The following is a 57,061-nucleotide window of genomic DNA, read 5'->3' on the forward strand; positions in this document are numbered from 1 at the left end:
GATCGGCGCTACCGGCTCACCGTTCTCGCGCTCCAGCAGCACCGAATGCGGCTCGCCGGGCGCGAACAGGTTCGTCTCGCCCCAGTGCCGCAGGCCGACCACCACGGGGAACAGGCCGCGGCCCTTGGCCGTCAGCGCGTACTCCTGGTAAAGCGAGCCGTCCGAGGCCGGCACGAGGTCGAACACGCCTTCCTGCACCAGCCACTTCAGCCGGTCGGCCAGGATGTTCTTGGCCACGCCCAGGCTCTGCTGGAACTCGCCGAAGCGCCGCATGCCGTCGAAGGCGTCGCGCACGATCAGCAGCGACCACTGGTCGCCGACGATCTCGAGCGCGCGCGCCATCGGGCAGGCGTCGAACCTCAGACTTTTTCTCCTGGCCATCGTGTGTTTCCTGTGCGTCCCTGGGATGGCGGGATTAGATCGTAGTGCCGGATTGGTTGCAAATTAAAACCGATGCGACTAGCATCCGTATGGTTTTAATTTGAAACCTGAAGCGACCATGACCCTCCCGACCCCCGCTCCCCACGACATCCCCTCCGGCGGCGACGCCGTGCCCGGCCTGCGCGCCAGCCCCGTGCGCGTGGCCGTCGTGCAGTTCGACCCGCAGGTCGGCGTCGAGAACCTCGCGCGCAACGCCGCCGCGGTGCGCGCACAACTCGAAGCGGCGGTGGCCGGCGGCGCACAGCTCATCGTGCTGCCCGAGCTGGCGACCACCGGCTACTGCTTCAACGGCCGCGCCGAGGCCTTCGCCCATGCCGAGCCTGTGCCGCACGGCCCGACGGTGCAGGGCTGGGTCGCGTTCGCGGCGCAGCACGGCGTGTACCTCGTCGGCTGCCTGGCCGAGCAGGACGGCATGCAGCTGTTCGACACCGCCGTGCTCGTCGGCCCCGAGGGCTACATCGGCCGCTACCGCAAGACCCACCTGTGGAACAACGAGAAGCTCTGGTTCACGCCCGGCAACGAGGGCTACCGGGTGTTCGAGACGAAGATCGGCCGCATCGGCCTGCTCGTGTGCTGGGACATCTGGTTTCCCGAGGCACCGCGCATCGTGGCGCAGCAGGGCGCCGACATCATCTGCGTGCCCACGGGCTGGGTCTGGACGCCGCCGCCGCTGTACGACGCCAGCGGCGTGTGCATGGCGGCCTACCTGACGATGACGGCCGCGCACGCCAACAACGTCTTCATCGCCACCGCCGACCGCGTGGGCCGCGAGCGCGGCACGGGCTTCATGGGCAACTCGCTGATCGCGGGCACCAACGGCTGGCCGATGGGGCGCATCGCCGGGCCCGAGGAAGAGACCATCCTCTATGCCGACGTCGACTTGGGCGCCGCGCGCTCCGCGCCGATCTGGACGCCGCTCAACGACCTGCACCGCGACCGGCGAACCGATCTGTACGACGCGATGCTGGGCTACCGCGGGGCGCAGGCACTGCCGCGCTAAGGCGGGCAAAGCGCACGATCATCCACGGCCCGAGCAACGCCCCGAGCCCGACCGAGCTCCACGCCGCGACCCACGCGTACGTGCTGCCGAAGCCGAACCGCGCCTGTCCCCAGTCGAGCGCGAGCCCGAACACCCACGGGCTGAGCGCGCCCGCGCCGAAGCCCATCACCGAGCGCACCGAGAACGCCACGCCGAGCCGGTGCGGCGCCACCACGTCGGCCAGCGCGGTCGAGTAGACCGACGAATCGGCGATGGCGAGCAGGTTGTACAGCGCCGCCATCGCGGCCAGCGCCCACAACGGCCAGGTCCACATCCAGCCGAAGCTGAACGACAGGGCCAGGCTCGCGAGGGTGGCGATCATCATCACGCGCGCGCGGCCCAGCCGGTCGGAGGCCGCGCCGCCCACCACGCTGCCGAACACGCTCACGAGGTGCGCGAACGCCGCCAGCGCGATGCCCGCCGCCGGCCATGCGCTCGCGCCGCCGCGCGACGAGGCCATCAGGTAGGCGGGCAGCCAGGCCCACAGCGCCATCAGCTCCCAGCAGTGGAAGGCGTAGGCCCAGTTGCCGGCCATCGCGGGCCGGTCGCGCACGGTCGCGTTCAGCGCCTGCAGCACGCCCTCGCGCGGGGCACCGGCGACCCGTGGCGCAGGCGGTGCCATGCGCCGCAGCGCGAGCTGGGCCAGCAGCACACCCATCACGGTGCAGCCCGCCGCCACCAGCAGCCCGGTGCGCCAGTGCGCCACCACGCTGAACCCTGCCACGACCGCGAGCGACAGCGCATAGCCCATCGACGCCGCGCCGAGGAAGAGACCCATCGCGCGCCCGCGCACCGCGGGGCCGGCGTTGAGCGACAGCAGCTGCAGCCCCGGCGTGTACGAGGCACCTGCGCACAGCCCCGCCAGGCCGTACAGCAGCAGCGCCGAGCGGTGGTCGTGCGCGAAAAGCGCGAAGGCCAGCGACGCGGCCGCGCCGATCACGCCACCGACCGCGAAGATGCGGTGCGGGCCGAAGCGGTCGGCCAGCAGGCCCACGGCGAACAGCGAACTCATGTAGCCCACATGCCAGGCGCTCTGGATCGAGCCGGCTTGCGCGGCCGTCATCTGCCAGTCGTCGCGCATGAACGGCAGCACGCCCGAGTAGGCCGTGACGATCATTCCCTGCAGCAGGCGGCTGGCGCACAGCAGCGCCAGCCATCCGCGCTGCGGCGCCGCCGGGGTGGGGTCAGCGCAGTGCACGCTGCATCAGCACGGTGTCGACCCACTGGCCGAACTTGAAGCCGACGTGGCGCAGCACGCCGACCGTCTCGAAGCCCAGGCGCGCGTGCAGCCGCTGCGAGCCCGCGTTGCCGCTGTGGCCGATGCACGCGACCATCTGCGTGAAGCCGGCCTCGGTGCAGCGGTGGATCACCGCCTGCAGCAGCGCCGTGCCGATGCCGTGGCCGTGCATGTCGGGCGCGACGTAGATCGAGTCTTCCACCGTGTGCCGGTAGGCCGAGCGCGTGCGGTAAGGGCCGGCGTAGGCGTAGCCGGCCACCTCGCCATCCTTCAGCGCCACGAGGTAGGGCAGGCCGCGTTCCTGCACGTCGATGCGGCGCGCCTGCATCTGCGCGAGGGTGGGCACTTCTTCTTCGAACGAGCACAGGTCGTGCTGCACGTAGCGGCTGTAGATGGCCTGCACGCGGGCCATGTGGTGGGGCTCGGCATCGGCGATGTCGAGCGTGGCGAGAGCGAGGGTGGGAGAGGGCATGGGTCGATCTTGACGAGCTAGGATCGATAAGTGAAGTTTGGCCAACCTATGCAGCGCATAAGGAATACTTTGGAAAAGAACCTCAACCTCGACCAGCTCGCCACCTTCGCCCTGGTGATCGACACCGGCAGCTTCTCCGCCGCGGCCGACCGGCTCGGCCTGTCGCAGCCCGCCGTGAGCCTGCAGGTGCGCCAGCTCGAACGCCGGCTCGCCGTGCGGCTCATCGAGCGCGTCGGCAAGCGTGCGCGGGCCACGCCGGCCGGTGCGGAATTGCTGCGCCATGTGCCACAGATCGAGGCCGCGGTCGAGAACGCCATCGACGCGGTGGCCGACCACGCGCGCGGCGTCACGGGTCGCGTGCGGCTGGGCACGGGCGCCACGGCCTGCCTGTATTTCTTGCCGGCAGTGCTGCGCCAGTTGCGCGAGGAATTCCCGGCGCTCAGCGTGGTGGTGAGCACGGGCAACACCGACGAGCACGTGCGCAAGGTGGAGGACAACAGCATCGACCTCGCGCTGGTCACGCTGCCCGCGGCCGGGCGCTCGCTCAGCGTGATCCCGGTGTGCGACGACGAGTTCGTCGCCATCGGCCGCGCCGACCTCGCGCCGCTCAAGGCCCGCGTCACGCCATCCGACCTGGCGACGCTGCCGCTGGTGCTGTTCGAGCCCGCGGCCAACACGCGCAAGCTGGTCGATCGCTGGTTTGCCGCCGAGGGCCTGCAGCCGCAGCCCGTGATGGAGCTGGGCAGCGTCGAGGCGATGAAGGAGATGGTGGCCGCGGGGCTGGGCTACGGCCTGGTGCCCGGCATGTCGATGGCGGGGCGCGGCGCCCACCCGGCGCTGAAGGCCAGCCGCCTGGCCCCGCGCATGCACCGCACGCTGGCGGTGGTGATCCGTCGCGACAAGCCGCTCAACAAGGCGCTGCGCACGGTGCTCGAGGCGATCGTGGCGGCCGGCAAGAAGCCCGGCCGCCGTTGAAGGTACTTACTCCGGAATCGCCGCCAGCGGCGCCGCACCGCCGCGTGCGCGGCCCAGCGTGCCGACGATGAGCGCGGCGATCAGCACCAGCACGCCGCTGAGCACCATCGTGGGCGAGATGCCGCGGCTGTCGACCATCAGGCCGCCGATCAGTGCGCCCGAGGCGATCGCCACCTGGAAGCCCGTCACCAGCAGGGCCTGGCCGGCTTCCTGCGCGTCGGGCACGGCTTCCATCATCCAGCCGGTGAGCGCCACCGGGATCAGGCCGAAGGCCACACCCCAGATCACCACCACCACCGCGCCGGCCACCATGCCGGTGCCGATCAGCGTCGACAGCAGCAGCGCCGTGGCGAGCATCAGCGCCGCCAGCAAGGTGGTGCCGCGCACGCTGCGCGCCACCAGGCTGCCGCCCAGGAAGGTGCCGATGAAGCCGACCGCGCCGTAGACCAGCAGCAGCGTCGAGACCGCGTTGGCCTGCAGGCCGAACACCTGCTGCAGCAGCGGCTTCAGGTAGGTGTAGGCCGCGAAGTGGCCGGCAATGAAGAACAGCACCGCGAGCAGGCCGACCTGCGCCATGCGGCGCGTGAGCGGCGTGAGCAGGTCGCGCGCACCGATGGCGCGTTGCGGCGGAATCGCGGGCAGCAGCCACAGCTGCACCAGCAGCACCGCCGCGGCGAGCGCGCCGGTCACGGCGAACGAAGCGCGCCAGCCGAACATCGTGCCCAGCCACGAGCCCGCGGGCACGCCGAGCACCGTGGCGGCCGACACGCCGGCCAGCACCAGCGACATGGCGCGCGCTTTCGAGGCGTCGGGCACCAGCTGCGTGGCGGCGGCCGGCGCGAAGGTCCAGAAGCCGCCCACGGCCAGGCCGAGCATCAGGCGTGCGACCAGCATGGTGGTGAAGTTGGGCGCGAACGCGGCCAGCAGGTTCGAGGCGATCAGGAGTAGCGTGAGTGCGATCAGCACCGTGCGCCGGTCGAGCCGGCCCGAAGCGACGATCAGCGCCGGCCCGGCGAAGGCGGCGAGCACGCCGGGCATGGTGATCATCAGGCCGGCCGTGCCGTCCGACACGTTCAGGCCGCGCGCGATGTCGGTGAGCAGGCCGATGGGCATGAACTCGGTCGACACCATCGCGAAGGTGCCGACGGCGATGGACCCGACCGCGAGCCACGCGGAGCGGGTGGGAGCGGCCACGGCGTCGCGCGCGGGCGCCGCCAGGTCGTCGATGCAGGGGGTGCTGCCGGAAGAATTCATCATGGAGATGCAGTCCTTGAACGCATCGGCGATGAAGACGCCAATGCCGGTGAGGGGGCATTGGAGTGTGCGAGCCGGTGGCCTTGCGACCAAGGGGCGGTGGAGCAGTAGACAGTTTCCCTGCGGCTAACAATCGACCCCTTTGCTGTCTGCAGCCGCCCGGGGATGCGGCAATGGCGCCTTTCGCCATCACCGTCTTTTTGAGTTGCCGAGATTAAGTGTGGGCAGGGCGCAACTGCAGCGCCTGTCCATCGGCCACGAACGATTCGTCGACCAGCACGCGGAAGGCCGTGCCCTGCACGAACTTCGGCTGCGCAACGGCCGGCGAGAGAAATTCGATGTCGAGCGCGACCGGCGTGCCGCGCGCGAGCGAGGTGCCCTGCGGCACGCGCCAGCGCGCCGAGAAGCCTTCGGTGTCGAGCACCAGCGCGCCGCGGTATTCGCCGGGGCCCAGCGGCACGTCCTGCGCCGGCACCGAGGGGCGGCGGAAGGTGAGTTCCACGGCCAGGTGTGGCGTGAACTCGGGCAGCGCGTCGAAGCCTGCGGGCGGCGCCTGCTTCGGCGTGCGGCGCGGCAGCTTGCCGATGAGCCACCCGATCACGTTGCCGATGATCGGCACCCACAGCACCATCAGCAGCGTGGCGATGTCGCGCGTGGTGGTGCCGGGCGCCGCGTAGTGCCGCACGATGCCGCCGCCCACGGCCACGCACAGGAGGATCAGGACGATGACGCGTCGGCGGAACTGGATTTTGGTCATGAATGCGCGGGGTGAAAGCGGGTCCGGACCATAACCTACGCCGTCATCTGCCCCTTGCCTGCCGCTTGAGCGACCCGCAGCACCGCATCCGCCGGCAGCGCCTGCCAGTCGATCCATTCGCCCACCGCCACGTGGTGCGTCGGCGCGGCGGCGCCTTCGACGGTGCCCCACTGCAGCGTGAGCCGGTGCTGGCCGAGCCGCAGCGCGAGCTCGAAGCCCGGCCAGTGCGCGGGCACATGCGGCGTCATCGACAACTGCCTGCCCTTCACGGTCAGGCCCAGCAAGGTCTCGACGGCCGCGCGGTGCAGCCACGCGGCCGAGCCGGTGTACCAGCTCCAGCCGCCCCGGCCCACATACGGCGCGGCGCCGTAGACGTCGCCCGCCATCACATAGGGCTCCAGCTCGTAGACCGGGCCGCGCGCGGGGTGCTGCGAACGGTGGGCCGGACTCAGGCCTTCGAAGCTTTGCCACGCCGCTTCATGGTCGCCCTGCAGCGCCTGCGCCATCAGCGCCCACACGGCGCCGTGCGAGTACTGGCCGCCGTTCTCGCGCACGCCCGGCGGGTAGGCCTGGATGTAGCCCGGGTTGGGGGTCGATTGGGAAAACGGCGGCGCCAGCAGCCGCAGCAGGCCGGCCGGTTCGTCGTGCAGGTGCTTGCCGATGGCGGCCATGGCCGGACCGGTGTGGGCTGCGTCCGATGCGCCCGACAGCACCGACCAGGCCTGTGCGATCAGGTCGATGCGGCACTCGCTGTTGATCGACGAGCCCAGCGGCGCGCCGTTGTCGAAGAAGGCGCGGCGGAACCAGGCGCCGTCCCAGCCGGCATCGTGCAGCGCGGCGATCCAGCCCGTGCGCGCTTCGGTCCAGCGCGCGGCGCGTTCGTGTTCGCCGCGCGCTTGCGCGAGCGGCGCGAAGCGCTCGACCACGCTGCACAAAAACCACGCGAGCCACACCGATTCGCCGCGGCCCTCGTGGCCGACGCGGTTCATGCCGTCGTTCCAGTCGCCGGTGCCTATCAGCGGCAGGCCGTGCACGCCGGTCTTCAGGCTGCGGTCGATGGCGCGCGCGCCATGGTCGAACACGGTGGCCATGCGGCCGCTGTTCTGCGGCGCGTAGTAGGCGTCTTCGGCGCCCTCGGGAATGCCGGGGCCTTCGATGAAGCCGACCATTTCGTCGAGCAGCGAGGCATCGCCCGTCACCTCGACGTAGTGCGCCGACGCGTACGGCAGCCACAGCAGGTCGTCCGAGAAATGCGTGCGCACGCCGGCGCCGCCGGGCATGTGCCACCAGTGCTGCACGTCGCCTTCAGGGAACTGGCGCGCCGCGTTCACGAGGATCTGCGCGCGCAGGCGCGGCGGGTCGGTGAGCGCGAAGGCCATCGCGTCCTGCAGTTGGTCGCGAAAGCCGAAGGCACCGCCGGCCTGGTAGAAGCCGGCCTTCGACCAGAGCCGGCAGGCCAGCGTCTGGTACACGAGCCAGCGGTTGACCAGTGCGTCGAACAGCGGGTCGGGCGTGCGCACCTGCAGGCGGCCCAGCAGCTCGTCCCAGAAGTCGCGCACCTGCGCCAGCGCCTCCGGCACGTCGCGCTGCCGCCAGCGGTGCGCAAGCTCGAGCGCCGCGTCGGCATTGCCCGCGTGGCCCAGCACGAAGCTGAAGCGCGCGGTTTCGCCCGCCGCCACGACGAACTCACCGCCAATCGCCGCGCAGGCGTCGAGCCCGCTGCCGGCACGCCTGGCCAGCGTGTCGGGCACTTCGACGATGCCGCGGCCGGCGAAGAACTCGCTGCGGTCGCAGGTCCATTGCGTGGCCCCGGTCGTCGCGCCTTGCAGGCCTGCGAGCAGCAGGAAAGCCGCGCTGCCGCCGAAGCCCGCGCTCGATTCGCGCTGCTGGCCGAACACGGCCGGCTGGTCTTCGGGCTTCCAGCAATGCACGGTGCGCCGTTCGCCGCGCGCGGCGCCCAGTTGCCACTCGACCATCGCGAGCGCGCGCAGGCGGCGCTGGCCGGCGCCTTCGTTGCGCACGCGCACGTGCACCAGCTTGACGGCCTCGTCGCGGTCCGCGAAGAAGGTGGTTTCGAGTGCGAGGTCGCCCTGGCGGCACTCGAAGACGGTGTAGCCCTGGCCGTGCCGCACGCGGTGGCGGGTGGCGCTATCGCCGCCATTGCCACCGCCGGCAGGCGTGAGCGGCAGCATCTCGCGCGTCGCGACGTCCTGCAGCAGGTAGTGCTCGAAGGCCGGGTCCTGCACCGGGTCGTTCGACCACGGCGTGACCTGGTGCATGCGGCTGTTGCCGGCCCAGGTGTAGCCGGTGCCCCATTCGGACACCTGGAAGCCGAAGGTGGCGTTGGCGATCACGTTGATCCACGGGCGCGGCGTGCGGCGGTCGGGGCCGACCTCGAAGCGGAACTCGCCGCTCTCGGCATCGAAGTCGCCGGTGGGGGCCGTGTGGGGCGGCGAGGTTGCCTGCCGCGTCAACAGCGGCGTGCGGTGCTGCACCGGTGCGCTGCTGTCGTCCGCAATCGTCGGGCTGCGTGCCTCATGCAACGCAGCCACCTGCACTTCGAGTGCGCGGCCGTCGGCCGTGAACACCACGCGCGCCAGGCTGGAGAGCGCGGCCTTTTCCGAAGGCACCACGTCCTGGTCGCGCAAGAGGTAGAAGCCGGCGGTGTCGTTGCGCGGAAAGCTGTTCTGCGTCTGCTGCGCGACGCGCGTGCGCAGCATCTCGATCTCGCGCTGCAGCGGCATGAGGTACGAGTTCGGTTCGCTGTTGAGCACCACCAGGTCGCAGGCCACGCCGCCGAAGCCCCACCACGGCTGCGCGCGCAGCAGCGTGTTGATCAGGCCCATGCCGTTCATCGAGTGGATGTAGACCAGCACGATGGGCTTGTCGCCCGAGATGCCGAAGCGCCAGATCTGGCGCAGGTCGATCAGCCCGCGGTCGCTCATCACGCGCGGCGTGGTGTAGGTGAGGATGGTCGTCAGGTCCTGCAGCGCCAGGTTCTGCGCGGGCGCGATGCTCAGGTCGCGCAGCCGCACCTGCGCCAGCGTGGCGGCCATGCGGGTGGCGCGCTCCACGTGCATGGGCTGCAGGTAGCGGTCGATGCAGGGCATCAGCGCCTCGATGCTCTCGTCGGCGGCGGTGGCGAAGCTCAGGCGCGCGGTGGTGCCCGGCGCGATCGACAGGCGCACGCGCAGGCAGGCGATGGGGTCCAGGCCGTTCACCTGCTTGCCTTGGGCCGTGAGCGGTTGCGGGTCGAGCGCGGGGTCGGCCAGCGTGCGGTTGCGGCCGATGAAGGCGCGCCGGTCGGTCATGCAGTCGATCGACAGCACGTTGGCATCGACCGAGGCCACAAAGTGCACCGCGGCCACCACCGCATCGCCATGCAGGCGCGGCTTGCGCGACAGCAGCAGCGCGCGCCATGCCGGTTCCCAACGCGATTCGACGAACAGGTTGGCAAAGGCCGGATGCGCCTCGTCGGCCTTGGGGTTCGACAGCACGGGCTCGAAGTACGAGACGAGTTCGAGCGTGCGCGTTTCGTCGCCCGAGTTGTGCAGCGTGATGTTGCGCAGTTCGGTGTCGTCCTCGGGGCTGATGAGCACCGTGGTGCGCACCTGCAGGCCGGGGCCGGTCGCATCGAACTGCACCTGGTCGGCCAGGAAGCGGGTGCGGTAGTGCCAGTCGCCACCGGGGGCGGGCAGGGCGGTGAGCGAGGTGAGCTCGCTTTGCCCTCCGTCTTTTCCGATATCGCGCACGTAGAAGAAGGTGCCGTAGCTGTCGCGCAGCGGATCGTCGCGCCAGCGCGTCACGTTGAACGAGCGCCAGCGGCTCACGCCCGCGCCGTTGGCCCGCAGCGCCACCGTGTAGCGGCCGTTCGACAGCAGGTGCGTGGGCTGGAAGCCCGGCCCCGTCGGATCGACCAGGCGTGGCTGGAACAGCGGCGCCAGCTCGGCCTGGCTGGGCTCGGGCGGCGTGCGCGGGTCGGCGCTGCCGATGATCTGGCGCGGCGTGCGCTCGTGCAGCAGCGACTCGTGCGCCTGCACCAGCGCGGCGCTGCCGAACCAGCGGCGCGGCGCGTCGTCGCGCAGCACGTTGCACAGCGCCACCAGCGACATGCCCTGGTGGTGCGCCATGAAGTTCCGTACCACGGTGAAGTCCTGGCCCTCGGCCTGGCGCGAGGTGGTGAAGTCGATCGCGTCGTGAAAACCGAATTCGCCGCGCGCACCGAGCGATTCGAGCAGTTCGAGATTGATGACGGCCGCTTCGGGCGCGAACGGCGCAGCCATCAGGCTGGCGTAGGGCGCCACGACGCGGTCGGTCGGCGGCGTGCGCCGCAGCGCCAGGCGCGGCACGCCGAAGGGCGAATACTGGTACGCCAGCGAATGGTCTTGCGCGAAGTAGGCCGACTCGGACACGCCCCAGGGCATGTTCTGTGCACGGCCGAAGGCCTGCTGCTCGGCGATGGCCGCGGCGTTGGCCACCTGCAGCAGGCCGTCGGTGGGCTCGGTCATCACGAGCGCCGGCATGAGGTACTCGAACATCGAGCCCGACCACGACTTCAGGCTGGGCTGGAAGCCCACCAGCAGGAACGGCCGGCCCAGCGCCATCCAGTGGCGGCGCGGCACGTCGCCCTTCGCAATCGCCAGGAAGCTCAACAGGCGCGACTCGGAGGCCAGCAGGTCGTAGTAGCTCGCGTCGAGCACGTTCTCCTCGACGCGCAGGCCGATGTGGAACAGGTGGCGCTTGGCGTCGTAGAGGCCACTGAAGTCCATGCCGTCGTGCAGTGCGTCGCAGCGTCGGGCCAGTGCTTCCAGCGCGGGGGCTTCATGACTCTGGCAGCTTTCTTCCGCCGCGAAGGCGCGGCAGGCCTGTGCCACGGCCACGAGGTGGCCCGCGAAGTTGCCGCTGTCCACGCTCGACACATAGTCCGGCGGCAACGGTTTGAGTGTCTGCGTGTCGTACCAGTTGAACAGGTGGCCGTTGTGCTTCTGCATGCGGTCGACGGTGTCGAGCGTGGCCGTGAGGCGCGCCAGCAGGGCTTGTGTGTCGATCCAGCCGAACTCGCGCGCACAGCAGGTGGCCAACAGGTACATGCCGATGTTGGTCGGCGAGGTGCGGTGCGCGAGGGTCGGCTGCGGCTCGAGCTGCAGGTTGTCGGGCGGCAGGTGGTGGTCGTCCGGGCCGACCACGTGCTCGAAGAAGCGCCAGGTGTCGTGCGCGAGCGTCTCGAGGTAGCTGCGTTGTGCGGGCGCGAGCGGGTCTTCGGCGTGTGCGTCGACACGGCTGCCCCACCAGGCCGCAATGGGCGCCAGCGACCACAGCACGAAGAGCAGGGGCCCGAGCACGGGGTAGGCGCTCCAGTTCGCGAGGAGAGCCAGCACCAGGCACACCGCGCTGCTCAGGGCCGCGCTGCGCACGAAGGGCTTCAGGCGCTGGCTCGATTGCGCCTGCGCCTGGTCGGCCGTCGTCCACTGCAGCAGGTGCCTGCGGCTCACGACCAGCCGCCAGGTGGCGAGGAAGGCCGCGTCGAGCAGCAGGCGCGTCTGCGCCGCCAGCTGCACGAACTGCCAGGCCGCACCGGCCAGGGCGCGCAGCAGCTCGACCGCGCCCGCGTCGAAGAAGTGGCGCAGCTCGATGGCGCGGCGTGTCGGCACCAGGCCGGCCAGCGCGCCCAGCAGCGGGCCCAGCGTGAGCGCCGCACCGACGGCGGCCAGCGCCCAGCCCAGCGGCATGGCCTGCGTGAAGATCACCAGCACCAGCAGCGCGAAAGACGCCGGCACCACCAGCGACCGGCGCAGGTTGTCGCTCATCTTCCACAGGCCGAGCGCGTCGATGCCGAAACGGCGCGCGCGCCACATCAGCGGCAGCAGCTGCCAGTCGCCGCGCACCCAGCGGTGCACGCGCGAGGCGGACACGCCGGCATGGTGCGGATGGTCTTCGACCAGCACCACGTCACTGACCATCGCGCAGCGCGCGACGCTGCCTTCGAGCAGGTCGTGGCTCAGCACGGCGCTGTCGGGCAGGCGGTCGTTCAGCGTGGCGTGCACCGCGCGCACGTTGAGCAAGCCCTTGCCGGTGAAGGAGCCGCTGCCGAACACGTCCTGGTAGATGTCGGAGGCGCCGCTGCCGTAGGGGTCGAGCCCGCACTGCCCGGCGAACACCCAGTGGAAGAAGGAGCGCTCGCTGCGCATCGGGAACGGCGTGACGATGCGCGGCTGAAGAATGCCGAAGCCCGCGACCACGCGCCGGCTCGGCATGTCGATCTCGGGCGCGTTCAGCGGATGCGCGGCAATGGACACGAGGTCGCGCAGCGCGCCGGGCGGCAGGCCGGTGTCGCTGTCGAGCGTCAGCACATAGGGCGTGCGGCCGGGCGCGAGCTGCTGACCCGGTGCGAGCGGCAGAAAGCCGCTGGCGTCGCCGCTGGCCAGCAGGCGCATCAGCATTTCGAGCTTGCCGCGCTTGCGTTCCCAGCCCATCCAGCGCTGCTCGGTCTCGCTCCAGCTGCGCGGACGGTGCAGCAGCAGGAAGCGCGGCGCCGTGCCTTCGGCCGGCGGGTACTTGGCGTTGAGCGCGGCGATGCGTTGCTGGGCGTCATCGAGCAAGGGCCCGTCGTCGGGCATCGATGCTTGCGACGCGTCGGCCCAGTCGGTCAGCAGCGCGAACTGTGCGTGCGCCTCGCGGTTGGCGAGCCAGTGCAGTTCGAGCCGGTGCGCGAGCCTGGCGTTGTTCGCGGTCGAGCCCAGCATCGTGGGCATGACGACGAGCGCGCGGTGCCGCTCGGGAATGCCGTTCGCAAAATCGAGGCGTGGCAGGGCCTGCACGCGCACCGACTCCGCCATGATGCGTTGCGCCAGCGCGATCAGCGCTTCGGACAGCGGCCACGCGAGCAGCAGCAACGCCGCGACGGTGGTCCAGTCGCCGCGATGCGGCAGGCTGTGCAGCACGGCGGCCAGCAGCAGCGCAGTGCCGAGGGCGACGGACCCCACGTAGACGGGCAGGCGCCAGCCGCGATGGCTGCGCGCGGGCCGCGTGCTCGCAGTGCGTGCGGCTTGGCCCGGCGCTGCGTTCGCCTGCAGCGATGCGATCAGCGCGGGCCGGCCCTGGCCAAAGAGGTAGTAGCCGGCGGTGCCGTCGGCGCGGTCGGTCTCGGCACCGGCTTCGTCGGCCGGCGCGCCCGATGCCAGCGTGACCACGGCCTGCGCCACTTCGCGCTCGGGCCGTTCGGTGCTGCGCGCCACCTGCTCCATCGCATGCGTGATCTGCTGGCGCGTGAGTTCGCTCTCGTTCGCGAAGCTCGGCAGTTCGCGCAGCACGCGCAGCGAGCGGCTCACCGGCTCGATGAGGTCGCTCCATTCGACCTGGCCGATCATGCGCAAGGTCGTGATGATGTTGCCGACCGTGAGGTTGGCCGCGGCCTGCGCGTTCTGCGCGTCGCCGATCAGTGCCGGGCCGTTGGGGCAGTGCTGCTCGGTCCAGCGCACCAGCGCGGGCATGTCGTCGCCGTGCTCGACGGGCAGGCGCTGCCACAGCTGCGTGAGGTAGCTGTCCTGCAGGCCGTGGCTCTGCAGTGCGCGGTAGAGCACGTCGAGGTCTTGCACCGAGAGGTGCGGCGCCGCGTCCCAGGCCGCATGCGCGATCTCGCGCGCGACCTTGTTCTCGGCGATGCGCTCGGCCACGCGGCGCAGGTTTTCGAGCAGCACCACGCGCAGGGTGGTGGGCAGCGCCCACAGCTCGCCGAGCATGAGCTCGTCGATGTCCTGGTAGGCGTTGAGGAAGGCAGTGAACAGCGTCTTGTTGAGCACGCTGTCGGTGTGCGCCACATAGGCCCACGCAATGCCGTACACGCGCGGCAGCCCCGCCAGCGGCGGCGTGACGAGCTTGGGCAGGCGCGCGTAGTAGCTGCGCGGCACGCCGTCATGGATCTGCTGGAGCTGCGCCTCGACGAGGTGGAAGTTGTCGAGCAGCCATTCCGCCGCCGGCGACACATAGCGCCCGCTCAGCGAGATCAGCGCGATGTAGTCGAAGGCGGCGCGCAGCGACTCGAGGTTCTCGTCGACCCGCGGAAAGAAGGGCGCGCCTTCGCGCGCGCGGTGGTGTGCGTCTTCCACCACCTGGGCACGGGCCAGGCTGTGGCCGTGCTGTTCGAAACGTTGGGCACCGAAGAGTTCGGCGCGAATCGGGAGGGCTACCGGGTCGTGCGGACCGAGCAGAAGGGTCCGGGCGTAGTGACTGAGCCCTTGGAGGCGGTCGACGACGGCAGCGGCGCTCAAGTGACCGCGAACAGGCCGATGCCCAGAACCACGGCCACGCAGGCCATCGTGACAATGCGGCCCGCAGCGAGCGCGCGCACACGTTGCATGTGGCTTCGCAGCGAGAACCATCGCCCGTGGGCACGCGCACAGTGGTGCATGTGGGAAGCCAGGGCCTCGAAATCGCTGCCGACGAAATCGATCTGAGAATGGGAAAGGGACTGCGGGACGGACATTGCAACGGGCTCCTGTGAAACGACTTCGAGCTGCCGCGCGATTGCGAGAACTGTGAACGTGTCCCGACCGTACCCTTTTAAATGACCTTACAGGTACCTCATTGCCGACAGCGCACGTAGGAAAGGGCGCACAAGGCGCCCTTTGTCCATGGAGGCTGTGTGCCGGTCAGCCCGTGTTGCGCAGCCCCGCCGCCACCCCGTTGATCGAGATGTGGATGCCGCGCTGCAGCCGCTCGCCGCCGTCGCCCGCGCGGTAGCGCCGCATCAGTTCGACCTGCAGGTGGTGCAGCGGGTCGATGTAGGGGAAGCGGTGGCGCACCGAGCGCTGCATCTCGGCATTGCCCTCGAGCCGCTGCTTGGCACCCGTGATGAGCGTGAGCGCGTCCGAGGTGCGTTGCCATTCGGCCTCGATCATCGAGAACACCTTCTGGCGCAGCTTGCGGTCGGTGACCAGCTCGGCATAGCGCGAGGCCAGCGCGAGGTCGCTCTTGGCCAGCACCATGTCCATGTTCGACAGCAGCGTGCGAAAGAACGGCCACTGCACGTACATGCGCTGCAGCAGCGCCTGACGTTCCTTCTTGCCCGCGGCGGTGCCGGCGGCGGCCAGGAACTGCTCCACGCCTGAGCCGAAGCCGAACCAGCCCGGCAGCGTGAGGCGGCACTGGCCCCAGCTGAAGCTCCACGGCACGGCGCGCAGGTCGTCGATCTTGTGGCTCGGGTTGCGCGAGGCGGGGCGCGAGCCGATGTTGAGCTCGGCGATCTCGCGGATCGGCGTCGAGCCGAAGAAGTAGTCGCCGAAGCCAGGGGTCTCGTACACCAGCTTGCGGTACGCGGCCATGCTCGCGGTCGAGAGTTCGCCCGCGGCCGAGAGGAAGTTCGCCGGCGCCGACTTGCCCTGCGGCAGCAGCGTGGCTTCGAGCGTGGCGGCCACCAGCGTCTCGAGGTTGCGCCGGCCGATCTCGCGGTTGGCGTACTTCGAGCCGATCACTTCGCCCTGCTCGGTGAGGCGGATCTGGCCGCGCACCGTGCCCGGAGGCTGCGCCAGGATGGCCTGGTAGCTCGGGCCGCCGCCGCGTCCCACCGTGCCGCCGCGGCCATGGAACATGCGCAGGCGGATGGGGTTCTTTTTCTTCTTGTTCAGCTCGTCGAACAGCGACACCAGCGCGATGCCCGCGCGGTACAGCTCCCAGTTGCTGGTGAAGATGCCGCCGTCCTTGTTGCTGTCGGAGTAGCCCAGCATCACGTCCTGCTCGGCGCCCGAGCGTTCGATGAGCGCCTGGATGTTCGGCAGCGCGTAGAAGGCACGCACGATGGGCGCGGCATTGCGCAGGTCTTCGATGGTTTCGAACAGCGGCACCACGATCAGGTCGCAGGTCGCGTTGCTGTCCATCGCGCCGCGCAGCAGGCCCACTTCCTTCTGCAGCAGCAGCGCTTCGAGCAGGTCGCTCACCGTTTCGGTGTGGCTGATGATGTAGTGGCGGATGGCGGCCGCGCCGTAGCGCGCACGCGCGGTGCGCGCGGCCGCGAAGATGGCCAACTCGCTTCGGGCGAGCGGCGAGTAGTCGGCGTCGGGCACGCGCAGCGGGCGCGCGTCGTCGAGCAGCTTGAGCAGCAGCGTCTGCTTGGCCTCTTCGGCCAGCGACGCATACGACGGCTCGATGCGTGCGGTGGCCAGCAGCTCGGCGATCACGGCCTCGTGCTTGTCGGAGCTCTGGCGCAGGTCGACCGTGGCCAGGTGGAAGCCGAACACTTCTACCGCGCGGATCAGCGGGCGCAGGCGCGGCGCCGCGAGCACGGTGCCGTGCTTCTCGACCAGCGACTCTTCGATGGTGCGCAGCTCGGCCAGGAACTCCTCGGCATTCGCATACGGGTTCTGCGGCGCGACCGCGTGGCGCGCGGCTTCGCCGCCGCTGAGTTCGCGCAGCGTGGCCGCCAGGCGCGCGTACACGCCGGTGAGGGCGCGGCGGTAGGGCTCGTCCTTGCGGTGCTCATTGGTGTCGGGCGAACGTTCGGCCAATGCCTGCATCTCGACCGACACGTCGACCAGCGTGGCCGACAGCGACAGCTCGCCGCCCAGGTAGTGCACCTCGGTGAGGTAGTGGCGCAGCGCGAGTTCCGACTGGCGGCTCAGCGCGTACTCGAGCGTCTCGGCCGTGACGTTGGGGTTGCCGTCGCGGTCGCCGCCGATCCACTGGCCCATGCGCAGGAAGGGCGCGACCGAGGGCGTCTGTCCGCCTTGCACCAGCGCCTTCTCGAGGTCGGCGTACACGCGCGGGATTTCGCGCAGGAAGGTGGCTTCGTAGTAGCTCAGCGCGTTCTCGATCTCGTCGGCCACGGTGAGCTTGGAGAAACGCAGGATGCGCGTCTGCCAGATCTGCGTGACGCGGATGCGCACCTGGGTTTCGTTGTCGGCCAGCTCGATGGGCGAGAGCGCGTCTTTTCCGCTCGCGTAGGCGTTCTGGCGCAGCTTGATCTCGTCGCGCGTGGTCAGCAGCAGGGCGATGGCGCGCTCGGCGTCGAGGATGCTCTTGCGCTGCACTTCGGTCGGGTGCGCCGTGAGCACGGGCGACACGTAGCTGTGGGCCAGCGAGGCGACGATCTCGTCGGGCTTGATGCCGGCCTTGCGGATGCGGGCCAGGGCGGTCTGCAGGTCGCCGTCGGCCTGCACGCCTTCGCGCTCGGCCTCGGTGCGGCGGCGGATCTGGTGGCGGTCTTCGGCCAGGTTGGCCAGGTGGCTGAAGTAGGTGAAGGCGCGGATCACGCGCACCGTTTCGGCGGCGCTCAGGCCCTTGAGCAGATTTTTCAGCGCGCGGTCGGCGGCGTGGTCGGCGTCGCGCCGGAACGACACCGACAGGGTGCGGATCTTCTCGACCAGCGCGTAGGTTTCGTCGCCCTCCTGCTCCCGGATCACGTCGCCGAGGATTCGGCCCAACAGCCGGATGTCGTCGATCAATGGCTGGTCTTCGGTCTGGCGGCGCTTGGCGGGAGATGCAGGAGTCTTGCTGGCTTTCATTCGATGTTGTTCCTGGGGACTTGAATGGACGCGCCGCCTCCGTTGCTGCGGCGCAACATGCTAGCATTCCAGAGGTCAGAAACCATGTACTTTTTTGGGAGCGATCTTGAGCAACATCGTGATCGCCACGCGCGAAAGCCGGCTGGCCCTGTGGCAGGCCGAACACGTGCAAACGCTTTTGCAAGAACGAGGCCACAGCGTCAGCCTGCTGGGCATGACCACCCGTGGTGACCAGATCCTGGACCGCACGCTGAGCAAGGTCGGCGGCAAGGGCCTCTTCGTCAAGGAACTCGAAGCCGCGCTCGAAGACGGGCGCGCCGACATCGCCGTGCATTCGCTCAAGGATGTGCCGATGGAGCTGCCCGAGGGCTTCGCGCTGGCCTGCGTGCTGGAGCGCGAAGATCCGCGCGACGCGCTGGTGTCGCCGCGCTACGCCTCGCTCGACGCACTGCCGCAGGGCGCGGTGGTCGGCACCTCCAGCCTGCGCCGCGTGGTGCTGCTGCGCGCGCAGCGGCCCGACCTGCGCATCGAACCGTTGCGCGGCAACCTCGACACCCGCCTGCGCAAGCTCGACGAAGGCCACTACGACGCCATCGTGCTCGCGGCGGCCGGGCTCAAGCGGCTGGGCCTCGAAGACCGCATCCGCGTCGCCTTCGACCCCGACACCATGCTGCCCGCCGCAGGGCAGGGCGCCCTCGGCATCGAGGTGCGCGCCGACCGCCAGGACCTCATCGACCTGCTGGCGCCGCTCGCCCACAAGGGCGACTGGCTCTCGACCACCGCCGAGCGCGCCGTGAGCCGCGCGATGGGCGGCAGCTGTTCCATGCCGCTCGCGGCCCATGCGCGCCGCCAGCCCGACGGCACGCTGCGCATCGACGCCGCCTGGGGCGACCCGGAAGGCGATGCGCCGCTGGTGCGTGTGCACGCGCTGGCCGAGGCCGGCGACTTCGCGGGGGCCGATGCCCTCGGCCAGCACGCCGCCGGGCTGCTGCGCAACGCCGGTGCCCACTGATCGCGGTGGGCGCCGAGCGATGCGCGCGGGGCCTGTCATCGTCACGCGGCCGGCGCACGAAGCGGCGGCGTGGGTTCGCGATTTCCAGTCGGCCGGTCTAGAGGCCGTGGCGCTGCCGCTGATCGCCATTGCGCCTGCGCTCGATGTGGAGCCGCTGCGCGCCGCGTGGGCACGGCTCGCGGACTACGCGGCGCTGATGTTCGTGAGCGCCACCGCCGTCGATCACTTCTTCCAGCACCGGGGCAGCTCCACCCTCGCCGGTTGCCGCTTCTGGGCCACCGGCCCCGGCACCGAGCGCGCACTGCTGCGCGCCGGCGTGCCGCCCGCCGCCATCGACGCCCCGCCACCCGGCGCCACGCGCTTCGACTCCGAGGCGCTGTGGGCGCTGGCGCACGGGCAGGTGTCGCCGGGCGTGCGCGTGCTCATCGTGCGCGGTGGCGACGAAGCCGGCCAGCCGGCCGGGCGCCAATGGCTGGCCCGCGAGATCGACGCCGCCGGCGGCGTGCGCGACACCGTCGTCGCCTACCGGCGCCTCGCGCCCGCGCTCGACGAGGCGCAACGCCGCATCGCGACCGAAGCCGCAGGCGGACACGGCATCTGGCTCTTCAGCAGCTCGGAAGCCATCGGCAACCTGCAGCGCGCCATGCCGGGCACCTCGTGGCAGGCCGCGTGCGCCATCGCCACCCATGCACGCATCGGCGAAGCCGCGCAGGCCGCGGGTTTCGGGGCGTTGCGTGTCTGCACACCCCTGCGGGAAGCGCTGATCGCGTCGATAGAATCCTTCGCATGAGCGCCGCGTCCCCGTCCGACGACCTTTCTCCCCCTTCCGCCGCCCCGGTGCAGGTGCCCGCTACGGTGGCGCCGCACCAGACGCCCGCCGCCCAGGCGGCCGCGGCCACCCTGCTGGCACGCATCGGTATGGGCCTCGTGGCCCTCGTGGCGCTGATCGCGCTGCTGTCGACCATCGCGCTGTGGCAGAAGGTCGGCGGCATGAAGGAACAGCTCGCGCGCCAGAGCGCCGAGGCCACCGCCCAGTCCATGGAAGCGCGCACGCTGGCCCGCCAGGCCAGCGACACGGTGCGCGACGCCGCCGCCCGCGTGGCCCTCATCGAGACCCGCGTGGCCGAAGTCGCGCTGCAGCGCTCGCAGCTGGAAGAACTCATTCAAAGCCTCTCGCGTTCGCGCGACGAGAACCTGGTGATCGACATCGAATCCGCCGTGCGCCTCGCGCTGCAGCAAGCACAGGTCACCGGCAGCCTCGAGCCGCTGCTCGCCGCGCTCAAGGCCGGCGACCTGCGCATCGCACGCGCCGCGCAACCGCGGCTCGCGCCCGTGCAGCGCGCCATGCAGCGCGATGCCGACCGCCTGCGCAGCAGCGCCAGCACCGACAGCGCCGAAGCGCTGCAGAAGCTCGACGAACTGGTGCGCAGCGTGGACGACCTGCCCACGCTCAACGCGGTGGCCGTGCGCGGCAACGGCGTCAACGCCTGGCGGCCCGAACCCATTCCGGCCGATGCGCCCTGGTGGCAGCGCGTGCTGCTGACCATCCGCGGCGAGGCCCGCTCGCTGGTGCGCGTGGGTCGCATCGAAAGCCCCGAGGCGGTGCTGCTGGCGCCCGAGCAGTCGTACTTCCTGCGCGAAAACCTCAAGCTCAAGCTGCTCAACGCGCGGCTGTCGCTGTTGTCGCGCCAGATGGACGCCGCGCGCGGCGAACTGGGCCAGGTCACCACATCGCTCAACCGCTATTTCGATCCGGCCTCGCGCCGCACGCAGGCCGCGGCCACGCAGCTGCAGCAACTGCAGCAGCTCGTGCGCAGCACGGAGCCGGTGCGCATCGACGACACGCTGGCCGCGCTGACCACCGCGGCCGCAGGGCGCTGATCCGTTCATGCGCGCCGCAATCTGGCTCCTCGCGCTGTTCGCCGTCGCTGCGGCGGTGGCGCTGTTCGCCGGCAACAACCAGGGCACGATCACCGTGTTCTGGCCGCCGTGGCGGGTCGACCTTTCGCTGAACCTCGTGCTCGTGATCCTGCTGCTGACCTTCGTGCTGTTGCACGTCGCGTTGCGCGCGCTCGCGGCGCTGTTCTCGCTGCCCACGCAGGCGCGCCACTGGCGGCTGCAGCAGAAGGAACGCATGCTGCACTCCGCCTTGCTCGATGCGATGGTGCAACTGATCGCCGGCCGCTTCTCGCGCGCCCGCAAGGCTGCGCAGGCCGCGCTCACGCAGGAAAAGACACTGGCCGCGCTCGGCGCCGAGCTGCCGCAGGCGCAGCAGGTGCGCGTGCTGTCGCACCTGCTGGCCGCCGAAAGCGCGCAGGCCCTGCAGGACAAGGCGGCGCGCGACGCCCACCTGCAGCAGGCCCTCAACGAAAGCGCCGACCGCACCGTGCTCGCGAGCCCCGAAACCCGCGAAGGCGTGCAGCTGCGCGCCGCACGCTGGGCGCTCGACGACCGCGACCCGACGGCCGCGCTCGCACGGCTCGAAGAACTGCCGCAAGGCGCGCAACGTCGCACGCTGGCGCTGCGGCTGCGGCTCAAGGCCGCGCGGCAGGACCGTCGCACGGTCGAAGCACTCGACACCGCGCGCCTGCTGGCCAAGCACCGCGCCTTCTCCGACGCGGCGGCGCAAAGCATCGTGCGTGGTCTCGCGACCGAACTGCTGACCGGCGCGCACGATCCGGCGCAGCTGCTGCGTGCGTGGTCCGAACTCGATTCGGCCGAGCGCCAGATGCCCGAGGTGGCCATCCACGCGGCCCAGCGCATGGTCGCGCTGCGCGGTGACCTGGCACTGGCACGCGGCTGGCTGCTGCCGGCCTGGGAGCGCATGGTGGCGAACCCGCGCGGTCTCGGCGACGGGTTGCGCGTGAAGCTCACGCGCGCGCTCGAAGCGGGGCTCGACTCGGTGGACGCCGACTGGCTCGCGCGCATCGAAAGCGCCCAGCGCAACAACCCGCGCGACGCCAACCTGCAGTACCTCGCCGGCATGGCCTGCATGAAGCGCCAGCTGTGGGGCAAGGCCCAGCAGCTGCTCACGCAGGCCGGGCTCGGTTTGCAGGACCCCGACCTCTACCGGCGTGCCTGGCTCGCGCTGGCCCAGCTGGCCGAGGCGCGCGAAGACCACGCGCAGGCCGCCGACGCGTGGAAGCGCGCGGCGCAGGTCGACAACACCCCCTGAGCGTTGGCTCGGTTCGCCGGCTTCAGGAGCACGCGGATTCCTTTGCGGTCGCCAGGCCTGTTGTTCGTACCGACGGCTTGCCGTTGCCGAAGATCAGCAGGCTGAGGCCGGCCAGCACCCACACCCCGATCCCGCCATAGAGCATTACCCAGCCGAAGCTGTGCACCAGTGCCGCATGCACGGCGGCGCCCGACGGATCGGCCTGTGACAGCACCGGAAAACTCTCGGGCAGCGACGCGAAGCTGCCCGCCGCGACTTTCTCGGCCAGCGCGCGCAGCTGCTCTGCATCGAGCGATGCCGACAGGGCGCTCGTCAAATGCGAGTGAATCCCTTCGAGCAGCAGGAACCCCATCAGCGCAATGTTGATGGCCAGCGTGATCAGCCGCGCGCTCATGTCCATGCCCGAGGCCATGCCCGCGCGGGCACTTGAGACCGAGCCGGTGGTGGTGTTGGTCACGGGCGTGTTCGTCAGCCCCAGCCCGATGCCGGCCAGCAGGCAGCCGGGCAGCAGCGTGAGCCAGCTCGCATGCGCCGCGCCGCTGCCCCAACGCATCGCGATGAAGCCCAGGCCGATCACGAACAGCCCCGCCGGGATGACCACGCCGGGCCGGTAGCGCATCGACAGGCGCTCGGCCAGCGGCGGCAGCACCAGCGTGGGCAGCGTGTAGGCCAGCAGCGCCGAGCCGGCCGTGACGGCGTCGTAGCCCAGGCCGCTCTGGAAGTAGATCGGCAGGTAGATCATGAACGGCCAGAAGCTGAAGTTCATGCCGATGGAGCCGACGATCGAGCCCGAGAAATTGCGGATGCGGAACACCGAGAAGTCGAACATCGGGTGCGGGTTGATCTTTTCCACCCACACGAAGATCGCGAAGCAGGCCAGCGTCGCCACGAGGATGCCCACGGCCACAGGGCTCGCGAACCCGAGGCCCGGCCCTTGCGTGATGAAGTAGGTGAGGCCGAACACCGCCAGCGACAGCGTGACGATGCCCGGCAGGTCGAGCCGCTTCGCATCGGGGTCGCTGGACTCTTCAACGCTGCCCAAGACCAGCGCCAGTGCCACCACGGCCAGCGGCACATGGACCAGGAACACCCATTGCCAGCTCGACAGCGCCACGATCGCGCCGCCGACGATCGGCCCGAAGCCCAGCCCCATGCCGAACACCACGCCCCAGATGGCGAAGGCCTTGCTGCGTTCCTTGCCTTCCTGGAACTGGTGCGAGAGCACCGCGAGCTGGCAGATCAGCATCGCGCCACCGGCCAGGCCCTGCAGGAAGCGGCTGACGATCAGCACCGGCGCGTTGCCCGCGATGCCGCAGGCCAGCGAGGTGGCGCCGAACAGCACCACGCCGACGATCAGCACGCGCTTGCGTCCGTAGCGGTCGGCCAGCGTGCCGGCGGCCATCAGCACCGTGGTGCAGGCGATGGTGTAGGCGTTCATGATCCACTGCATGTCGCTGAAGTCGCCATGCAGTGATTTTTCGAGCGTGGGAAGAATGACCGGCAAGCTGGAGATTTCCAGGCCGAACATCAAGGCAATCAGGCAGACCGCAGACAGGGCGATCCGGTTCTTGCCGGCAGGGGAGAGGGACATCGGACGGTTTCCAAAAAGGCAGAGCGGCCGATTCTGGTGAAACCCTCTTCATGATGGAAATGATTTGATTTCCTAGAATTCATTAGGAAACATCATTGATCAAAACTCGCCATGGACTTCGACCCCACGCTGTTGCGCGCCTTCGTGGCCGTCAAGGAAACCGGCGGCTTCACGCGCGCCGCCGAGCGCCTGCACCTGACCCAGTCGGCCATCAGCCACCAGATCCGCAAGCTCGAGGAGCAGGTGGGCCGGCCGCTGCTGCACCGAACGACGCGCCGCCTCACGGTGACCGAGGACGGTGAAGACTTCCTGCGCTACGCAACGCAGATCCTGGACACGCTCGACGCGATGACGCGGCGCTTTCAGCCCTCGCCGATCTCGGGTGTGGTGCGCTTCGGCGTGCCGGACAACTTCATGGGCGACCGCCTGCCGCCGCTGCTCTCGCAGTTCGCGCGCGGGTTCCCGGCCGTGCGCATGGAGGTCTGCGTGAGCATGCACACCGACTTGCGCGCGGCCATCCGCGCCGGCGAGCTCGACCTCGCGGTCGTGATGTCGCCGCCCGACGTGGTGGAGGGCACCTGCCTGCGGCGCACGCAACTGGTGTGGGCCGCGGCCGAGGCCTTCGAGGCGCCGAAGGGCGCATCGCTGCCGCTGGCCTTCTTTCCGAAGCCGTGCGTCAACCGGCAGGTGGCCGGGTCGGCGCTCGACCTCGTGTCGCTCGACTGGCACGTGGTCTTCACTTCGGCCAGCCCGCAGGGCATTCGCGCGGCGGTGCTGGCAGGGCTGGCGGTGACGGTGCTCACGCGCGAGGAGGTGGAGCCGGGCATGAAGATCGTCGACGGCCGCTACGGCCTGCCGCCGCTGCCGAGCGTGAACTTCTCGCTGATCTGGAGCGAGAACGGCAAGACGCCGTGTGCCTGCCGCTTCGGGCAGCTGATCCTGGAGATGCCGGACCTGCCCGGTGTCGAGGCGCTGCCACCGCAGGCCTGAATTCCGAAGCAAAAAAAACGGCGCCACGAGGGCGCCGTTTTCATTTGCGAGGAGGCAGGGCTCAGAGCGAGCGCTGCTGTTCCTGCGGCTGCTGTTGCTGCTCGAACGGCAGCGACATCGAACCGAGGTCGCGGCGGGTTTCGACCAGCACCAGCGGACCTTCGTCGAGCACGATCACCGGCGGGCGCTCGCGCGGCACGTGCACCGGCTTCGGCTCGGCGGCGATCGCGGCGCGCGCCTGCGCGATGCGCTCGGCATCCGAGTTGACCCACTGCAGGCCCGAGCTTTCGGCGATCTGCGCGAGTTCGTTCAGCGGCAGTTCGAAGGCCTGCACCTTGGGCAGTGCGCGGCCGTTGCCGGCGGGTGCTGCGGCTGCGGGCTTGGCTGCGGCTTCGACCACGATGGGCGCTGCGACGGGTGCCGGTGCGGGCGCGGCGGGGCGCTCGAAGCGCGGCTGCTCTTGCACCTGCGGTGCAGGTTCGCGCACTTCGACCGCGGTGGCCACCACAGCCACGGCAGCGGCTTCCGCCACCAGCGGCAGTTGCTGCTGCGGCTGGCGTTCGGCCTGGCCTTCGGCAGCCACGGCGCCTTCGGCGACCGGTGCGGCGTCTGCGCCGTTGGCTTCGCTGCCACCGTTGCCGGCATCGTCGCGCGGACCGCGTTCGCGGCGGTCACGGCCGTAACGGTCGCGCGAACGGCCGCGGCGCTCTTCACCTTCGCGGCGCGGGGCTTGCTGCTCGTTGCCTTCGTTGTTGCCTTGCTCGGCATCGCCGGCGGCAGCCGATTCGGCCACGCGTGCGTCGCCTTCGTTGGCGGCAGGCGCGTCGTTGCGGCGCTCGCGGCGGCCGTCGTTGCGCTCGCCGCGCGGGCCGCGCGACTCGTCGCCACGGCCGTTGCGGGGCTGGCGCTCGCCGTCGCCGGCGGTGGCTTCATCGCGCGGCTGTTGCTGCTGCGCGTCGCTGTTGCGCTCACCGCGCTCGTTGCGTTCGCCGCCACGTTCACCACGCTCGCCGCGCTCGCCACGTTCACGGCGTTCGCCGCGGGCGCGGGGTGCGCGTTCCGCTGCGGCATTGCCGTTTTCGTCGCCACCGGGTGCCGGTTGCTGTTGCTGCGCGTCGAGGTTCAGGTTGCCGTCGAGCAGGGCTTCGGCCGGCGCGTTGCGGCCTTCGCCACCTTCGCGGCGCTCGCCGCGACCGCCACGGCGTTGTTCGCCGTCGCGCGGGGCGCGTGCTTCACGGGGCTCGCGTTGCTCGCGTGCCGGGTTGGTGCTGTCGTTGCGCTGCTCGGTGTTGCGAGCCTCGCCGCGGCGTTCGCCGCCTTCACGGCGCTCGCCGCCGCGTCCGCCACGGCGGTCGCCGTCGCGTCCACCCGAACGGCCGCCGCCTTCGCCACGGCCTTCGCCGCCGCGTCCGCCGCGGCGCTGTTCGCCGTCGGCGCCGCGCGCACCGCGCGTTTCGCCGTCACGGCCCGGACGACCGCCTTCGCGGCGGGGCTTCGGTGCTTCGACTGGAATGGCGCTGGGGGCCGGTGCCGGTGCGGGCGCCGGCGAGGCGCCGCCGAAGAAGCTCTTGATCCAGGCCATGAAGCCGGTCTGTGCCGGGGCCGGAGCGACCACCGCGGGCGGGGCCACCGGGGCGGGAGCGGGCGCAGCGCGCACCGCTTCGGGCTTGGGCGGCACCACGGGCGCGGGTGCGTCGGGCAGCACGCCCTTGATGACCGGCGTCTGCTTGTTGGTGGGTTCTTGCGAACGGCGCGTGACCGAGGTCGGGTCTTCGATCTCGTCGGCCATCTTGTAGCTGGCTTCGATGTGATCGAGGCGCGGATCGTCGTGCTTCAGGCGCTCGAGCTTGTAGTTCGGCGTTTCGAGCGTCTTGTTGGGCACCATCAGCACGGTGACGCGCTGCTTGAGTTCGATCTTGGCGATTTCGGGGCGCTTCTCGTTCAGCAGGAACGACGCGACTTCCACGGGCACCTGCACATGCACGGCGGCCGTGTTGTCCTTCATGGACTCTTCCTGAATGATGCGCAGGATCTGCAGCGCGCTCGATTCGGTGTCGCGGATGTGGCCCGAGCCGCCGCAACGGGGGCAGGGGATCGACGAACCTTCGGACAGCGCGGGCTTCAGGCGCTGGCGGCTCATTTCCATCAGGCCGAACTTGCTGATCGAACCGAACTGCACGCGGGCGCGGTCTTGCCGGAGCGCGTCGCGCAGGCGGCTTTCGACTTCGCGGCGGTTCTTCGACTCGTCCATGTCGATGAAGTCGATGACGATCAGGCCGCCCAGGTCGCGCAGGCGCATCTGGCGGGCCACTTCGTCGGCGGCTTCGAGGTTGGTGCGGGTGGCGGTTTCTTCGATGTCGCCGCCCTTGATGGCGCGGGCCGAGTTCACGTCCACCGACACCAGTGCTTCGGTGTGGTCGATCACGATGGCGCCGCCCGAAGGCAGCTGCACGGTGCGGGCGTAGGCCGACTCGATCTGGTGCTCGATCTGGAAGCGGCTGAACAGCGCCGCGTCGTCGCGGTAGCGCTTCACGCGGGCGGCATGCTCGGGCATGACGTGCGCCATGAACTGCTGCGCCTGGTCGTAGATGTCGTCGGTGTCGATCAGGATGTCGCCGATGTCGTGATTGAAGTAATCACGGATGGCGCGGATGACGAGCGACGATTCCTGGTAGATCAGGAAAGCGCCCTTGCCGCCCTTGGCCGCGCCGTCGATGGCGGTCCACAGCTTGAGCAGGTAGTTCAGGTCCCACTGGAGTTCGGGCGCCGAGCGGCCGATGCCGGCGGTGCGCGCGATGATGCTCATGCCCTTCGGGTACTCGAGCTGGTCCATCGCCTCCTTGAGCTCGGCGCGGTCGTCGCCCTCGATGCGGCGCGACACGCCACCGCCACGGGGGTTGTTGGGCATCAGCACGACATAGCGGCCGGCCAGCGAGATGAAGGTGGTGAGGGCCGCGCCCTTGTTGCCGCGTTCTTCCTTTTCGACCTGGACGGTGAGTTCCTGGCCTTCACGGATCACGTCCTGGATGCGGGCCTGGCTGGCCGACACGCCTTCGGCGAAGTACTGCTTGGAGATTTCCTTGAACGGCAGGAAGCCGTGGCGGTCTTCGCCGTAGTCGACGAAACAGGCTTCGAGCGACGGCTCGACGCGGGTCACGACCGCTTTGTAGATGTTGCCCTTGCGCTGTTCGCGCCCTTCGATTTCGATTTCGTAGTCGAGCAGTTTCTGCCCGTCGACGATGGCCAGGCGGCGTTCTTCGGCCTGCGTGGCATTGATCAGCATCCGCTTCATGATGCGTTGTCCTTATATGTATCGTTCTACCGGCTCATGACGAGCCAACGATGCACGGACGACGCCCGCGAAACCAGGGAATTGCCGCTTGGCCCCGGATGCTGTGACTGCCGCGCCAGGCGCGAGCAGGCCTCTCGAGCGTCAGCTCAAGAAGACAGCCGGGGTGGGGGCGCGTGGATGGGCGCGAGCCAGATTCGGTGTTGGGTGACTATCTTTTTGACAGCCGATTGCGCAAGGGTGGCGCGCACTGCGGGCGATTCAATGCCTGAGGCGACTGGTCGAAACCAGGTCGACCAGCGCAGGCATATTTGAATCAGCAGCATCAACACAACAAGGGACTCGCTTCGATCCGCCTGCAGCTTGGAAGCTGCAGGCTGGGTATTCCGTATCGGTGTTTCGTGGGTGTCGGCTTGACTTGGGTGCCTGGCCTGCCACTTTGCGCGATTGCGCGGGGTTTGCGGGCTGGACGCCAAAGCGGCATCGACCTCACAGCATGGTCGTCAGTGCTCTAAACTTCTGTCTAATCAAGCACTTACACGACCGCGCTGGTGAAAAACATTATAGGTGCGAAGAAAAGCCCCGCGGGGGCTCCAAATCCCGCGGATCGACCCGCGGGCGCCGACACCGGCACGCCGCACGCCGCCATCCACTTCCTGACCGTCGACGCCGAATCCGCCGGGCAGCGGCTCGACAACTTCCTGTTTCGCCATCTGAAAGGCGTGCCGAAGACGCACGTCTACCGGATCATCCGGTCGGGCGAGGTGCGCATCAACAAGGGCCGCGCCCAGGCCGAGACCCGCATCGAAGACGGTGATCTGGTCCGGATTCCGCCCGTGCGGATCTCGCCACGCGCCGAAGAGGGCGCCACGCCGCCCGCACCGGCGCGCGAGTTTCCGGTGCTGCTCGAAGACGAGGCCGTGCTGGCCATCGACAAGCCCGCCGGGGTCGCGGTGCACGGCGGCAGCGGCGTGAGCTTCGGTGTGATCGAGCAATTGCGCACGGCGCGTCCGGGCGCCAAGTTCCTGGAACTGGTGCACCGGCTCGACCGCGAAACCTCCGGCATCCTGCTGGTCGCCAAGAAGCGCAGCGCACTGGTGGCATTGCAGGACCAGTTTCGCGAGCGTGAAACCGGCAAGACCTACCTCGCGCTGGTCGAAGGCGACTGGCCCGCCAACAAGAAGGTGCTCGACGCGCCGCTCGCCAAGTACCTGCTGCCCGACGGCTCGGGCGCCGGTGCCGGCGAACGCCGCGTGCGCGTGGTCGCCAAGGACCACCCCGACGCCATGCGGGCCGTCACGCTGGTGCGCGTGCTGGCCCGCCTCAGCCTGCCGGGCGACGCCACGCCGCTGTCATTGCTGGCGGTGACCATCAAGACCGGGCGCACCCACCAGATCCGCGTGCACCTGGCCTCGGCCGGGCATCCGATTGCCGGCGACGACAAATATGGCGAGTCCGAGCGCCAGCGCGCCTTGCACAAACTCGGCCTCAAGCGCATGTTCCTGCATGCGTGGCGGCTGCAATTCAACCACCCGGCCAGCGGCGAGCGCATTGCGCTGCAGGCCGGACTGCCACCCGAGCTGCATGCGCTGATGTCGCGCGCGGCGCTCGAGGCGATGGCGCAACACCCCACCCCCACGGCCCATGACTGATTCTTCCGCCAGCTCTGTTCGTTCCCCTCGCTTCGACCTGATCGCCTTCGACTGGGACGGCACGCTCTACGACTCCACCCGCCTGATCGTGCGCTGCATCCAGGCGGCCGTGGTCGATGTCGGCGGCGCCAAGCCCAGCGAGGACGATGCCGCCTGGGTGATCGGCCTGGGCCTGGCCGAGGCGCTCGCGCGCGCGGCACCCGACGTGCCCAAGGAAAAATACCCCGAGCTCGGCGCCCGCTACCGCTACCACTTCCTGCAGCACCAGGACGACCTCGTGCTGTTCGACGGCGTGCTGCCCATGCTCGATGCGCTGCGCGCGCGCGGCCACAAGCTGGCTGTGGCCACGGGCAAGTCGCGCCGCGGCCTCAACGAAGCATTGAAGACGGTGGCGCTGCGCGACCGCTTCGACGCCTCGCGCACCGCCGACGAAACCTTCGGCAAGCCGCACCCGCGCATGCTGCTCGAACTCATGGAAGAGCTCGACGTGCCGGCCGAGCGCACGCTGATGATCGGCGACACCACGCACGACCTGCAGCTGGCGCAGAACGCCGGCTGCGCCAGCGTGGGCGTGGGCTTCGGCGCGCATGCGTCGTCCACCTTCGACGAGTTCAAGCCGCTGTACGTGGCGCAGTCGATCGCCGAGCTGCAGGCCTGGCTGCTCGAGAACGCCTGAGGACGTCGGCATGAGCAACCAGCGCATCCCGCTGTGCAATGCCTCGGACCTGGTCGAGGGCGGCAACGCCGTGCCCTTCGACGTGGTCCACGGCGGCGAAACCTGCCGCGCCTTCGCGGTGCGCTTCGAGGGCCTGCCGCATGCCTACCTCAACCGCTGCAGCCATGTGGCGATGGAGATGGACTTCCAGCCCGACCGCTTCTTCGACGACAGCGGCCAGTGGCTGCTGTGCGCCACCCACGGCGCCGTCTACAAGCCCGACACCGGCGAATGCGCGGGCGGGCCGTGCCGCGGCGGGCTCGTGAAGATCGCGCTGAGCGAAGAAGGCGGCGTGGTGCACTGGCATACTGACTGGAACCTCCAACCTCTTTCCTTCTGACATGACCGATCCGAACCGCAGGGAACCCCAGGGTTTCGAACCGCTGGAGCCGGCCGTCCCCCTCACGACATCCCAAGACAGCCCCCGTACCATGGCCCAAGACCCCACGCAGCGCCCCGGGTGGGAGCGCGCCACGCTCGAGAAACTCGCGTTCGCCTCCCTGAATGAGCAGAAGGCCACGCGCCGCTGGAAGACCTTCGTGCGCCTGGGCTGGCTGGCTTTCTTTGTATTCCTGGCCTGGTTCGCGTTCTCGCGCAGCACGCCCAGCACCGCCAAGACCACGGCCCACACGGCCGTCGTCGAGATCAAGGGCGAGATCGCCAACGGCGGCGACGCCAGCGCCGAGTTCGTGATCGCCGCCATGAAGACGGCCTTCGAGGACGAGGGCGCCAAGGGCGTGGTGCTGCTGATCAACTCGCCCGGCGGCAGCCCGGTGCAGGCCGGCATCATCAACGATGAAATCAAGCGCCTGAAGGCCAAGCACAAGAAGCCGGTCTACGCGGTGGTCGAAGAGACCTGCGCCTCGGCGGCGTACTACATCGCAGCCGCCGCCGACAAGATCTTCGTCGACAAGGCCAGCATCGTCGGCAGCATCGGCGTGCTGATGGACGGCTTCGGCTTCACCGGCGTGATGGAAAAGGTCGGCGTCGAGCGCCGCCTGCTGACGGCCGGTGAAAACAAGGGCTTCCTCGACCCGTTCAGCCCGATGAACGACGCGCAGCGCGCGCATGCCCAGGCGATGCTCAACCAGATCCACACGCAGTTCATCAACGTCGTGAAGACCGGCCGCGGCGACCGCCTCAAGCTCGACACCCCGGGCCTGTTCAGCGGCCTCTTCTGGAGCGGCGAGCAGGCGGTCGAATTCGGCCTGGCCGACCAGCTGGGCAACGTCGACTTCGTGGCACGCGAGGTGATCAAGGCCGAGGAAGTCATCGACTACACGCGCCGCGACAACGTGGCCGAGAAGCTGGCCAAGAAGTTCGGCGCCGCCATGGGTGCGGCCTCGGTGAGTGCGCTGAAGACTTCGCCGGCGCTGCGCTGAGCGCGGCTTTTTTTCAGGCGGCGCTGCTGTCGTCGCTGCCGGTGAACCGGGCCGAGGCTGCCAGCGCGGCGGCAAAGGCCACCACCACATAGAGCGCGGCGGTCAGCGAACTGACCCGCGCCAGCAGGCCGATCACCGCAGGCCCTGCCATGAACCCCAAATAAGCAATGGCCGATACGGCGGCGATGCCGTTGGCAGGCGCCACGCCCGGTACGCGGGCCGAGGCGCCGAACAGGATCGGCACCACGTTCGCGAAGCCGACCCCGACACCGGCGAAGCCCAACAGCGCGAGCCAGGGCAGGTCGGTCAGCAATACCAGCGTCATCGCCCCCGCCGCCAGCAGGCCGCTGCCGCGCAGCAAGGCCGTGGGTGAGAAACGGGCGCGCATCGCGTCGCCGCCGAAACGCGCAGCTGCCATCGCGGCGGAAAAGCTCGCATAGGCCAGCGCGGCCTGCTGCTGCGGGCTGCCCAGTTCCTGCTGCATGTAGAGCACGCTCCAGTCGTAGATGGCGCCCTCGGCGATCAGTCCCAGCGCGGCCAGCACGCCGAGCACCGCGAGCACGCCGCGCGGCAGGCGAAAGCCGTGGTCCGTTGCAGCCGCGCCGTCGGCGGGTGCGGCCGGCGTGGGCAGCATACGCGTTGCTGCAATCGCGACCACGCCGATCATCACCACGGCCACCGTCCACAGGTGAGTCTGCGGCGCCATGCCGGCGGCCAGCGCCGCGCTGCCGCTCGCGGCGCCGACCATGCCGCCGAGGCTGAACATGCCGTGCATGCCGCTCATCAACGGCTGATTGCCGCGCAACTCGAGCTGTGCGGCCTCGGTGTTGATCGCCACGTCGAACACGCTGGTGACCAGGCCGAACACCGCCAGCAGGCCCAGCAGCGCGGCATAGCCGGGCATCGCGATCAGGCCGGCGATCAGCAGTGCGTAGACGCAGCCGCACAGCGCGGCCATGCGGCGCGGGCCGTGGCGGCCGATCCAGCGACCGGCGCTCGTCAGCCCAACCATTGCTCCAGCGCCCGCCGCGAGCATGGCGAGCCCGAGCTGCGCCTCGTCGATGGCGTAGTGCGCCTTGACCGTCGGCACGTGCACGCCCCAGGTCGCGAAGATGAAGCCCGACGCGAAGAACTGGGCGCGCGACGCCCAGCGCGTACTGGCCGTGACGCCCGGCCCCACCGTCAGCGCCCGATCGCGAACACGGCGGGCAGGCGCTCGTCGGTCGTGGCCTGCGGCTTGGCGGCGCGCCAGGCTTTCACCGTCTCGCTGCGCACCTGCGCGGTCGCCAGCGTCAGGCCGCGCGCGACGGCGAGCCGGGTGTTGTGCTGCAGCGTCTGCACAAGCGCCTGCAGCAGGGCGGCATTGCGGTACGGCGTTTCGATGAAGAGCTGCGTCTGGCCGGTCTTGAGTGCGAGCGCCTCGAGCTCGCGGATGCGCGCCTGGCGCTCGCCGCCGTCCTGCGGCAGGTAGCCGACGAAGGCGAAGTTCTGTCCGTTCAGGCCGCTTGCTGCGAGGGCCAGCAGCAAAGACACCGGCCCGGTGAGCGGCACGACGGTGATGCCCAGGTCGTGCGCGGCGCGCGCCACCGACGAGCCGGGGTCGGCCACGGCGGGCATGCCGGCTTCGCTCAGCAGGCCGACGTCGTGGCCTTCGAGTGCGGCGGCCAGCAGCGGGCGGGCGTCGAACTGGCCGGCGTGGTCGCCTTTCTTGTGCACCTCGCGCGGCAGTTCCTGGATGTTCTGCGCCTGCAGCGGCGCGGCCAACGGCACGACGGCGTCGATGCGCTTCAGGTAGGCGCGGGCCGACTTGGCGTTCTCGCAGATCCAGTGCGTGATGCCGGCGGCGGCCTGCAGCGTGCCCAGCGGCAGGGCGTCCTGCAGCGGGGCCTGGAGGTCGCAGCCGAAATCGAGCGGCGCGGGGACGAGGTAGAGCTTGCCTGGGGTGGTCACAGCAGGTCGACCCCCGCGGCGCGCAGCATCCGGCAGGTGCGGATCAGGGGCAGGCCGACCAGCGCGGTGGGGTCGTCGCTGTCGATGGCATCGAGCAGGGCGATGCCGAAGCCCTCGCTCTTGGCGCTGCCGGCGCAGTCGTAGGGCTGCTCTGCTAATAGGTAGCGCTCGATGGCGGCGTCCGAGAGGTCGCGGAACACCACGCGCACGGGGGCGATGTCGCGCTGGACGAAGCCCGTCGCATGGCAGACCACGGCCACGGCGGTCTGGAAGATCAGCGTCTGGCCGCGCATGCGGCGCAGCTGGGCGGTGGCCCGTGCGTGGTCGCCGGGCTTGCCGAGCGCTTCGCCCGCCAGGTCGGCGACCTGGTCGGAGCCGATCACCACCGCGTCGGGAAAGCGCGTGGCCACGGCATTGGCCTTTTCCAGCGCCAGGCGCTCGGCCAGCGCGCGGGGCGTCTCGCCTTCGAGCGGGGTTTCGTCGACTTCGGGGGCGTGCACCTCGAAGGGCAGATGGAGGCGGGTGAGCAGTTCGCGCCGGTAGCGCGAGGTCGAGGCGAGGATCACGGTGCGTTGCATGCAGCGATTGTGCGTGAGCGACCGGACCCGACCGGCTCGACGGGTTGCTCGCCTGGGAGGGCGGCCGGCGCGCTAGACTGGGGCGGATGAAGAGAGAATTTGCCCCCGAAAGGCTCAATGTGCCCGCGTTCACCGCGGCGGCTGCCACGCTGGATGGTGCCGATCCGGTCCCGGGTTTCGCACGCCTGGTCGCCGAACTGGCGACGCCGGCCACCGACGCCGTGGTCCGCTGGGAAGCGACCGGCGAAGAGCGCCCCGGCGCCGACGGCAAGGCGACGCCCTGGCTGCACCTGGATGTCGAAGCCACCGTGCCGCTGGTCTGCCAGCGCTGCCTGTCGCCGGTCGATACCGAACTGTTCGTGGACCGCTGGTTCCGTTTCGTGGCCGACGAGGCCACGGCCGAGGCGGAAGACGAGGAGTCCGATGAAGACCTGCTGGTCGTCAGCCGCGATTTCGACCTGCGCGGGCTGATCGAGGACGAGCTGCTGATGGAAATCCCCGTCATGCCGGTCCACGAAGTGTGCCCGACGCCGGTGCGCCTGTCGTCCAGCGACGACGATTTCCAGGCGGCCGAAGAGGCCAAGCCGAACCCCTTTGCCGTGCTCGGCGCGTTGCGTCCGCGCAAGCCCGAAGAGGGAAAGTAGCCCTTTCTCCGTGGCTGGGCTATAATCATGGGCTTCGCGCGCGCCGCCGTGAGCAGCAATGCATACAAGGCAAAGGCAGAACGTGGCATTCCATGCATGCCGCCGGAGCTTTCGCCTCATTGCCACCGCTTGAGCCCGCATCCAGTCACCCACCTAACCGTCCAGGAGCCATCATGGCCGTCCAGCAAAACAAGAAGTCGCCTTCCAAGCGCGGCATGCACCGTTCCCACAACGCCCTGGGCGTGCCCGGCATCGCTGTCGAGCCCACCACCGGCGAAACGCACCTGCGCCACCACATCAGCCCGAACGGTTTCTACCGCGGCCGTCAGGTGCTCAAGAACAAGTCCGAAGCCTGATCTCGAATCCCAAGGCCAAGGCCCGAAGCTACTTTTGCTGTAGCGTCGGGCCTTTGTTTTGATGGCTGCGCCTTTTTCTCCCGAACTCACTGCTGCGCCCGCCGCAATCACGCTCGCCGTGGATTGCATGGGGGGTGATCATGGGCCGCGTGTCACGCTCGCGGCCTGCCGCGCGTTTCTCGAGCGGCACAGCGAAGCCTCGTTGCTGCTCGTCGGTGCGCCGGCCGCATTGGCGGGGTTTGCCGACCATCCGCGCGCTCGCATCGTGCCGGCCAGCGAAGTGGTCGGCATGGACGACCCCATCGAAATCGCCCTGCGCAAGAAGAAAGACTCTTCGATGCGCGTCGCGATCCAGCAGGTCAAGGATGGCGCGGCGCAAGCGGCGATATCTGCCGGCAACACGGGTGCATTGATGGCGATCGCACGCTATCTGCTCAAGACGCTCGATGGCATCGACCGGCCCGCCATTGCGCCCCAGCTGCCCAATGTGAAGGGCGGGGCGACTACAGTGCTCGATCTCGGCGCGAACGTCGATTGCGATGCCGAGGACCTCCTCCAGTTCGCCGTGCTGGGCTCTGCGCTCGTTTCGGCGTTGACCGGCAACGAATCGCCGTCGGTCGGCTTGCTCAATATTGGCGAAGAAGCCATCAAGGGCAGCGAAACCATCAAGAAGGCCAGTCAACTGCTGCGTGCTGCTGCCAACTCCAAGGATCTGAACTTCTACGGCAACGTCGAAGGGAATGACATTTTCAAGGGCACGACCGACATCGTCGTATGCGACGGATTTGTCGGCAACGTGGCGCTGAAGGCCAGCGAAGGCGTCGCGTCGATGATCGGCGAGTTCATTCGTGTCGAGTTTTCGCGAAACGTTCTCACGAAACTGGCGGCTATTGTTGCTTACCCGGTTCTAAAAGCGTTCAAAGGTCGTCTGGATCACCGTCGCTACAACGGCGCGGCCTTGCTGGGCCTGCGCGGGCTGGTGTTCAAGAGCCATGGCTCGGCCGACGAAGTGGCTTTCGGCCATGCGTTGGATCGCGCTTATGATGCCGCTCGCAACAACCTGCTCGATCGCGTGCGGGCCCGCATCGCCCACGCCGCGCCTTTGCTCGCGCGGCAGGAGTCGGCGGCGTCGGCCGACGCGACAGCTCTTCACGCTTGATGACCCCTTTTTCGCGCATTACCGGCACCGGCAGCTACCTGCCCCCCCGCCGCGTCACCAATGACGACCTTGCCAAGGATCTGGCGACACGCGGCATCGAAACTTCCGATCAGTGGATCGTCGAGCGCACCGGCATTCACGCGCGCCACTTCGCGGCGCCCGATGTCAGCAGCAGCGATCTCGGCCTCGAAGCCGCGAAGCACGCGCTGGAAGCTGCCGGTCGCAAGGCGAGCGATGTCGACCTGATCATCGTCGCGACCTCGACGCCGGACATGGTGTTCCCGTCGTCGGCCGCGATCCTCCAGCACAAGCTCGGCATTGCCGGCTGCCCGGCCTTCGACGTCCAGGCGGTCTGCAGCGGTTTCGTCTACGCACTGACGGTGGCCGACGCGATGATCCGCACGGGCACTGCGCGCTGCGCGCTGGTGATCGGCGCCGAAGTGTTCTCCCGCATCCTCGACTTCAACGACCGCACCACCTGCGTGCTGTTCGGCGACGGCGCGGGCGCGGTGGTGCTCGAGGCTTCCGACGAACCTGGCATCCTGGCCAGCGACCTGCATGCGGACGGCAAACACGTCGGCATCCTGTGCGTGCCGGGCCACGTGTCGGGCGGCAACGTGCTCGGCACGCCGCTGCTGCACATGGACGGCCAGGCCGTCTTCAAGCTGGCGGTCCGCGTGCTCGAAGATGCCGCGCGCGCCACGCTGGCCAAGGCCGGCAAGACCGAGGCTGACATCGACTGGCTGATTCCGCACCAGGCCAACATCCGCATCATGGAAGGCACGGCCAAGAAGCTGAAGCTGCCGCGCGAGAAGCTGGTCGTCACGGTGCACGAGCACGGCAACACCTCGGCCGCCTCGATCCCGCTGGCGCTCGACGAAGCCGTGCGCTCGGGCAAGGTGAAGAAGGGTGAGACCCTCATGCTGGAAGGTGTGGGCGGTGGCTTCACCTGGGGCGCGGTGCTATTGAATCTGTAGTGCGTCGCGACGCCCCGAAGCGGGCGTCGGCGCGGTGACGAAGAAACAACAATGAAATCCTTTGCTTTTGTCTTTCCGGGTCAGGGCTCGCAGGCGGTCGGCATGCTCGACGCCTGGGGCGATCACCCGGCCGTGGCCGAGACCTTGCGCGAAGCCTCCGAAGCGCTGAGCGAAGATATCGGCGCGCTGATCAAGAACGGTCCCAAGGAAGAGCTGGCGCTCACCACCAACACGCAGCCCGTGATGCTGGTGGCTGGCGTGGCCGCCTGGCGTGCCTGGCTGGCCGAAGGCGGTGCCACGCCGTCCGTCGTCGCCGGTCATTCGCTGGGCGAGTATTCGGCGCTGGTGGCTTCGGGCGTGCTCACGCTTGCGCAGGCCGCGCCGCTGGTGCGTTTTCGTGCGCAGGCCATGCAGCAGGCCGTGCCGGTCGGCGTCGGCGCGATGGCGGCGATCCTCGGCATGGCGTCCGACAAGGTGGTCGCCGGCTGCGCCGAAGCCACCGCCACGTTCGGTCCCGGCAGCGCCGAGGTGGTCGAGGCCGTGAATTTCAACGATCCCATGCAGACCGTGATCGCCGGCAGCAAGGCCGCGGTCGACAAGGCCTGCGAGCTGCTGAAGGCCAATGGCGCCAAGCGCGCATTGCCGCTGCCGGTGTCGGCACCGTTCCATTCGAGCCTGATGAAGCCCGCGGCCGAAGCCCTGCGCGAAAAGCTCGCGAGCGTGGCGCTGGCTGCGCCGCAGATTCCGGTGCTCAACAACATCGACGTGGCTGTCGAGACCGATGCCGACCGCATCCGCGACGCCCTGGTGCGCCAGGCCGCCGGTCCGGTGCGCTGGGTCGAAAGTGTTCAGGCCTTGAAACTGCGCGGTGCAACCGCCATCATCGAGTGCGGTCCCGGCAAGGTGCTGGCCGGCATGGTGAAGCGCATCGCCCCCGAACTGGAAGCCGCGTCGGTGTACGACCCAGCCACCCTCGCGGACGTCCGACAATCGCTCGCCGGCTGAACGCCGCCAGGCCCCGATACTCTTTCTCTCTTATGAGCACTCCCAAATTCGAAGGCCAGGTCGCCCTGGTCACCGGCGCAACGCGCGGCATTGGCGCCGCCATTGCGCTCGAACTCGCGCAGCGCGGCCTCAAGGTCGTGGGCACCGGCACCACCGACGATGGCGCCGCCAAGATCACCCAGGCGCTGAGCGCGTTCGACGGCCGCGGCCGTGCGCTCGACGTGAACGACGGCGCTGCCGTCGAAGCCCTGATCGACGAGATCGTGCAGGCTTACGGCGCGATCCATGTGCTGGTCAACAACGCCGGCATCACGCGCGACACGCTTGCCATGCGCATGAAGGACGACGACTGGGATGCGGTGCTCGACACCAACCTCAAGGCCGTGTTCCGCCTCTCGCGCGCGGTGATCCGCCCGATGATGAAGCAGCGCTATGGCCGCATCATCAGCATCACGAGCGTGGTGGGCGCGTCCGGCAATGCCGGGCAGGCCAACTACGCGGCGGCCAAGGCCGGTGTGTCGGGCATGACCCGTGCGCTGGCCCGCGAACTCGGCAGCCGCAACATCACGGTCAACTGCGTCGCGCCTGGCTTCATCGAAACCGACATGACGGCCAGCCTGCCGGAAGCCCAGCAACAGGCGCTGCTCTCGCAGATCCCGCTGGGCCACCTGGGCAAGCCGGCGGACATCGCGCATGCGGTGGCCTACCTCGCATCGCCGCAGGCCTCGTACGTGACGGGGCAGGAGCTGCACGTCAACGGCGGCATGCACATGTAGCCGAAAGGCGCAATCTTTTTCCGTACCGGAGCGCGGGGCAAATGCCACGGGCCGCCCGGCTAAAATCCACCAGTTACCTACAACCCTTAGAGGGAATCAAATGAGCGATATCGAAGCACGTGTCAAGAAAATCATCGCCGAGCAGCTCGGCGTGGAAGAGTCCCAAGTGACGAACGAAAAGGCTTTCGTGGCCGACCTCGGCGCTGACTCGCTCGACACGGTCGAACTCGTGATGGCACTCGAAGACGAGTTCGGCATCGAGATCCCGGACGAAGACGCCGAGAAGATCACGACGGTGCAGAATGCCGTCGACTACGCCACCAAGAATCAAAAGGCCTGATCGGCCAGCTGACACTGCAACGACGGCCGGCGGCTCTTTTTTCAACCGCCCGCGCCGATCGGCAGCTGCTCAGCGCTTCCAGAAAGGTTTGCCGGCATGACCAAACGCCGCGTCGTCGTGACCGGACTCGGTTGCATCGCTCCTGTCGGAAACACCGCAACCGAATCCTGGGCCAACCTGTTGGCCGGGAAGTCGGGCATTGCGAACATCACCGCGTTCGATGCAAGCGCCTTCGCCTGCAAGTTCGCCGGTGAGGTCAAGGGTTTCGACATCACCCAATACATCTCGGAGAAAGAAGCGCGTCACATGGACCGCTTCATTCATCTGGGACTCGCCGCCGCCATCCAGGCGGTGCAGGACAGCGGACTGCCGACCGGCGAAGCGCTGCCCTATGAAAAGGCCGTGCGCATCGGCTGCAACATCGGCTCGGGCATCGGCGGTCTGCCGATGATCGAACAGACGCATGGCGAATACGCGAGCCGCGGCCCGCGCCGCATTTCGCCGTTCTTCGTGCCGGCGTCGATCATCAACATGATCTCGGGCCACGTCTCGATCAAGTACGGCTTCAAGGGCCCGAACATCGCCGTCGTGACCGCCTGCACCACCGGCCTGCATGCCATCGGCACGTCGGCACGCATGATCGAGTACGGCGATGCTGACGTCATGATCGCGGGCGGCGCCGAATCGACCATCTCTCCGCTCGGCATCGGCGGCTTCACCGCGCCTCGCGCATTGAGCACCCGCAACGACGATCCCACCACGGCCTCGCGCCCGTGGGACAAGGACCGCGACGGCTTCGTGCTGGGCGAGGGCTCCGGCGTGCTGGTGCTCGAAGAGTACGAACACGCCAAGGCGCGCGGCGCCAAGATCTACGCTGAGGTTTCAGGCTTCGGCATGACCGGCGACGCGTACCACATGACCGCGCCCGACGTCGACGGCCCGCGCCGTTCGATGGCGATGGCGCTGGCCAATGCGGGTGTCAACGCCGACGAGGTCCAGTACCTGAACGCGCACGGCACTTCGACGCTGATCGGTGACCTCAACGAGACCAACGCGGTCAAGCTGGCGTTCGGCGATCACGCGAAGAAGCTCGTCGTCAATTCGACCAAGTCCATGACCGGCCACCTGCTGGGCGGCGCGGGCGGCATCGAATCGGTGTTCACGGTGCTTGCGCTGCATCACCAGAAGAGCCCGCCGACGATCAACATCTTCAACCAGGATCCGGAGTGCGATCTCGACTACTGCGCCAACGAGGCGCGCGATCTGAAGATCGACGTCGCGGTCAAGAACAACTTCGGCTTCGGCGGTACCAACGGTACGCTGGTGTTCAAGCGCGCTTGAGCGTCGCTCTCCCATGCACAGCGCACCGTCGGTGACCTATCCGGTGGGGCGCACCCGCGGCGCGACCCGGATTCTCCTGGCTCTTTGGACCCTGGGCGTCTGCTGCGCGGGCGCGGCCTGCTATCTGTTCGATAGCAATGGCTGGCGCCAGTTGCTGCTGCTCCTCAGCGTCGTCTTTTCCGGTGTCGCCGCGGGCTTTGGCCTGCGGCGGGACGGTGCAGCCACGTTGCACTTCGACGGATCGCATTGGTCGCTGACCGGTGCCGATCCGTCGCGCGGCGTGCTCGCCGCGCGCGCCGTCGTGGCGCTCGATTTCCAGTCGCTGCTGCTCATCCGCCTGGCCGAACCCGGCCGCGCGGCGCGATGGGTCTGGCTCGAGCAGCGGGCCATGCCTGAACGCTGGCGCGACGTGCGCCGTGCGGTCTATGCGCGGCCCCCGGCGGCCGAGCCGGCCGGCGACCCCTGGCGCGCGACCGCTCCGGCCGATGCGCCCTGACCCGTTTCGATGACCACTTCCCTGCCTCCCGTGCCTCCGGAGTCCGCGCTGCCCGATGAGGCGGCGCAGGCGCCGCGCCCGGGTGAGGTTGATTTCCAGCTGGTGCAGCGCACCGTCGCGGGCGACCAGAAGGCGTTTGAGCTGCTGGTCATCAAGTACCAGCGCCGCATCGAACGGCTGATCGGGCGCATGGTGCGCGATGTCGACCTGATCGAGGACATCGCCCAGGAAACCTTCATTCGCGCCTACCGCGCGCTGCACCAGTTCCGCGGCGAGGCCCAGTTCTACACCTGGCTGTACCGGATCGCCGTGAACACCGCCAAGAAGGCGCTGGTGGACATGAAGCGCGATCCGACCGTCTCCGAAAGCGCACTGCGTTCGTCCTCGGACGACGAAGATGAAACTTACCGTCCTGGAAACGAACCAACCAGCGATGAAACCCCCGAATCGGTCATGGCGGCGAACGAAATCGCCAGTGCCGTCGAGGCTGCCATGGAAGCGCTCCCGACCGAGTTGCGCCAGGCGGTCACGCTGCGCGAGATCGAGGGGATGAGTTACGAAGAGATTGCCGAGGTCATGGATTGCCCGATCGGCACGGTGCGCTCGCGTATTTTCCGGGCGCGCGAGGCCATTTCGGCCAGGGTCAAGCCGCTGCTGGACAACCAGTCCGGCAAGCGTTGGTAGATCAGCAGGTGAATGACATGAATCAGACGATGACGGTTCGGGAACAGGTGTCCGCGCTGGCGGACGGCCATTTGCAGGGCGAGGCGTTCGCGCGTGCGATCGAATCCGTCTGCGCCGGGGGCGACTCGCGCGACGCCTGGCACGCGTACCACGTGGTGGGCGACGTGCTGCGCTCGTCGGCGCATTCGCGCTGCAGCGACACCTCGGCCTTCCTGGCGCGCTTCCAGCAGCGGCTGGCGCAAGAGCCGGTCGTGATCGCGCCGCCCGCGGCCGTGGCGCCGCTGGCCGCCGTGCCGGCCGCGATGCCCGTGCGGCAACGCGCCGAGGCGGCCAACGAGCCGGTGTTTCGCTGGAAGCTGGTGGCGGGCGCCGCGTCGTTGATGGCCGTGGCGGCCATCAGCTGGACGCTGGTCGGCAACGGCGCTGCGGTGCCGAACGGCGGTGCCCAACTGGCCGCGGTGCAGCCGCCCGTGGCGAACTCGGTGCTGGCGGCCGCGGCCGGTGGCAGCGAACTGCCGGGCAACGGCGCCCTGACACCGACCCGCGTGCTGGTCGGCAGCGGCAATCCGCAGGTCATGCTGCGCGATCCGCGCCTTGACCAACTGCTCGAAGCCCACCAGCAGGCCGGTGGTGCATCGCAAATGCCGTCCGGTTTCCTGCGCAACGCCACCTTCGAGGGCCCCACGCGCTGATTGCGCGACCGTCGCCGCCTGCAATGACCGTTGTTCACATGCCGATTTCCGCACGCACCCTGGTGCTCGCGTTTGCTGTTCTTTGCCTGGGGCAGATGGCCACCGCGCAGACCCGCTACGGCGCGGCGAACACGAAGAGCGTGCCCTCGGCGCAGACCGACGAACCGCCAGCCATGGGCGTGACCGAGTGGCTGCAGCGCATGCATGCGGGCGCACGGCAGCGCAGCTACGTGGGCACCTTCGTGGTGTCGGCCCCGGGCGGCGACCTGTCGAGCGCGCGCATCTGGCATGTGCGCGACGGCGATCACCAGCTGGAGCGCATCGAAGCGCTGTCGGGCCCGCCGCGCTCGACCTTCCGGCGCAACCGCAACGTGATGACCTTCCTGCCCGAGGCGAAGGTCGTGAAGGTCGAGAAGCGCGAGAACCTCGACCTCTTCCCCAACCTGCCCGACAAGCCCGATTCGTCGGTGGGCGACTACTACGACGTGCGCGCCATCGGCAAGGATCGCGTCGCGGGCTTCGACGCCGACGTGGTGCAGCTGGTGCCGCGCGACGGCCTGCGCTTCGGCTACCGCATCTGGAGCGAGCGCCGCTCCGGCCTCGTGGTGAAGCTCCAGACCGTCGACAGCGACACCCGTGTGGTCGAGCAGTCGGCGTTCTCCGAGCTGCAGCTCGATGCGCCCGTGAAGGCGCAGGCGCTGGCGCAGATGATGGCCAACACGAATGGCTACCGCATCGAGAAGCTCGAACTCGAGCGCAGCACCGCGCAGGACGAAGGCTGGATGCTGCGCACACCCGTGGCCGGATTCAAGCCCCGAAGCTTCTTCCGGCGCCCCGCGCTGCCCGCCGGCGACGGCAAGCCGCCCAAGTCCGAGGCGACCACCGTCCAGTGGACCTTCTCCGACGGCCTGGCAACGGTCTCGCTCTTCATCGAACGCTACGATCCCGCGCGCACGCCAGGCGATGGCGTGCTGACCATCGGTGCCACCAACGCGATCCGCCGGCGACTGCCCGCACCGGCCAGCGACTGGTGGCTGACCGCGGTTGGCGAGGTGCCGCAGCAGACGCTCAATGCCTTTGCCCAGAGCCTCGCGCGCACGCGCTGACGGGCGATAGGCTGACGCCGTGCAGGCGTTCGGGCTGAACCAAGCCGGCGCCGGGTACTCATAGCCTCTGTCGTTATTTGCAGCTCTGTTCTTTTTGAAAGACAACCGATGATGTTCAAAGTCGAGGGACACAAGCTTCGTTCCGGTCTGCTGGCCTTTGCGCTGGCGCTGACGGCCGGCGCCACTTTTCTGCCGGTCGAGTCGGTGCATGCGCAGACGCGCACGCTGCCCGACTTCACCGACCTGGTCGACCAGGTCGGTCCGTCCGTGGTCAACATCCGCACCGTCGAGAAGGTCGCGCAGCGCGGCGGTGGCAACGGCGAGATGGACGAGGAGATGCAGGAGTTCTTCCGCCGCTTCTTCGGCCAGCCGCTGCCGGGCACGCCGCGCCAGGGGCCGCGTCCGAACCGTCCGCAGCAGGAAGAAGAGCGTCCGCGCGGCGTGGGCTCGGGCTTCATCCTGACGGCCGACGGCTACGTGATGACTAACGCGCACGTGGTGGAAGACGCCTCCGAGGTGCTGGTCACGCTGCCCGACAAGCGCGAGTTCAAGGCCAAGATCATCGGTGCCGACAAGCGCACCGACGTGGCTGTGGTGAAGATCGAAGCCACGGGCCTGCCCGCGGTGAAGGTGGGTGACATCTCCAAGCTGCGCGTCGGCGAGTGGGTGATGGCGATCGGTTCGCCCTTCGGCCTGGAGAACACCGTCACGGCCGGCATCGTGAGCGCCAAGCAGCGCGACACGGGCGAGTACCTGCCGTTCATCCAGACCGACGTGGCCATCAACCCCGGCAACTCGGGCGGCCCGCTGATCAACATGCGCGGCGAAGTGGTGGGCATCAACAGTCAGATCTATTCGCGCTCGGGCGGCTTCATGGGCATCTCGTTCTCGATCCCGATCGACGAGGCGATCCGCGTCAGCGAGCAGCTGCGCACCTCGGGGCGCGTCTCGCGCGGGCGCATCGGCGTGCAGATCGACCAGGTCACCAAGGACGTGGCTGAAGCCATTGGCCTGGGCAAGGCGCAGGGCGCGCTGGTGCGCGGTGTCGAAGCCGGTTCGCCGGGCGAGAAGGCCGGCGTGGAGCCGGGCGACGTCATCACCAAGTTCGACGGCAAGGCGATCGAAAAGCCGAGCGACCTGCCGCGTCTCGTGGGCAACACCAAACCGGGCACCAAGAGCACGTTGACCGTGTTCCGCCGCGGCAGCTCGCGCGACCTCAGCGTGACCATCGCCGAGATCGAGCCGGACAAGCCCGCCAAGCGCGCAACCGACCGCGACGAGCCGGCTGCGAAGCCGTCTGCCTCCGCGGCCCTCAAGTCGCTCGGCCTTGCGGTCAGCGACCTCAGCGATGCGCAGAAGAAAGAGCTCAAGCTGAAGGGTGGCGTGAAGGTCGATGCCGCCAACGACGCCGCGGCGCGCGCCGGCCTGCGCGAGGGTGACGTCATCCTGGCGGTGGGCAATCTCGAGGTGGCGAATGCCCGCGAATTCGAGGCGGCGGTCGCCAAGGCGGACAAGGCCAAGTCGCTCAGCGTGCTCTACCGCCGGGGCGACTGGGCGCAGTACGCCCTGATCCGACCCGCACGCTGATACGGCGGCGGCGTCAAGTGGCCCCACCCGGCAGTCGGGTTTGGGGCCATTTTTTCGAGGTGTTTACGACGCTTCGGCGCCAGCCTTTAAAAAAATCCTGGGCCTCGAAAACGCCAGGATTTGTGTGCGATCACTAACTTATAAAAGGGCTAAGGACGAATTTCGGTAGAATAGACAGCTCCTGGCGGCCAGTCAGCGCATAAAGAGGGCGATGGCCTTCACGATGCGAGATGTCACACAGCCGTCCACCGGTGCTCCACAGATCGCCCACAAGTTGTTCAGCTACTGCTCCACCGATCCTGTTGATAAGTTGTGAGTATCTTTGATGTTGTGGACCTGCAACGAGCCCTTTGGACCCTGTTCCCGGATGTACGTGCTTCCCTTTTTGCCTACAATGAAGTTCCAACTACTGCAGTTGCCATTGCTTGTTGGTTCAGGGCGCGTCTCCAGAAGACGCGCCCTTTTTTCTTGGCCCCGCCCCTCGGCGCCCGAGCCAATTCAAGTACTTAAGCGTTCCCGTTGATGAATCACATCAGAAATTTTTCGATCATTGCGCACATCGATCATGGCAAGTCGACGCTCGCAGACCGTTTGATCCAGCGTTGCGGCGGCCTCGCGGAACGCGAGATGGAAGCGCAGGTGCTCGACTCGATGGACATCGAAAAAGAGCGTGGGATAACCATCAAGGCGCAGACCGCCGCGCTGCACTACAAGGCACGCGACGGACAGGTCTACAACCTCAATCTGATCGACACGCCGGGCCACGTCGACTTCTCGTACGAAGTGAGCCGCTCGCTGTCCGCGTGCGAAGGCGCATTGCTCGTTGTCGACGCATCGCAAGGCGTCGAAGCGCAGACGGTGGCCAACTGCTACACCGCGCTCGACCTCGGCGTCGAAGTGATCCCGGTGCTCAACAAGATCGATCTGCCGAATGCAGACCTCGACAACGCGCGCACTGAGATCGAAGACGTGATCGGCATCGATGCGAACGACGCGATTCCGTGCTCCGCAAAAACCGGTGTCGGCATCGACGACATCCTCGAGACCATCGTCGCGCGCATGCCCGCACCGCGCGGCAATCCCGACGGCCCGCTGCGCGCGATGATCATCGACAGCTGGTTCGACCCGTACGTCGGCGTCGTGATGCTGGTGCGCGTGGTCGACGGCCGCCTCGTGAAGGGCGAGCGCATCAAGATGATGGCCTCGGGCGCGATGTACAACGCCGACAGCATCGGCGTCTTCACGCCCGCCAACGAAGCGCGCGCGTCGCTCGAAGCCGGCGAGGTGGGCTACATCATCGCGGGCATCAAGGAGCTGCAGGCGGCCAAGGTCGGCGACACGGTCACGCTGATCCGGCCCGGCACCGGCGGCGCCGCCGCCACGGCCACCGAGGCGCTGCCCGGCTTCAAGGAAATCCAGCCGCAGGTGTTCGCGGGCCTGTACCCGACCGAAGCCAGCGAGTACGACTCGCTGCGCGACGCACTCGAAAAGCTCAAGCTCAACGACTCGTCGCTGCGCTACGAACCCGAAGTGAGCCAGGCGCTGGGCTTCGGCTTCCGCTGCGGCTTCCTCGGCCTGCTGCACATGGAGATCGTGCAGGAGCGCCTGGAGCGCGAGTTCGACCAGGACCTGATCACGACCGCGCCGAGCGTGGTCTACCAGGTGGTGCGCAACGACGGCGAAGTGATCATGGTCGAGAACCCGTCCAAGATGCCCGACGTCGGCAAGATGGCGGAAATCCGCGAGCCCATCGTCACCGTGCACCTGTACATGCCGCAGGAATACGTCGGCTCCGTCATGACGCTGGCCAACCAGAAGCGCGGCGTGCAGCTGAACATGGCCTACCACGGCCGCCAGGTCATGCTGACCTACGAGATGCCGCTCGGCGAAATCGTGCTCGACTTCTTCGACAAGCTGAAGTCGGTGAGCCGCGGCTACGCCTCCATGGACTACGAGTTCAAGGAGTACCGCGCCTCCGACGTGGTGAAGGTCGACATCCTGCTCAACGGCGACAAGGTCGATGCGCTGTCGATCATCGTGCACCGCAGCCAGTCGCAGTACCGCGGCCGGGCGGTGGTGTCGAAGATGCGCGAGATCATTTCGCGCCAGATGTACGACGTGGCGATCCAGGCTGCCATCGGGGTCACGATCATTGCGCGTGAGACAATCAAGGCACTTCGCAAGAACGTGCTCGCCAAGTGCTACGGCGGCGACATCTCCCGCAAGAAGAAGCTGCTCGAGAAGCAGAAGGCGGGCAAGAAAAGAATGAAGCAGATCGGCTCCGTCGAAGTCCCGCAAGAGGCCTTCCTCGCGATTCTGCAAGTCGAAGACTGATCACCACGAACATGGCATACCTCACCACCCTGGTTCTCGCGGCGTTCGCCAGCTACGTCGGCGCCTGGTATTTCGGCGCGCTCGAAGGCAACTTCGCGCTGCTGCTGTTCGTGGCCACGGTGGTCACCGGGGTCTACTGGCTGGCCGAGCGCTTCTACTTCCTGCCGCAGCGCGAACGCGCCGCCGCCACGCTCGAGAGTTCCATCGCCGAACGCAACACGCGGCTGGCGGGGCAGGGCATCACCCAGGTCGACACCACCGACGCCAAGGCCAGCGAGCGCCTGCTGATGCAGCCCTGGTGGCTCGACTGGACCGCGGGCCTGTTCCCGGTGATCCTGGTGGTGTTCCTGCTGCGCTCGTTCCTGTACGAGCCCTTCAAGATTCCCTCGGGCTCGATGATGCCCACGCTGCTGACCGGCGACCTGATCCTGGTCAACAAGTTCACCTACGGCCTGCGCCTGCCGGTCGTCAACACCAAGCTCACCGACGGCACGCCGCTGGCGCGCGGCGACGTGGTGGTGTTCCGCTACCCGCCCAAGCCCAGCATGGACTACATCAAGCGCGTGGTCGGCATCCCGGGCGACGAGGTGGCCTACCTGAACAAGAAGCTCACGATCAACGGCCAGCCGGTGGGCAAGGCCCCGATCGCCGACTACCTCGATGGCGAGTCGATGCGCATCCTGAAGCAGTTCGACGAAGACCTCGGCGGCAAGCAGCACAAGATCCTCAACGACGAGAACGCCCCTGCCTTCGTGCCAGGGGCCAGCGACTTCCCGTTCCGCGAGAACTGCCGCTACTCGGTCGAGGGCGTGGTGTGCAAGGTGCCCGAAGGCAACTATTTCATGATGGGCGACAACCGCGATAATTCGGCCGATTCCCGTTTCTGGGGGTTCGTGCCGGACAAGAACATCGTGGGCAGGGCCTTCTTTGTCTGGATGAACTTCGGCGATCTCGGTCGCATCGGTCCGTTTCAATAATTAATCAACAGTCAACGTTACTGTTCGAGGGGTAAGAGGGCATGAGAACCAACAGTCGGTCCGTCCGTGGCAGTGCTGCGCACCAGCGCGGCATCTCGTTCATCGGCCTGGTGTTCGTCGCGGCGGTGCTGGGCTGCGTGGGCGTTGTCGTCGCGCAGGTCATTCCGACGCTGATCGAATGGCAGGCCATCGACAAGGCCGCCAACAAGGCCAAGGAAGGCGCCACGGTGCCCGAGATCCGCGCGATCTTCGACCGCGCTCAGGCCATCGACGACTTCAAGTCGGTCAGCGGCCGGGACCTCGAGATCAAGAAGGTGGGCGACAAGGTCGTTGTGTCGTATGCGTACGAGCGCGAGATCCCCCTGTTCGGGCCGGCCTACCTGACGCTCAAATACAAGGGCGCGTCCCGCTGACCGCGGTGTCGAACAAGAAGGTGGACGGCAGCCTCGTCGCGCTGCAGGCGCGCCTTCAGTACACGTTCTCGGACCCGCGCCTGCTCCAGCTCGCGCTCACGCACCGCAGTTTCTCGGCCGATCACAACGAGCGCCTCGAGTTTCTCGGCGACTCGGTGCTGAACCTGGCCGTCTCGCACCTGCTGTACATCCGCCTCTCGGAACTGCCCGAGGGCGACCTGTCGCGCGTGCGGGCCAACCTGGTCAAGCAGGACACGCTGCACCGGCTCGCGCTGGGACTGGCGCTGTCGCCGCTGTTGCGCCTGGGCGAAGGCGAAGCCCGCTCGGGCGGCCCGAACCGGCCCTCCATCCTGGCCGATGCGCTCGAAGCGCTGATCGGCGCGGTCTACCTGGACGCCGGCTTTGCCGCCGCGCAGGCGCTGGTGCACCGGCTCTACGAGGCGGTCGAGATCAATCCGCGCATGGAAGCCGCCGCGAAAGACCCGAAGACCGAATTGCAGGAATGGCTGCAGGGCCACAAAATGAAGCTGCCGGTGTACCGCGTGGCAGCGACGCTGGGTGCAGCGCACAAGCAGACCTTCGATGTCGAGTGCGAGGTGCCCGAGCTGGGCCTTCGCGAGCGCGGCATCGGCGGCTCGCGCCGCGCCGGCGAGCAAGCTGCCGCGGCCGCCATGTTGATCCGGCTCAAGGCACGCGGCGCCGCGTGAAATCAGAATGAACGATGTAACCCATCCCGAAGCGGGACCCGAAGACACCGCAGGCGACACGCCTGCCACGGGGCCGCAGCACTGCGGCCTGATCGCCATCGTCGGCAAGCCCAATGTGGGCAAGTCGACGCTGCTCAATGCGCTGGTCGGCCAGAAGATCAGCATCACCTCGCGCAAGGCGCAGACCACGCGCCACCGCATCACCGGCATGCGCACGCTGGGCGCCACGCAGTTCGTGTTCGTCGACACGCCGGGTTTCCAGACCCTGCATGCCAACGCGCTGAACAAGTCGCTCAACAAGACCGTGCAGGGCGCGGTCGGCGACGTCGACCTGATCCTGTTCGTGGTCGAGGCCGGCAGCTTCACGCCGGCCGACGAGCGCGTGCTCAAGCTGCTGGGCAAGGGCATCCCCACGGTGCTGCTGGCCAACAAGCTGGACAACGTGCACCGCCGCGGCGACATCGCGCCCTGGCTGCAGACGATGCAGGCCAAGCACAGCTTCGCTGAATTCGTGCCGATGTCGGCCAAGAACTCGAAGGACGTCGAGCGCCTGTTCGGCATCTGCGAAAAATACCTGCCCGAGCAGCCCTGGTTCTACGACGAAGACGAGCTCACCGACCGCAGCGAGAAATTCCTCGCCGGCGAACTGGTGCGCGAAAAGCTCTTTCGCCTCACGGGCGACGAGCTGCCCTACACCTCGACCGTCATCATCGACAAGTTCGAGGAAGAGCCGCCCCAGAAGAAGGGCCAGAAGCGCCTGCTGCGCATCGCCGCCACCATCGTGGTCGAGCGCGACGGCCACAAGGCCATGGTGATCGGCGACAAGGGCGAACGCATCAAGCGCATCGGCATGGAAACCCGCGTCGAGCTCGAGAAGCTGGCCGACGCCAAGGTGTTCCTCGAGCTGTGGGTGAAGGTGCGCTCGGGCTGGGCCGACGACGAGGCGCGCGTGCGCTCCTTCGGCTACGAATGAAGTGGCTGCCGCTCATCGCGTTTCGCATGAACCGGCTTACGTGCTCCATCGCTACGACTGGAGCGAGTCGAGCCTGATCCTCGAGGTCTTCACCCGCCACCACGGGCGCATCGCGCTCGTGGCCAAGGGGGCGAAGCGGCCGAGTTCCAATTTCCGTCCCGTGCTGCTGCCGCTGCAGCCGCTGCAGCTCAACTACGGCGGCGACGCCGAGATCCGCACGCTGAAAGGCGCTGAATGGATGGGCGGCCACGTCATGCCGACCGGCGAGGCGCTGCTCTCGGGCTACTACGTCAACGAACTCCTGCTGCGCCTGCTGGCGCGCGACGACGCGCACGAGGCGCTGTTCGACGCCTACGCCGGCGTGGTGCAGGTGCTGGCCGGCGACCACGCGGGCGCCCAGGCCGCGACGCAGGCCGCCGCGCTGCGTGCCTTCGAGCTGCTGCTGCTGCGTTCGGTCGGCCTGCTGCCCTCGCTCGACGTGCAGACGCTCACCCTGGAGCCGCTGGCGGCCCGCACGCGCTACACCCTCGTGCCCGAAGCCGGCCTGCGCCAGGCGGCCAAGGACGAGGCCGCGCTGCCCGGCGCCGACTGGCAGGTGCTGCAGAGCGTGCTCGACGACCGCACCCCGTTCACCGCCACCCTGCGCGAGGTCGCGACGATGAACGCCGGCAGCAACAGTGCCCTGCGCAACCAGCTGCGCACCTTGCTCAACTACCATTGCGGCGTGACCACGCTGCGCACGCGGCAAATGATGAGAGATCTGCAAGCGCTCTAGCCCGGCGCATGATCGATCGAAACGCCAACCTGAGAACCGAAGCCATGCGTCTGGGTGTCCTCGTCTACGTCGACGACAAGAAAGAAATCGTCGACGAGTTCCACTGGCTGTACCGGAGCATGATCGTCTCCGGCGTCTTCGCGCGTGGCGGCGAGCTGATCGCGGTGTGCCACCCGAACGTCATCGCGCAGCTGCCCACCGACGACCGCATCGTCGTGATTCCGGGCCTGCCCTACGCCGACCAGCACCCCGAATGGGCCGGCTACGGCTACATCAATTCGATCGCGAACCTGTGCGACCCGGCGGTGCTCGCGGTGTGCCGCAACTACGACGCGATCCTCAAGACCGACTGCGACACCTTCGTCACGCCGGCGCTGGCCAGCTTCGAGCCGACCGGCCTTTGCTTCGGCTTCGGCGCCTATGCGTACCAGGAAGAGGTGCGCCGCAAGCTCTCCGAATGCAGCGCGCGCTGGGGCTTTCCGCATTCGGGGCTGCACAACGTCGGCGCGTCGGTGCTGGGGCCGACCGAGTTCGTGGGCAACTTCGTGCAGGCCCAGCTGGACTACTGCCACAAGCTGCTCGACGAAGAGTTTCGCGACTTCCAGGGCGAGTGGCCCGGCTGGTGCAAGAACGTGCTCACCATGTACGCCGGCGAGCTGGCGCTGCGGCGCACCTACCCCCAGCGCTGCTCGCTGGGCCTGCTCGACCACCTGCCGTACGCCGACCGCACCTTGGGCGGCGACGTGCTGCACATCCACGGCTGGCACACCGACCAATACTGGTCCAAGCATCATTTCCGTGCCGGCGCCTACGACCACATGGCGCCCGGCGACATCGACAGGACGACGCTCGGCGGCTACTGTCACTGGCTTGCCGTCACCCCCACCGACGACCTCCGGGCCGGTGCGGGCGGCGCATGAACGAAGAGAAGAAAGCGATTGCGTCCATGAGCGATACCTCCGGCACCTCCTCCTCCCTCCCTCGCGCCACCACGGCCCTGTCGGTCAATCTCAACAAGGTGGCCCTGGTGCGCAACACGCGCCACCTCGGCATCCCGAGCGTGGTGGGCGCCGCCCAGGCCTGCCTGGCGGCGGGCGCGCAGGGCATCACCGTGCACCCGCGCCCCGACGCGCGCCACATCCGCGCGCACGACGTGAGCGACCTGTCGGAACTGCTCGCGCGCGACTGGCCGAACATCGAGTTCAACATCGAAGGCAACCCCTTCCACAACCTGATGGATTTCGTGCGCGACCTGAAGCCGCACCAGGCCACCTTCGTGCCCGACAGCGAAACCCAGTCGACCAGCGACCACGGCTGGAGCTTCCCCGAAGACGCCGAGCGCCTGCGTCCGCTGATCGCCGAAGCAAAGGCGCTGGGCGTGCGCGTGAGCCTGTTCATGGACCCGATCCCCGAGATGATGGCCGCCGTCAAGGCCGTGGGCGCCGACCGCGTCGAGCTCTACACCGAAGGCTACGCCGCCTCGCGCGGCACGCCGCAGGAAGCCGCCGTGCTCGCGCGCTACGTGGCCGCGGCGCAGGCCGCCCATGCGGCGGGCCTGGGCGTCAACGCCGGCCACGACCTGAGCCGCGACAACCTCACGCCGTTCCTGCGCGCCGTGCGCGGCGTGCACGAGGTGTCGATCGGCCATGCTTTCGTCGCCGATGCGCTCGAACTCGGGTACGCCGCGACCACGCGCGACTACCTGCGCTGCATCGCCGACGCCGCATGATCTACGGCATCGGGACCGACATCTGCGACGTGCGCCGCATCGCGGCCACCTTCGAGCGCCAGGGCGAGCGCTTCGCCCGCCGGGTGCTGAGCGACGCCGAGTTCGCCATCTGGCGGGCCCGCGCCGCGCGCTGGCCCAAGCGCGGCCTGAGCTACCTCGCCACGCGTTTTTCCGCCAAGGAAGCCTTCAGCAAGGCCATCGGCCTGGGCATGCGCATGCCGATGAGCTGGCGCCTGTGCGAGATCGCCAACCTGCGCAGCGGCAAGCCGGTGATCGTGCTGCACGGCGAGCTCAAAGACTGGTTCGAGGCGCAGGGCCTGACGGCGCACGTGACCGTCACCGACGAAACCGAGTACGCCGCCAGCTTCGTGGTGGTGGAAAAGGCCTGAACGAATCTCCGGCGCCGTTGCGCCTTGCCGACCGATCGACCGACATGACCGAACTGACTCACGCGCCGCTCCTCATCGATGTGGCCGGCACTGAACTCACCGCCGCCGACCGCCGGCGCCTCGCCAACCCGCATGTGGGCGGCGTGATCCACTTCACCCGCAACTGGCAGGACCGCGGGCAGATGACCGCGCTGAACGCCGAGATCAAGGCGATCCGGCCCGACCTGCTGATCTGCGTCGATCACGAAGGCGGCCGGGTGCAGCGCTTTCGCACCGACGGCTTCACGCGGCTGCCTTCGATGCGCAGCCTGGGCGAGCTGTGGATGCACGATGCCCTGCGCGCCACGCAGGTCGCCACCGCCGCCGGTCAGGTGCTGGCCGGCGAGCTGCGCGCCTGCGGTGTCGACTTCAGCTTCGCGCCGGTGCTCGACCTGGACTACGGCGGCAGCAGCGTGATCGGCGACCGCAGCTTCCACCGCGACCCGCGCGTGGTCGCGCTGCTCGCCAAGAGCGTGATGCACGGCATGCTGCAGATGGGCATGCGCAACTGCGGCAAGCACTTTCCGGGGCACGGCTTCGTGCAGGCCGACTCGCACGTCGAGATCCCGGTCGACCGGCGTAGCCTGAAGGCCATCCTGGCCGACGACGCGCGGCCCTACGACTGGCTGGGCGGCACGCTCGCGGCCGTGATGCCGGCCCACGTGATCTACCCGAAGGTCGACAAGCGGCCGGCGGGTTTCTCCGAGAAATGGCTGAAGGACATCCTGCGCCAGCGCTTCGCGTTCGACGGCGCGGTGTTCAGCGACGACCTGAGCATGGAGGCCGGTCGCTACATCGACGGCCAATTGCTGAGCTACACCGACGCCGTGCTGGCGGCCCTTGCAGCGGGTTGCGACCTCGCGCTGCTGTGCAACCAGAGCATCGGCGAAGGCCGGCCGCTCGACGAAATGCTCGACGGCTTCACCGCCGCAGCGGCCGACGGGCGCTGGCAGGGCGATGCGGCCAGCGAGGCGCGGCGCCGGTCACTGCTGCCGGGCGACGACGCGCTCGGCTGGCAGGCGCTCACGGCCTCGGCGCGCTACGTGCAGGCGCAACGCCTGCTGGCCGGCGCTCAGCCCCGGAAGGGCCGCACCGGCAGCTGATTCGCCGCGGGGCCGAGCAACGCGGCCACCTCAGGCGTCTCGAACAGCGATTCCAGCCAGGGCTTGTCGGCCAGGCCGGCCTGGAAGAACACCTGCAGCAGCCGCAGGGTTTCGGTGCGCAGCGCGCGCGTCAGAATTTCAACGTCGATCCGCGGCGTGCCGGCGGGCGCAAGCGCCGCGCAGGCCTGGGCCTGCGCCACGGTGCGCAGCAGTTGTTCGGCAAAGTCGCGCTGCGGCGGCCACAGGTGCGCGTAGAGCTGGGCGATGAGATCGATGTCTTCCACACGGCTGCGCGGCAGCAGGTGACGCAGCACCGCGCGCCGCGCGCGCATGGCGAGCGAGGCGGCCTGCGCGAGGTCGGCCGGCGGCGCGACCGGTGCCGCGCGGTGCAGCAGCTCGGGAATGACCGCGAAGCGCGCACCGGCCACGATGCAGCGGCACAGCATCTGCAGTGCATCGTGCACAGCGAACTCGGGATCGTGGCGCACGCCGGTGCGTTCCAGGAAGCCGCGGCGCACCAGGCAGGCCGACAGCCGCAGCGGCTCGGGGCCCAGCGCTTCGGCCACGATCTCGTCGTGCCGCTGGGCGTACTTCAGCGGTCCGGCGGGCGTTTCGCTCCAGCAGCCGACGATGTCCAGGTCGGGGCAGGCAGCGAGCAGCGCGGCCTGCCGCTGCAGGCGACCGGGCAGGGCGCGGTCGCCCGTATCGGCGAAGACGACGTGATCGCCGGTGGCCTGCGCGAGCGCGAGGTTGCGCAAGGTGGCGCGGTCGCAGGGCACGGGTAGCGCGATCCAGCGCAGGTCGGGGGCGATGGCGCGCGCCTCGCTTTCAGCTGACGCAGGCAGACCCGCCGCCACCACGACCAGCTCCAGCGCCACATCGGCCTGTGCGGCCCAGTCGCGCAGGTCCTGCAGCCAGTCGTCACGGCTGCCGTCGGGTACCACGCTGACGGTGAGGCAGACCGTCACGCGCGGCATCGCCACGGGCGGCACGCGGTCGGGCTGCTGGGCGCGCCAGGCGAAGTAGCGTTCGAGCGCGGGGCCGATGTCCGGCGGCGCGAAGGCCCGCTCGAGCGTGTCGAGCCCGTCGCGTTCGAGTTGCGCGCGGCGCGGCGCATCGGCGACCAGCGCGACCACGGTGTCGACCAGCTGGTCGTAGGGCACGCCCACCACCGCATCGCGGAAGGCGGGGTCGATCTCGCTGTCGGGGTAGAGCTCGCAGACCACGGCCTTGCGATGGCGCAGCAGGATCGACAGCCGGGGCGTTTCGACCACGCGGGACGCTTCCCAGTTGTGCAGGTTCAGCATGACCTTGGCGCGGCGCATGCGGTCTTCGCGCTCGGCCTGGGTCCAGAACCCGCCGCGCGTCATCTCGACGCGCAGGCCGCGCGCCATCAGCGCTTCCAGCACGTCGATCCGGCGCTGCGTGAACGAGCCGAAGAAACAGACGTCGATGTCGCGCTCCTCCTCGGGCAGGACTTCCGACAACGGCAGGATGCGGGCCGCGTCGGGTTCCCAGCCCAGCGGCACGTAGTCGGCGTTCTGGTAGCCGAGCTCGCGGTGGCGATGGAAGTTGGTCTTGCTGTACTCCCACAGGTAGCAGCGCGGGAGCAGGTCGAGGTAGTTGGCGTTCCAGGCATGCGTGCCCTCGATCATTGGCTCGAGGTTGACGACGATGCAGTTGGGATGGAGCGGTGCGATGCTCTTCCAGGGAATGTTCCAGAAGAAGAACAGCAGGTTGATCGCGTCCGGATCGACGACGGCCGGGGCGTAGGCCGTCGGATAGCCCAGCCGCTCGGCCGCCAGCCGGTAGGTCCGCACGATGTCGCCGCAGACCGCGTCTTCGGACAGTGACGTGAAGTGCAGCCGTGGCAGGGTCATGGGCGACGACTGTACCGGGTCAGTCCGCGGCCGGCGCGCCCACCGCCGCGGGCCACAGCGGCGCACCGCCCGCCTCCAGGTGCGTCAGGTACAGGCGCAATTCGAACTCGAAGCGGTGGTACTCGGGCTCCATGTGCGTGCACAGTGCGTAGAAGGGCTTGTCGTGGTTCTTCTCGCGCGTGTGGGCCAGCTCGTGCACGACGATCATGCGCAGCCATTCGAGCGGCACGGTCTTGAACAGGCTGGCCACGCGGATCTCGCGCTTGGTCTTGAGCTTGCTGCCCTGCACGCGCGCGATGGTGGTGTGGGTGCCCAGCGCATGGCGCACCACGTGCAGCTTGTTGTCGAACACGGCCTTGGCCAGCGGCTCGGCCTTGCGCATGTACTCGCCCTTGAGCTCGCAGGCGTAGTCGTACAGCGCGCGGTCGGTGCGGATGTCGTGCAGGCCGGCGTAGCGTCCGCGCAGCAGGGCGCCGAGCTTGTCGGCGGCCATCAGCTCGCTCACCTGCGCGAGCAGCGCGGGCGGGTACGCGGACAGGTACTTCATCGGTGGCTCACCCCGCCGTGCGTGCCGA

At 68.7% G+C, this 57,061-nt stretch carries 50 protein-coding genes (2 of these 50 running past the window's edge); 34 read left to right on the forward strand and 16 right to left on the reverse strand.

What is annotated here, in order from left to right; genetic code table 11:
• Positions 1–381 carry the 5' portion of a winged helix-turn-helix transcriptional regulator gene (locus AC07OX_RS17510; protein ID WP_495261045.1) on the reverse strand. The gene continues 78 nt to the left of window position 1, outside the view, so 381 of the gene's 459 nt are visible here — the first part of the coding sequence; it begins with the start codon at positions 379–381; the stop codon falls past the left edge of the window.
• Between the two features lie 118 nt (positions 382–499).
• Here AC07OX_RS17510 and AC07OX_RS17515 point away from each other — a divergent pair, with 118 nt between their 5' ends.
• A complete protein-coding gene (locus tag AC07OX_RS17515; RefSeq protein ID WP_495261044.1) occupies positions 500–1,441 on the forward strand; it encodes a nitrilase family protein in 942 nt (313 codons plus the stop codon).
• Here AC07OX_RS17515 and AC07OX_RS17520 read toward each other — a convergent pair.
• Positions 1,359–2,678, reverse strand: a complete 1,320-nt coding sequence (locus tag AC07OX_RS17520) for an MFS transporter (protein ID WP_495261043.1) — start codon at positions 2,676–2,678, stop codon at positions 1,359–1,361. The genes AC07OX_RS17515 and AC07OX_RS17520 overlap by 83 nt on opposite strands.
• A complete protein-coding gene (locus tag AC07OX_RS17525) occupies positions 2,665–3,189 on the reverse strand; it encodes a GNAT family N-acetyltransferase (RefSeq protein WP_495261042.1) in 525 nt (174 codons plus the stop codon). Before AC07OX_RS17525 ends, AC07OX_RS17520 begins: the two co-directional genes overlap by 14 nt.
• Positions 3,190–3,237: 48 nt before the next feature.
• On the opposite strand from AC07OX_RS17525, the gene AC07OX_RS17530 reads away from it, so the two are divergent.
• Positions 3,238–4,164: a LysR family transcriptional regulator gene (locus tag AC07OX_RS17530; protein ID WP_495261041.1), complete on the forward strand. Its 927-nt coding sequence runs from the start codon at positions 3,238–3,240 to the stop codon at positions 4,162–4,164.
• A 6-nt stretch (positions 4,165–4,170) separates the two neighbouring features.
• Here AC07OX_RS17530 and AC07OX_RS17535 read toward each other — a convergent pair whose 3' ends face one another.
• From AC07OX_RS17535 to ppc, 5 genes are all read right to left on the reverse strand, one after another.
• A complete protein-coding gene (locus AC07OX_RS17535) occupies positions 4,171–5,421 on the reverse strand; it encodes an MFS transporter (protein WP_095949588.1) in 1,251 nt (416 codons plus the stop codon).
• A 211-nt stretch (positions 5,422–5,632) separates the two neighbouring features.
• Complete coding sequence (locus AC07OX_RS17540) at positions 5,633–6,175, reverse strand: hypothetical protein (RefSeq protein ID WP_159273181.1); 543 nt, start codon at positions 6,173–6,175, stop codon at positions 5,633–5,635.
• A gap of 35 nt (positions 6,176–6,210) precedes the next feature.
• On the reverse strand, positions 6,211–14,442 hold the full coding sequence (locus tag AC07OX_RS17545; RefSeq protein ID WP_495261040.1) for a glycoside hydrolase family 94 protein: 8,232 nt from the start codon (positions 14,440–14,442) through the stop codon (positions 6,211–6,213).
• The gene (locus tag AC07OX_RS17550; RefSeq protein ID WP_062474298.1) at positions 14,439–14,657 is read right to left on the reverse strand and encodes a hypothetical protein; all 219 of its coding nucleotides are present in this window, start codon (positions 14,655–14,657) and stop codon (positions 14,439–14,441) included. Before AC07OX_RS17550 ends, AC07OX_RS17545 begins: the two co-directional genes overlap by 4 nt.
• A gap of 166 nt (positions 14,658–14,823) precedes the next feature.
• Positions 14,824–17,670, reverse strand: coding sequence for a phosphoenolpyruvate carboxylase (gene ppc, locus AC07OX_RS17555; RefSeq protein WP_495261039.1), 2,847 nt, complete (start codon positions 17,668–17,670; stop codon positions 14,824–14,826).
• A gap of 106 nt (positions 17,671–17,776) precedes the next feature.
• Between ppc and hemC the strand changes: the two genes are divergently transcribed.
• From hemC to AC07OX_RS17575, 4 genes are read left to right on the forward strand one after another with little or no spacing between them, the layout of a single operon-like run.
• Positions 17,777–18,682: a hydroxymethylbilane synthase gene (gene hemC / locus AC07OX_RS17560; protein WP_495261038.1), complete on the forward strand. Its 906-nt coding sequence runs from the start codon at positions 17,777–17,779 to the stop codon at positions 18,680–18,682.
• A 19-nt stretch (positions 18,683–18,701) separates the two neighbouring features.
• On the forward strand, positions 18,702–19,472 hold the full coding sequence (locus AC07OX_RS17565) for a uroporphyrinogen-III synthase (RefSeq protein WP_495261037.1): 771 nt from the start codon (positions 18,702–18,704) through the stop codon (positions 19,470–19,472).
• Complete coding sequence (locus AC07OX_RS17570) at positions 19,469–20,563, forward strand: uroporphyrinogen-III C-methyltransferase (RefSeq protein ID WP_062482753.1); 1,095 nt, start codon at positions 19,469–19,471, stop codon at positions 20,561–20,563. The genes AC07OX_RS17565 and AC07OX_RS17570 overlap by 4 nt, the downstream gene beginning before the upstream one ends.
• Before the next feature lie 7 nt (positions 20,564–20,570).
• Positions 20,571–21,857: a heme biosynthesis protein HemY gene (locus tag AC07OX_RS17575; RefSeq protein WP_062482750.1), complete on the forward strand. Its 1,287-nt coding sequence runs from the start codon at positions 20,571–20,573 to the stop codon at positions 21,855–21,857.
• Positions 21,858–21,879: 22 nt separating this feature from the next.
• Here the strand turns inward: AC07OX_RS17575 and AC07OX_RS17580 are convergent, their stop codons facing one another.
• A complete protein-coding gene (locus tag AC07OX_RS17580; RefSeq protein ID WP_495261036.1) occupies positions 21,880–23,448 on the reverse strand; it encodes an MFS transporter in 1,569 nt (522 codons plus the stop codon).
• Positions 23,449–23,559: 111 nt separating this feature from the next.
• Between AC07OX_RS17580 and AC07OX_RS17585 the strand changes: the two genes are divergently transcribed.
• On the forward strand, positions 23,560–24,438 hold the full coding sequence (locus AC07OX_RS17585) for a LysR family transcriptional regulator (protein ID WP_495261035.1): 879 nt from the start codon (positions 23,560–23,562) through the stop codon (positions 24,436–24,438).
• 61 nt (positions 24,439–24,499) lie between these two features.
• Here AC07OX_RS17585 and AC07OX_RS17590 read toward each other — a convergent pair whose 3' ends face one another.
• Entirely contained in the window at positions 24,500–27,730 is a 3,231-nt protein-coding gene (locus AC07OX_RS17590) for an Rne/Rng family ribonuclease (protein ID WP_495261034.1), read from the reverse strand.
• A 548-nt stretch (positions 27,731–28,278) separates the two neighbouring features.
• Between AC07OX_RS17590 and AC07OX_RS17595 the strand changes: the two genes are divergently transcribed.
• The 4 genes from AC07OX_RS17595 to AC07OX_RS17610 are packed head-to-tail and all read left to right on the forward strand — an operon-like array spanning position 28,279 to position 31,476.
• Positions 28,279–29,379: an RluA family pseudouridine synthase gene (locus tag AC07OX_RS17595; protein WP_159273189.1), complete on the forward strand. Its 1,101-nt coding sequence runs from the start codon at positions 28,279–28,281 to the stop codon at positions 29,377–29,379.
• Positions 29,372–30,055 carry an HAD family hydrolase gene (locus AC07OX_RS17600; protein ID WP_495261033.1) on the forward strand — a complete coding sequence of 228 codons (684 nt, stop codon included), beginning with the start codon at positions 29,372–29,374 and terminating at the stop codon, positions 30,053–30,055. The genes AC07OX_RS17595 and AC07OX_RS17600 overlap by 8 nt, the downstream gene beginning before the upstream one ends.
• A 10-nt stretch (positions 30,056–30,065) precedes the next feature.
• Positions 30,066–30,434 carry a Rieske (2Fe-2S) protein gene (locus AC07OX_RS17605; RefSeq protein WP_495261032.1) on the forward strand — a complete coding sequence of 123 codons (369 nt, stop codon included), beginning with the start codon at positions 30,066–30,068 and terminating at the stop codon, positions 30,432–30,434.
• A 1-nt stretch (position 30,435) separates the two neighbouring features.
• The gene (locus AC07OX_RS17610) at positions 30,436–31,476 is read left to right on the forward strand and encodes a S49 family peptidase (RefSeq protein ID WP_095949576.1); all 1,041 of its coding nucleotides are present in this window, start codon (positions 30,436–30,438) and stop codon (positions 31,474–31,476) included.
• A gap of 13 nt (positions 31,477–31,489) precedes the next feature.
• Here the strand turns inward: AC07OX_RS17610 and AC07OX_RS17615 are convergent, their stop codons facing one another.
• Genes AC07OX_RS17615 through AC07OX_RS17625 form a run of 3 tightly spaced genes read right to left on the reverse strand, consistent with a single transcriptional unit; the run spans position 31,490 to position 34,004 of the window.
• Entirely contained in the window at positions 31,490–32,656 is a 1,167-nt protein-coding gene (locus tag AC07OX_RS17615; RefSeq protein WP_495261031.1) for an MFS transporter, read from the reverse strand.
• A gap of 2 nt (positions 32,657–32,658) precedes the next feature.
• The gene (locus tag AC07OX_RS17620) at positions 32,659–33,426 is read right to left on the reverse strand and encodes an SAM-dependent methyltransferase (protein WP_369646081.1); all 768 of its coding nucleotides are present in this window, start codon (positions 33,424–33,426) and stop codon (positions 32,659–32,661) included.
• Entirely contained in the window at positions 33,423–34,004 is a 582-nt protein-coding gene (locus tag AC07OX_RS17625; protein WP_495261030.1) for a Maf family protein, read from the reverse strand. The genes AC07OX_RS17620 and AC07OX_RS17625 overlap by 4 nt, the downstream gene beginning before the upstream one ends.
• 86 nt (positions 34,005–34,090) lie before the next feature.
• Here AC07OX_RS17625 and AC07OX_RS17630 point away from each other — a divergent pair, with 86 nt between their 5' ends.
• The 23 genes from AC07OX_RS17630 to nagZ all read left to right on the forward strand — a co-directional run bounded on the left by AC07OX_RS17630 (position 34,091) and on the right by nagZ (position 54,606).
• Positions 34,091–34,648, forward strand: a complete 558-nt coding sequence (locus AC07OX_RS17630) for a YceD family protein (protein ID WP_495261029.1) — start codon at positions 34,091–34,093, stop codon at positions 34,646–34,648.
• 173 nt (positions 34,649–34,821) lie between these two features.
• Positions 34,822–35,004 carry a 50S ribosomal protein L32 gene (gene rpmF / locus AC07OX_RS17635; RefSeq protein WP_057592299.1) on the forward strand — a complete coding sequence of 61 codons (183 nt, stop codon included), beginning with the start codon at positions 34,822–34,824 and terminating at the stop codon, positions 35,002–35,004.
• Positions 35,005–35,065: 61 nt separating this feature from the next.
• Positions 35,066–36,163, forward strand: coding sequence for a phosphate acyltransferase PlsX (gene plsX / locus AC07OX_RS17640; RefSeq protein WP_495261028.1), 1,098 nt, complete (start codon positions 35,066–35,068; stop codon positions 36,161–36,163).
• Complete coding sequence (locus AC07OX_RS17645; protein ID WP_070062242.1) at positions 36,163–37,140, forward strand: beta-ketoacyl-ACP synthase III; 978 nt, start codon at positions 36,163–36,165, stop codon at positions 37,138–37,140. Before plsX ends, AC07OX_RS17645 begins: the two co-directional genes overlap by 1 nt.
• A gap of 51 nt (positions 37,141–37,191) precedes the next feature.
• Positions 37,192–38,145 (forward strand): ACP S-malonyltransferase, encoded by a 954-nt coding sequence (gene fabD, locus AC07OX_RS17650; RefSeq protein ID WP_495261027.1) that lies wholly within the window; start codon positions 37,192–37,194, stop codon positions 38,143–38,145.
• A 32-nt stretch (positions 38,146–38,177) separates the two neighbouring features.
• Positions 38,178–38,921 carry a 3-oxoacyl-ACP reductase FabG gene (fabG, locus tag AC07OX_RS17655; RefSeq protein WP_062475549.1) on the forward strand — a complete coding sequence of 248 codons (744 nt, stop codon included), beginning with the start codon at positions 38,178–38,180 and terminating at the stop codon, positions 38,919–38,921.
• Between the two features lie 100 nt (positions 38,922–39,021).
• Positions 39,022–39,261 carry an acyl carrier protein gene (acpP, locus tag AC07OX_RS17660; RefSeq protein ID WP_007830471.1) on the forward strand — a complete coding sequence of 80 codons (240 nt, stop codon included), beginning with the start codon at positions 39,022–39,024 and terminating at the stop codon, positions 39,259–39,261.
• Positions 39,262–39,357: 96 nt separating this feature from the next.
• Positions 39,358–40,602, forward strand: coding sequence for a beta-ketoacyl-ACP synthase II (gene fabF / locus AC07OX_RS17665; RefSeq protein WP_495261026.1), 1,245 nt, complete (start codon positions 39,358–39,360; stop codon positions 40,600–40,602).
• 13 nt (positions 40,603–40,615) lie between these two features.
• The gene (locus AC07OX_RS17670) at positions 40,616–41,098 is read left to right on the forward strand and encodes a hypothetical protein (protein WP_493193347.1); all 483 of its coding nucleotides are present in this window, start codon (positions 40,616–40,618) and stop codon (positions 41,096–41,098) included.
• 9 nt (positions 41,099–41,107) lie between these two features.
• The gene (gene rpoE, locus AC07OX_RS17675) at positions 41,108–41,782 is read left to right on the forward strand and encodes an RNA polymerase sigma factor RpoE (protein WP_235926394.1); all 675 of its coding nucleotides are present in this window, start codon (positions 41,108–41,110) and stop codon (positions 41,780–41,782) included.
• 17 nt (positions 41,783–41,799) lie between these two features.
• Positions 41,800–42,474, forward strand: coding sequence for a sigma-E factor negative regulatory protein (locus AC07OX_RS17680; protein ID WP_495261025.1), 675 nt, complete (start codon positions 41,800–41,802; stop codon positions 42,472–42,474).
• Positions 42,475–42,512: 38 nt separating this feature from the next.
• Positions 42,513–43,580 carry a MucB/RseB C-terminal domain-containing protein gene (locus tag AC07OX_RS17685; protein ID WP_495261024.1) on the forward strand — a complete coding sequence of 356 codons (1,068 nt, stop codon included), beginning with the start codon at positions 42,513–42,515 and terminating at the stop codon, positions 43,578–43,580.
• 108 nt (positions 43,581–43,688) lie between these two features.
• Positions 43,689–45,167: a DegQ family serine endoprotease gene (locus AC07OX_RS17690; protein ID WP_495261023.1), complete on the forward strand. Its 1,479-nt coding sequence runs from the start codon at positions 43,689–43,691 to the stop codon at positions 45,165–45,167.
• A 522-nt stretch (positions 45,168–45,689) separates the two neighbouring features.
• A complete protein-coding gene (lepA, locus tag AC07OX_RS17695) occupies positions 45,690–47,501 on the forward strand; it encodes a translation elongation factor 4 (RefSeq protein WP_495261022.1) in 1,812 nt (603 codons plus the stop codon).
• Positions 47,502–47,512: 11 nt separating this feature from the next.
• On the forward strand, positions 47,513–48,478 hold the full coding sequence (gene lepB / locus AC07OX_RS17700) for a signal peptidase I (protein ID WP_062475534.1): 966 nt from the start codon (positions 47,513–47,515) through the stop codon (positions 48,476–48,478).
• 41 nt (positions 48,479–48,519) lie between these two features.
• A complete protein-coding gene (locus tag AC07OX_RS17705; protein ID WP_062475531.1) occupies positions 48,520–48,891 on the forward strand; it encodes a DUF4845 domain-containing protein in 372 nt (123 codons plus the stop codon).
• 20 nt (positions 48,892–48,911) lie between these two features.
• A complete protein-coding gene (rnc, locus tag AC07OX_RS17710; protein ID WP_056572447.1) occupies positions 48,912–49,598 on the forward strand; it encodes a ribonuclease III in 687 nt (228 codons plus the stop codon).
• 7 nt (positions 49,599–49,605) lie between these two features.
• The gene (gene era / locus AC07OX_RS17715) at positions 49,606–50,571 is read left to right on the forward strand and encodes a GTPase Era (protein WP_492697184.1); all 966 of its coding nucleotides are present in this window, start codon (positions 49,606–49,608) and stop codon (positions 50,569–50,571) included.
• Position 50,572: 1 nt separating this feature from the next.
• Positions 50,573–51,346, forward strand: coding sequence for a DNA repair protein RecO (recO, locus tag AC07OX_RS17720; protein ID WP_495261021.1), 774 nt, complete (start codon positions 50,573–50,575; stop codon positions 51,344–51,346).
• A gap of 44 nt (positions 51,347–51,390) precedes the next feature.
• Positions 51,391–52,266 carry a DUF7164 domain-containing protein gene (locus AC07OX_RS17725; protein WP_495261020.1) on the forward strand — a complete coding sequence of 292 codons (876 nt, stop codon included), beginning with the start codon at positions 51,391–51,393 and terminating at the stop codon, positions 52,264–52,266.
• Positions 52,267–52,292: 26 nt separating this feature from the next.
• Positions 52,293–53,075, forward strand: a complete 783-nt coding sequence (locus tag AC07OX_RS17730) for a pyridoxine 5'-phosphate synthase (RefSeq protein ID WP_495261019.1) — start codon at positions 52,293–52,295, stop codon at positions 53,073–53,075.
• Complete coding sequence (gene acpS, locus AC07OX_RS17735) at positions 53,072–53,464, forward strand: holo-ACP synthase (protein WP_495261018.1); 393 nt, start codon at positions 53,072–53,074, stop codon at positions 53,462–53,464. Before AC07OX_RS17730 ends, acpS begins: the two co-directional genes overlap by 4 nt.
• Positions 53,465–53,508: 44 nt before the next feature.
• Positions 53,509–54,606 carry a beta-N-acetylhexosaminidase gene (gene nagZ / locus AC07OX_RS17740; RefSeq protein WP_495261017.1) on the forward strand — a complete coding sequence of 366 codons (1,098 nt, stop codon included), beginning with the start codon at positions 53,509–53,511 and terminating at the stop codon, positions 54,604–54,606.
• Here the strand turns inward: nagZ and AC07OX_RS17745 are convergent.
• The 3 genes in view from AC07OX_RS17745 to AC07OX_RS17755 are tightly spaced (at most 19 nt apart) and all read right to left on the reverse strand, a layout consistent with a single transcriptional unit that may run on beyond the window.
• Positions 54,576–56,486: a glycosyltransferase family A protein gene (locus tag AC07OX_RS17745; RefSeq protein WP_495261016.1), complete on the reverse strand. Its 1,911-nt coding sequence runs from the start codon at positions 56,484–56,486 to the stop codon at positions 54,576–54,578. The two genes, nagZ and AC07OX_RS17745, sit on opposite strands and share 31 nt — an antisense overlap.
• 19 nt (positions 56,487–56,505) lie before the next feature.
• Positions 56,506–57,033 carry a YgjP-like metallopeptidase domain-containing protein gene (locus AC07OX_RS17750; RefSeq protein WP_062475511.1) on the reverse strand — a complete coding sequence of 176 codons (528 nt, stop codon included), beginning with the start codon at positions 57,031–57,033 and terminating at the stop codon, positions 56,506–56,508.
• 7 nt (positions 57,034–57,040) lie between these two features.
• Positions 57,041–57,061: the final stretch of an Hsp70 family protein gene (locus AC07OX_RS17755; RefSeq protein ID WP_495261015.1), read on the reverse strand. It continues 1,245 nt past the right edge of the window; 21 of the gene's 1,266 nt are visible here — the last part of the coding sequence; its start codon lies beyond the right edge, outside the window — the gene reads right to left on this strand; it ends in the stop codon at positions 57,041–57,043.

This window comes from Variovorax sp. GW821-FHT09D07, from assembly GCF_059416345.1.

Excerpts from the sequence above, each read along its gene's own strand:
- AC07OX_RS17730 (WP_495261019.1), top strand. The coding sequence starts at position 52,293 with ATGAGCGATACCTCCGGCACCTCCTCCTCCCTCCCTCGCGCCACCACG.
- AC07OX_RS17565 (WP_495261037.1), top strand. The coding sequence starts at position 18,702 with ATGCGCGCGGGGCCTGTCATCGTCACGCGGCCGGCGCACGAAGCGGCG.
- plsX (WP_495261028.1), top strand. The coding sequence starts at position 35,066 with ATGGCTGCGCCTTTTTCTCCCGAACTCACTGCTGCGCCCGCCGCAATC.
- AC07OX_RS17610 (WP_095949576.1), top strand. The coding sequence starts at position 30,436 with ATGACCGATCCGAACCGCAGGGAACCCCAGGGTTTCGAACCGCTGGAG.
- AC07OX_RS17550 (WP_062474298.1), bottom strand. The coding sequence starts at position 14,657 with ATGTCCGTCCCGCAGTCCCTTTCCCATTCTCAGATCGATTTCGTCGGC.
- fabG (WP_062475549.1), top strand. The coding sequence starts at position 38,178 with ATGAGCACTCCCAAATTCGAAGGCCAGGTCGCCCTGGTCACCGGCGCA.
- era (WP_492697184.1), top strand. The coding sequence starts at position 49,606 with ATGAACGATGTAACCCATCCCGAAGCGGGACCCGAAGACACCGCAGGC.
- lepB (WP_062475534.1), top strand. The coding sequence starts at position 47,513 with ATGGCATACCTCACCACCCTGGTTCTCGCGGCGTTCGCCAGCTACGTC.
- AC07OX_RS17600 (WP_495261033.1), top strand. The coding sequence starts at position 29,372 with ATGACTGATTCTTCCGCCAGCTCTGTTCGTTCCCCTCGCTTCGACCTG.
- nagZ (WP_495261017.1), top strand. The coding sequence starts at position 53,509 with ATGACCGAACTGACTCACGCGCCGCTCCTCATCGATGTGGCCGGCACT.
- AC07OX_RS17705 (WP_062475531.1), top strand. The coding sequence starts at position 48,520 with ATGAGAACCAACAGTCGGTCCGTCCGTGGCAGTGCTGCGCACCAGCGC.
- AC07OX_RS17685 (WP_495261024.1), top strand. The coding sequence starts at position 42,513 with ATGCCGATTTCCGCACGCACCCTGGTGCTCGCGTTTGCTGTTCTTTGC.
- acpS (WP_495261018.1), top strand. The coding sequence starts at position 53,072 with ATGATCTACGGCATCGGGACCGACATCTGCGACGTGCGCCGCATCGCG.
- AC07OX_RS17515 (WP_495261044.1), top strand. The coding sequence starts at position 500 with ATGACCCTCCCGACCCCCGCTCCCCACGACATCCCCTCCGGCGGCGAC.
- AC07OX_RS17745 (WP_495261016.1), bottom strand. The coding sequence starts at position 56,486 with ATGACCCTGCCACGGCTGCACTTCACGTCACTGTCCGAAGACGCGGTC.
- fabF (WP_495261026.1), top strand. The coding sequence starts at position 39,358 with ATGACCAAACGCCGCGTCGTCGTGACCGGACTCGGTTGCATCGCTCCT.
- AC07OX_RS17690 (WP_495261023.1), top strand. The coding sequence starts at position 43,689 with ATGATGTTCAAAGTCGAGGGACACAAGCTTCGTTCCGGTCTGCTGGCC.
- AC07OX_RS17725 (WP_495261020.1), top strand. The coding sequence starts at position 51,391 with ATGCGTCTGGGTGTCCTCGTCTACGTCGACGACAAGAAAGAAATCGTC.
- rpmF (WP_057592299.1), top strand. The coding sequence starts at position 34,822 with ATGGCCGTCCAGCAAAACAAGAAGTCGCCTTCCAAGCGCGGCATGCAC.
- AC07OX_RS17585 (WP_495261035.1), top strand. The coding sequence starts at position 23,560 with ATGGACTTCGACCCCACGCTGTTGCGCGCCTTCGTGGCCGTCAAGGAA.
- AC07OX_RS17575 (WP_062482750.1), top strand. The coding sequence starts at position 20,571 with ATGCGCGCCGCAATCTGGCTCCTCGCGCTGTTCGCCGTCGCTGCGGCG.
- AC07OX_RS17570 (WP_062482753.1), top strand. The coding sequence starts at position 19,469 with ATGAGCGCCGCGTCCCCGTCCGACGACCTTTCTCCCCCTTCCGCCGCC.
- ppc (WP_495261039.1), bottom strand. The coding sequence starts at position 17,670 with ATGAAAGCCAGCAAGACTCCTGCATCTCCCGCCAAGCGCCGCCAGACC.
- rpoE (WP_235926394.1), top strand. The coding sequence starts at position 41,108 with ATGACCACTTCCCTGCCTCCCGTGCCTCCGGAGTCCGCGCTGCCCGAT.
- AC07OX_RS17530 (WP_495261041.1), top strand. The coding sequence starts at position 3,238 with ATGCAGCGCATAAGGAATACTTTGGAAAAGAACCTCAACCTCGACCAG.
- AC07OX_RS17670 (WP_493193347.1), top strand. The coding sequence starts at position 40,616 with ATGCACAGCGCACCGTCGGTGACCTATCCGGTGGGGCGCACCCGCGGC.
- AC07OX_RS17605 (WP_495261032.1), top strand. The coding sequence starts at position 30,066 with ATGAGCAACCAGCGCATCCCGCTGTGCAATGCCTCGGACCTGGTCGAG.
- AC07OX_RS17525 (WP_495261042.1), bottom strand. The coding sequence starts at position 3,189 with ATGCCCTCTCCCACCCTCGCTCTCGCCACGCTCGACATCGCCGATGCC.
- AC07OX_RS17630 (WP_495261029.1), top strand. The coding sequence starts at position 34,091 with ATGAAGAGAGAATTTGCCCCCGAAAGGCTCAATGTGCCCGCGTTCACC.
- AC07OX_RS17645 (WP_070062242.1), top strand. The coding sequence starts at position 36,163 with ATGACCCCTTTTTCGCGCATTACCGGCACCGGCAGCTACCTGCCCCCC.
- AC07OX_RS17680 (WP_495261025.1), top strand. The coding sequence starts at position 41,800 with ATGAATCAGACGATGACGGTTCGGGAACAGGTGTCCGCGCTGGCGGAC.
- AC07OX_RS17625 (WP_495261030.1), bottom strand. The coding sequence starts at position 34,004 with ATGCAACGCACCGTGATCCTCGCCTCGACCTCGCGCTACCGGCGCGAA.
- AC07OX_RS17590 (WP_495261034.1), bottom strand. The coding sequence starts at position 27,730 with ATGAAGCGGATGCTGATCAATGCCACGCAGGCCGAAGAACGCCGCCTG.
- AC07OX_RS17535 (WP_095949588.1), bottom strand. The coding sequence starts at position 5,421 with ATGATGAATTCTTCCGGCAGCACCCCCTGCATCGACGACCTGGCGGCG.
- fabD (WP_495261027.1), top strand. The coding sequence starts at position 37,192 with ATGAAATCCTTTGCTTTTGTCTTTCCGGGTCAGGGCTCGCAGGCGGTC.
- AC07OX_RS17540 (WP_159273181.1), bottom strand. The coding sequence starts at position 6,175 with ATGACCAAAATCCAGTTCCGCCGACGCGTCATCGTCCTGATCCTCCTG.
- lepA (WP_495261022.1), top strand. The coding sequence starts at position 45,690 with ATGAATCACATCAGAAATTTTTCGATCATTGCGCACATCGATCATGGC.
- AC07OX_RS17750 (WP_062475511.1), bottom strand. The coding sequence starts at position 57,033 with ATGAAGTACCTGTCCGCGTACCCGCCCGCGCTGCTCGCGCAGGTGAGC.
- AC07OX_RS17580 (WP_495261036.1), bottom strand. The coding sequence starts at position 23,448 with ATGTCCCTCTCCCCTGCCGGCAAGAACCGGATCGCCCTGTCTGCGGTC.
- acpP (WP_007830471.1), top strand. The coding sequence starts at position 39,022 with ATGAGCGATATCGAAGCACGTGTCAAGAAAATCATCGCCGAGCAGCTC.